This window comes from Burkholderia sp. RF2-non_BP3, assembly GCF_001522185.1.
Lineage (GTDB): Bacteria > Pseudomonadota > Gammaproteobacteria > Burkholderiales > Burkholderiaceae > Burkholderia > Burkholderia diffusa.
The window spans coordinates 334,393-392,063 of sequence record NZ_LOSU01000036.1 but is presented as its reverse complement, the minus strand read 5'-3'; the positions used below and the strand labels follow the sequence as shown (position 1 = coordinate 392,063).

Genomic DNA, 57,671 nt, shown 5'->3' with positions numbered 1-57,671 from the left:
CACGACAGCGCCCCGTTGTGCGAATGCGTTCGCGGCGGCGGCACCGATGCCGGAACTGCCGCCGACGACGAGTACCTTCTTTCCAGGGAGTGAATCGTTCATGGTGGTCCTTCCGAAGTGATGAGGTGAGCGCAATCCGGTCAGATCGTTTCGGCTTCGCGCAACGTCGACGGGCTGTGCAGGGCAAAGCGGGCAATGTCGTCCTTGCGCATGAACGCAACGCCCGGATGCGATCGAGCGTAGTGCAGGAATGCGTCCCACGCACGGACCATCTGCGGCGTGCCGCTGATCCGGTCGTGCGCGCTGATCGACATCAATCGCCGCCGCTGTCCGGCTTCCGCGTACAACTGGTCGAAATCGAGCTTGATCTGCTCGAGGAACATCGTCGGCGAATAGTTGCGGCCTTCGATCAGCAGGATGTCGTTGTTGCGCAACGTGTACGGAACGACCGCGAAATCGCGACCGTCGACGGTTTCGATGAAGGGCTCGTCGCGGCTGACGTCGTCGATGTGATACACGTAGCCGAGTTCCTGCAGCAGCGGCAGCGTGTTCGGTCCGCGCCGCAGCCAGTTGCAGTTGTAGCCGATCGGGCGCCTGCCCGTCACTGCTTCGACCATGTCGCGGGCTTCGGTGAGGAAGCGGCGCTCGTCGTCGCGATTCATCGCGAACTGCGATCGCCAGGTCGGGCCGTGCGCGGCCGCTTCGTGGCCGCGCGACACGATCTCGCGTGCCAGTTCGGGATGCCGGCGCGCGGCCTCTCCGATCATGTGCGACGTGACTTTCACGCCATGCCGGTCCCACAGGTCGAGAAGGCGCGGAATGCCTTCGCGGTAGCCATATGCGAACCACGTGGCCGAGGCCAGATCGACCGGCACCGACGACGGGAATTCGACGGACGGGAACGGACTGTCCGCGCCCTTGGGCGGTTGTCCGCCGGCCTCGAACTGCATCGAGATCGAGATGACGAGGCGCGTGTCGTCCTGCCAGAACCCGCCGGTTACTGCCGATGCGGGGCCCGGTGTCGGGGCGGCCGTCGCCGACCCGGAGGCGCCCGCGGCCATCGCGATGCCGGCTGCCAGCCCGGCGCCCGCTTGTGCAAGAAACGTGCGGCGAGCCGGATGCGTTGTCGAACCGTGATTGCGGTGAGTCATCGTTTCCTCCGTCAGCCGACGAGCCCGAGCTGACGCATCAGCGTCAGGTTGTCCTCGATGTGCCAGTTTTCCGCTATCCGGCCGTGGTCGATCCGGTAGATGTCGGTCGCGATGAAGTCGATCGCCTGTCCGCTTCCGATCGTTCCATTGAACGTGCCGGTGAAATGTCCGCGAAAGTGCAGGTGCACGACGACACGGTCGCCCGCCACGATCATCTGTTCGATGTCGCAGCGCAGGTCCGGGATGGCCGTACGCATCGTGCCGGACGCGGCGAGCGGTCCCGCTACACCTTGCTCACGACCGGCCGGCAACGTTCGGTCGACGAAATCGGCCGCGAGTGCGGCGCGGGCGAGGGCGGCATCACCGGTATTCCAGAAGGTGCCGTAGCGACGCGCGGCGAGGATTTGCGCACGTGCCTGCGTAGCCGGCACGTCGGCCGCGACCGTCAGGCTGTGCGCATCGAGAAGGTCGGCGGCGCGGGATGCGGCAGGCGACAGCGCAACGACGCAGGCCGCTGCAGCGATGACGCGGCTGATCGGGCGTGCGATCGAAGGAAAGGGGATCGACATGGTTTCGGGTGTCCTCTGGATGGCGTCGTGGGGCGACGCGGTACAGGTATGGTAGGTTTCCGTTTCGAGCTGAAATACGGGGAAAAGGCGAATGGATTATTCGAAAAAAGGAAAGGGCGACGCAGGGCAGGTGCCGCGATGCTGATCGACGATCTCCCGGCGCTCGATACGTTCGCGAGAATCGTGTCGGCCGGCAGCCTGTCCGCGGCGGCGCGCGAGCTTGACTTGTCGCTGTCCGTCGTCAGCAAGCGGCTCGCGCATCTCGAGTCGCAGCTCGGCGTGCGGCTGCTGCACCGGACGACGCGGCAGCAGGCGCTGACCGACGACGGGGCGCAGTTCCATGCGCAGGTGCTGCGCATCCTGGCCGAGGTCGATCGCGCCGAAACGCTGATGAGCGACCGTCGCGGCACGGTCAGCGGCGTGCTGCGCCTGACGGCGCCCGGTGAGCTCGGCCGGCTGCGGATCGCGCCGCTCGTCGCGGCGTTTCAGCGGCAACATCCGGAGTTGATCGTGCAACTGATGCTGACCGACGCGATCGTCGATCTGCTCGCGCAGGACATCGACGTTGCCGTGCGGATCGGCAGCCTTGCCGATTCGACGATGATCGCGCGCGAACTGGCGCCGAATCATCGCGTGCTTTGCGCGTCGTCGAGCTATCTCGCCGTGCACGGGCTGCCGGCTCATCCGGCCGAACTTCGTGCACATCGATGCATCGTGATGGGCGACCAGCCTCGTACGGAGTGGCGGTTCGACGGTGCACAGGGCGCAGTGGCGGTCGAAGTGACGGCCGCGCTGCTGACGAACGACGGTGGTGCGGCTCGTACGTTGGCATTGGAGGGCGCGGGCATTGCGCTGAAGTCGATCTGGGACGTCGGTGCCGATCTCGAGGCCGGCCGGCTGGTGCGTGTGTTGCCGACATTCGCGGCGCCTGCGGCACCGCTCCATGCCGTCTATCCCGGTGGCCGTCACGTGCCGCTGCGCGTGCGGGCGTTCGTCGATTTCCTGCGCGACCAGTTGCGTGAGGCGTGGCGCCGCAGTGCGTGAGCGGTCGCGAAGAGGCGTCGGATGACCGCGGCCGCGTCACGGCCCGTCGTTGCGAAGCGGTTTACAATCGTTCGCATCGGGCGGCGCGAGTGTTGCCCGCCGCACCGCCCCCGTTCGACAGGATGCCAACGATGCCAACAACCTCAGCGAATCCTCCGGTTCCCCGTCAGCGACGCGTGCAGTGTGCGAGCGCCGCCGGCCTTCACCATGTCGCCTATACCGAATGGGGCGACCCCGCCAATCCTCGCGTGCTGGTCTGCGTGCACGGCCTGACCCGTTCGGGGCGCGACTTCGACCGGCTTGCCGCCGCGTTGTCCGATACGTATCGCGTCGTCTGCCCCGACGTCGTCGGGCGCGGACGCTCCGACTGGCTCGCCGATCCGCGGCTTTATGCGATTCCGCAATATGTGGCCGACATGGTCACGCTGATCGCGCGGCTCGACGTCGAGTCGGTCGACTGGTTCGGCACGTCGATGGGCGGCCTGATCGGCATGGCGCTCGCGGGGCTTCCCGGTTCGCCGCTGCGCCGGATGATCGTCAACGACGTCGGCCCGCGCATCGAGCCCGATTCGCTGACGCGCATCGGCGAATACCTCGGCGTGCAGCCGCGTTTCGCGACCGAACAGGAGGGCATCGACTATCTGACGTCGCTGTCGCTGCCGTTTGGCGCGTTGACCGACGACGAATGGCGCGAGATCAACGGGCCGTTGCTGCGCGAGCTGCCCGACGGGGGGTGGACGATGCGCTACGATCCGCGCATCGCCGAGCCGTTCAAGGCGACGACGCCCGAGCTGGCCGCGCTCGGCGAGGCCGCGCTGTGGCGCGCGATCGAGACCACCGACGCGTCGCTGCTCGTCGTGCGCGGCGAGCGTTCCGACCTGCTGTCGCGCGACACGGTGGCGGAGATGGTGCGTCGCGGCCGGCACGTGACGCAGGCCGAGATCCAGGGCGTGGGCCATGCGCCGGCGTTCATCGGCGATGACCAGATTGCGCTTGCCCGCCGGTTTTTCGTCGAAGGCGGCGCATAAACGCGTCATAATATGCGGTTCGGCGGCACGCGGGCCGCGTCGTCGCCGATTCTCACCCACTCATACGACCGGAACATTCCATGGCAGTCATTCGTCACCACGTCGGAGCGCGCCTCTCCGAAACCGCGATCCACAACGGTACCGTGTATCTGGCCGGCCAGATCGCCGAAGACACCACCCAGGACATCAAGGGCCAGACGCGCGAAGTGCTCGGCCACATCGACCGCCTGCTCGCCGAAGCGAACAGCGACAAGGCACATCTGCTGTCGGTGCAGATCTACATTTCGGATCTCGCGAACTTCGAGGGCATGAACGCGGAGTGGGACGCGTGGGTCGCGCAGGGCAATACGCCGCCGCGCGCGACCGTCGAGGCGAAGCTCGCGGATCCGGCGCTGCTCGTCGAGATCGTCGTCGTCGCCGCGCAACGGAGCTGAGCGAAGCATTCCGATGACAGCAATGCGCCAGGCCGTGCGATGACCGAGTCCGTTTCCGCTTCTTCCGTCGCAGCACCGTCGTTCGACGACGTGCTCGCGTTCGTGCGCGAGCGTGCCGGTGACGCACGCCTGTCGTCGGGCGAGCTGCTGGCCGATCATTCGGCGGGCACGGCGTCGATCATGCGCACGCTGAACGTCGATCCGCACGCGATGCAGGCGGCCGCGCTGTTCGTGCTGACGCCGCACCTGAGCGATCCCGAGCGGGAGCTGACCGAACGTTTCGGCGAAGAGGTCGCGCGGCTCGTATCCGACGTGCGCAAGCTGCTGCGGCTCGGCACCGTCAGCCTGCGCGCGGCGCAGAACGCAATGCCGGACGCCGGGCGCGACGCCGCCCAAGAGCGGCGCACGCAGATCGAGGCGTTGCGCAAGATGCTGCTCGCGTTCGCGCAGGACATCCGCGTGGTGCTGATCCGGCTGGCGTCGCGGTTGCAATCGCTGCGCTACTACGCGGCGGCGAAGATCGATCCACCGCCCGACGTCGCGCGCGAGACGCTCGAGATCTATGCGCCGCTCGCGAACCGTCTCGGTATCTGGCAGCTGAAGTGGGAGCTCGAGGACCTCGCGTTCCGCTTCGAGGATCCGGTCACCTACAAGCGCATCGCCAAGCTGCTCGATGAAAAGCGCATCGAACGCGAGGCGTACGTCGCGCAGGCGATCGAGCGGCTGCAGCACGAGCTGGCGGAAGCGCACATCCCGGCCGACGTGAGCGGGCGGCCGAAGCACATCTACAGCATCTGGCGCAAGATGCGCGGCAAGGAGCTCGATTTCTCCGAGCTGTACGACGTGCGCGCGTTCCGCGTGATCGTGCCGGACATCAAGGATTGCTACGCGGTGCTCGGCATCGTGCATCACCTGTGGCAGCCGGTGCCGAAGGAATTCGACGATTACATCTCGCGTCCGAAGCCGAACGGCTACAAGTCGCTGCATACGGTCGTGATCGGCGACGACGGCCGCGCGTTCGAAGTGCAGATCCGCACGCAGGAAATGCACCGTTTCGCGGAGTACGGTGTCGCCGCGCACTGGCGCTACAAGGAGGCCGGCGCACGCGGCTATGGCGGCCAGTTCTCGGCGAGCGACAAGTACGACGAGAAGATCGCGTGGCTGCGCCAGCTGCTCGCATGGAAGGACGACGTCGAGGACGGCACGGAAGTATCCGGCGACCAGGCGTGGGCTCAACTGCGCGAGACGTCGCTCGACGACGACCACATTTACGTGCTGACGCCGCAGGCGCGGGTGATTGCGTTGCCGCAGGGCGCGACGCCGGTCGATTTCGCGTACCACCTGCACAGCGAGCTCGGCCATCGCTGCCGCGGCGCGCGCGTCGACGGCGTGATGGTGCCGCTGAACACGGCGCTCGCGAACGGCCAGACGGTCGAGATCGTCGCGGTGAAGGAGGGTGGGCCGTCGCGCGACTGGCTGAACCTGCAGCTCGGCTACCTGAAGAGTCCGCGTGCGCGGCAGAAGGTGCGTGCGTGGTTCAACTCGATCGAGCAGGAAGAGAACATCGCGCATGGTCGCGCGCTCGTCGAAAAGACGCTGCAGCGCGAGGGCAAGACCTCGGTCAATCTCGACAACCTCGCCGCGAAGCTCGGCTTCAAGTCGCCCGAGGAACTGTTCTCGGTCGTCGGCAAGGAAGAATTCAGCCTGCGCAACGTCGAGCATGCGCTGTCCGATGCGCCGCCGCCCGAACATGCGCCCGAGGCGCCCGCCGATTTCGAGAAACGCAGCAGCGGGGCGAGTGTCGCGCACGGCGCGTCGACCGGCGTGCTGGTGGTCGGCGTCGATGCGCTGCTGACCCAGCTTGCGCGCTGCTGCCGTCCGGCGCCGCCGGACCCGATCAGCGGCTTCGTGACGCGCGGCAAGGGGATGTCGATTCACCGCAGCGACTGCCCGACGTTCCGGCGCATGGCCGAACGGGCGCCGGAGCGCGTGTTGCAGACGACCTGGTCGGCCGACGTGCTGGGCGGCCGTGGCGCGTCCGTCTATCCGGTCGATCTGATGATCGAGGCGAGCGACCGGCAGGGCTTGCTGCGCGACATCTCCGAAGTGTTCGCACGCGAGAAGATGAACGTGGTGGGCGTGAAGACGCAGAGCCGCCGGAATGCGGCATTCATGCAGTTCACGGTCGAGGTGTCGAATTCCGCGCAGGTCCAGCGCGCGTGCACGCTGCTCGGCGAAGTGCCGGGTGTCGTGCGGGCGGGGCGCAAGACGTGACGTCCCTGTAAATGGGGTTGGAGCGCGATCATTTTGCTGCGACCGCATAAAAACGCTTGCCAAGTGAACGGTAGCTCCATATAATTTCAGCTTCTCTAGGCTCGTAGCTCAGCTGGTTAGAGCACCACCTTGACATGGTGGGGGTCGTTGGTTCGAGTCCAATCGAGCCTACCAACGAATTGAGAATGCCCGGTTTCCGGGTGTTCGATGCAGTAAATAACTCAACGCGAACAAGGCGAATACGGTTATGACACCGCGAACGTTGACCGAAACCTTTTCGGAGCGACGCTAGTCGAGGAACCCTTTCGCCCTTTCAGTTTGAGTGAAGTATCGAATGCGGCCCCTCGAAAGCGGGGCCGCATTTTTTTTGTCGCGAAATTTTCGCGCGTGACTTTGATATCGCGTGCTTGGTCTGCCGCCCACTGTCGGCATCACGGAGATTGCTATGGTTTCGATACGCTTGCCTGACGGCTCAGTTCGACAATACGAGCATCCGGTGACAGTTGCCGAGGTTGCGGCCTCGATCGGTCCCGGCCTTGCGAAGGCTGCGCTTGGTGGCAAGCTCGACGGCGAGCTGGTCGATACGTCCACGGTCATCGATCGCGATGCGTCGCTCGCAATCGTCACGGACAAGGATGCCGACGGTCTCGACATCATCCGTCACTCGACCGCGCACTTGCTTGCCTACGCGGTGAAGGACCTGTATCCGGATGCGCAGGTGACGATCGGTCCGGTGATCGACAACGGCTTCTACTACGACTTCTCGTATAACCGCCCGTTTACGCCCGAAGATCTGGAAAAGATCGAAAAGCGCATGCAGGAACTCGCGAAGAAGGACGAGCCCGTGACGCGCCGCGTCGTGTCGCGCGACGAGGCGGCCGGCTATTTCCGCAGCCTCGGCGAGAAGTACAAGGCCGAAATCATCGAATCGATTCCGCAAAGCGACGAAATCAAGCTGTACTCGCACGGCGGCTTCACGGACCTCTGCCGCGGCCCGCACGTGCCGTCGACCGGCAAGCTGAAGGTCTTCAAGCTGATGAAGGTCGCGGGCGCGTACTGGCGCGGCGACTCGAAGAACGAACAGTTGCAGCGCATCTACGGTACGGCCTGGACGAAGAAGGAAGATCAGGATCAATACCTGCACATGCTCGAGGAAGCGGAAAAGCGCGACCACCGCAAGCTCGGCAAGCAGCTCGACCTGTTCCACATGCAGGAAGAATCGCCGGGCATGGTGTTCTGGCATCCGAAGGGCTGGGCGTTGTGGCAGCAGGTCGAGCAGTACATGCGCCGCCGCGTGAACGAAGCCGGCTACCTCGAGATCAAGACCCCGATGATCATGGACCGCTCGCTGTGGGAGGCGTCGGGCCACTGGCAGAACTACCGCGAGAACATGTTCACGACGGAGTCGGAGAAGCGCGACTACGCGATCAAGCCGATGAACTGTCCGGGTCACGTTCAGGTGTTCAAGCACGGCCTGCGCTCGTACCGCGACCTGCCGCTGCGCTACGCGGAATTCGGTTCGTGCCATCGCAACGAGGCATCGGGCGCGCTGCATGGCCTGATGCGCGTGCGCGGCTTCGTGCAGGACGATGCGCACATCTTCTGTACGGAAGACCAGATCATTGCCGAGTCGATCGCGTTCAACAAGCTCGCGATGAGCGTGTACGGCGATTTCGGCTTCGAGCACATCGACATCAAGCTGTCGCTGCGTCCCGAGCAGCGCATGGGTTCCGACGAAACGTGGGACCGTGCCGAGCAGGGGCTGCGCGAAGCGCTGACGGCCTGCGGCCTGTCGTGGGAAGAACTGCCGGGCGAAGGTGCGTTCTATGGACCGAAGATCGAGTACCACATCAAGGACGCGCTCGGCCGTTCGTGGCAATGCGGCACGCTGCAGCTCGACATGATGCTGCCGGAACGCCTCGGTGCCGAGTACGTCGCGGAAGACAACAGCCGCCGCCGGCCCGTGATGCTGCACCGTGCGATCGTCGGTTCGATGGAGCGATTCCTCGGCATTCTGATCGAGCACCACGCTGGTGCAATGCCGGTCTGGCTCGCGCCGTTCCAGGCAATTGTGCTCAATATCGCCGAAAGTCAGGCGGAATACGCACAATCTCTGGCCCAAACGTTGCAAAAACAAGGGGTTAGAGTGGCGGCCGATTTGCGCAACGAGAAGATTAGCTATAAAATACGCGAGCACACGCTGGAAAAGGTGCCTTATCTCCTCGTCGTGGGCGATAAGGAGCGTGATGCGCAAACGGTAGCCGTGCGTGCCCGTGGCGGCGTCGATCTTGGCGTTATGCCGATCGAAGCCTTCGTTGAGCGTCTGCAGGAAGACCTGCGCTCGTTCAAGTAACCGCCCTGGCAGCGCGGCTCGTTTTTTTAATTTTTAGAGGAAACGTAACATCGCTACTGATAAGTCGTCGCATCGCATCAACGGTGAAATCACTGCGCCGGAAGTGCGTCTGGTCGGGATCGAGAACGAACCGCTCGGTATCGTAAAACTCGCTGATGCTTTCCGTAAATCGGAAGAGCTGGATGTTGACCTGGTGGAAATCGCGCCGCAAGCGGTTCCGCCGGTCTGCCGTCTGATGGACTACGGCAAGTTCAAGTATCAGGAGTCCAAGAAGCAGCACGAAGCCAAGCTGAAGCAGAAGGTCATCCAGGTGAAGGAAGTCAAATTCCGCCCGGGTACCGATGACGGTGACTACAACGTCAAGCTTCGCAATCTCGTGCGCTTCCTCGAAGAGGGCGACAAGACGAAGATCACGTTGCGTTTCCGCGGCCGTGAAATGGCTCACCAGGAGATCGGCATGCGGATGCTTGAGCGTCTGCGCACGGATCTCGAGGAAGTCGGCCAGGTCGAGCAGATGCCGAAGATGGAAGGGCGCCAGATGATCATGGTGCTCTCGCCGAAGAAAAAGAAGTAACGGGCCCGCGCGCATGGCGCGCAGGTTCGAAAGTGGTTCGGTGCGTTGCCCGGTCAGGGCGGCGCGCCAACAATGACGGCGGCTGCGCAAGCGGTTCGCCGTACACAAGTGGACTGGGTTTCGAAGGGCGGGTCAAGGGCGCAAGCCAACCGCACACCCATCGCCATCAAATAAACTGGAGTTGTTCGTCATGCCTAAGATGAAGACCAAGAAGAGTGCTGCAAAGCGCTTCGTGGTGCGTCCGGGCGGTACCGTCAAGCGCGGTCAAGCCTTCAAGCGTCACATCCTGACCAAGAAAACCACGAAGAACAAGCGTCACCTGCGCGGCGCAACGGCAGTTCATGATTCCGATCTGAACTCCGTCCGCGCAATGCTGCCGTTCGCGTAACCCCTCAACTGATACTCCAAGGAGAGAAACATGCCTCGAGTCAAACGTGGGGTAACCGCACGGGCCCGCCACAAGAAGATCATCAACCTGGCCAAGGGTTATCGCGGCCGTCGCAATAACGTCTACCGCATCGCCAAGCAGGCGGTGATGCGCGCTGGTCAGTACGCGTACCGCGATCGCCGCAACAAGAAGCGTGTGTTCCGCGCACTGTGGATCACGCGTATCAACGCGGCAGTTCGCCAGCACGACATGACCTACAGCGTGTTCATCAACGGCCTGAAGAAGGCGTCGATCGAACTCGACCGTAAGGTCCTGGCCGACATGGCGGTGTTCGACAAGGCTGCTTTTGCTGCGATCGTCAAGCAGGTGAAAGCCGCCGTTGCAGCCTAATTGCGAAATTAGCACTGCGTGGTTAGTTGCAGCGATGTTCCGGTAGTTTCGGCCGCTGCAGCGAAAACGGGGCTCTTCCGAGCCCCTTTTTTGTTTGGCGGGCAGTTTCGCTCGCCAAGACCGAATGACGTTGGAAATGATGGGATCTATGGATCTGGACCAGATTGTCGCCGACGCGCAGCAGTCCTTTGAACAGGCTGCCGACATCACCACGCTCGAAAACGAGAAAGCACGATTTCTCGGCAAGTCGGGTGCGCTGACCGAGTTGCTCAAGGGCCTCGGCAAGCTCGATCCCGAAGCACGCAAGACCGAAGGCGCACGCATCAACGTCGTGAAGCAGCAGGTGGAAGCCGCGCTGACCGCACGCCGCCAGGCGCTTGCCGATGCGCTGCTGAACCAGCGCCTTGCCGCCGAGGCGATCGACGTCACGCTGCCGGGTCGCGGCGCTGGTGCAGGCAGCCTGCACCCCGTGATGCGCACGTGGGAGCGCGTCGAACAGATTTTCCGCTCGATCGGCTTCGACGTGGCCGACGGTCCCGAAATCGAGACCGACTGGTACAACTTCACGTCGTTGAACAGCCCGGAGAACCATCCGGCGCGTTCGATGCAGGACACCTTCTACGTCGAAGGCAAGGACGCCGACGGCCGCCAGCTGCTGCTGCGCACGCACACGAGCCCGATGCAGGTGCGTTACGCGCGCATGAACCGCCCGCCGATCAAGGTGATCGCACCGGGCCGCACGTATCGCGTCGACAGCGATGCGACCCACTCGCCGATGTTCAATCAGGTCGAGGGGCTGTGGATCGACGAAAACATCAGCTTCGCCGACCTCAAGGGCGTCTATACCGACTTCCTGAAGAAATTCTTCGAGCGCGACGACATCCTCGTGCGCTTCCGTCCGTCGTATTTCCCGTTCACGGAACCGTCGGCCGAGATCGACATGATGTTCGAGCACGGCAAGAACGCCGGCAAATGGCTCGAGATCTCGGGCTCGGGGCAGGTGCATCCGACCGTGATCCGCAACATGGGCCTCGATCCCGAGCGCTACATCGGCTTTGCGTTCGGCAGCGGCCTCGAGCGCCTGACGATGCTGCGCTACGGCGTGCAGGATCTCCGGCTGTTCTTCGAGAACGACCTGCGTTTCCTGCGCCAGTTCGCATAACGCACGCGCCGCGCCGCCATGTGCCCGCGCATGCCCGCCGGACGTTTCCGACGGGGCCGGGCGCCGATCTAACCTGTTTCGAACGTAGACATCCATGCAATTCCCTGAATCCTGGTTGAGAACCTTTGTCGACCCGCAGCTGACGACCGACGAACTGTCGCACGCGCTGACGATGGCGGGGCTCGAAGTCGAATCGCTGAGCAAGGCTGCGCCGCCGACGTCGAAGATCGTCGTCGGCCGCGTGCTCGAAGTCGTCAAGCATCCGGATGCGGACAAGCTCAATGTCTGCCAGGTCGACGCCGGCACCGGCGCGACGCTGAATATCGTGTGCGGCGCACCGAACGTGGCGCCCGGCATCAAGGTGCCGGTCGCGCTGGTCGGCGCGGAATTGCCGCCGGCGGAAGAGGGCGGCAAGCCGTTCGCGATCAAGCTGTCGAAGCTGCGCGGCGTGGAGAGCCAGGGGATGCTGTGCTCGGCGCGTGAGCTGAAGCTGTCCGAGGACCACAGCGGCCTGCTGATCCTGCCGGAAGACACGCCGGTCGGCCAGGACATCCGCGATACGCTCAATCTCGACGACACGATCTTCGAAATCAAGCTGACGCCGAACAAGGCCGACTGCCTGTCGGTGTTCGGCATCGCGCGCGAGACGGCCGCGATCACCGGCGCGCCGCTGACGCCGGTCGACATCCGTCCGGTGCGCGTCGAGCTCGACGAAACGCTGCCCGTGCGCATCGCCGCCCCCGATCTGTGCGGCCGCTTCTCGGGTCGCGTGATCCGCGGCGTGAACGCACATGCGAAGACCCCGCAATGGATGGTCGAGCGCCTCGAGCGTTCGGGCCAGCGCAGCGTGTCGGCGCTCGTCGACATCTCGAACTACGTGATGTTCGAACTCGGCCGCCCGTCGCACGTATTCGATCTGGACAAGATCCACGGCGGTATCGAGGTGCGCTGGGGCAAGCGCGGCGAGTCGCTGAAGCTGCTGAACGGCAATACGGTCGAGCTCGACGAAACGGTCGGCGTGATTGCGGACGACCGTCAGGTCGAAAGCCTCGCGGGCATCATGGGCGGCGACAGCACGGCCGTCACGCTCGACACGACCAACATTTACCTGGAGGCCGCGTTCTGGTGGCCGGACAGCATCCGTGGCCGCGCGCGCAAGTACAACTTCTCGACCGATGCGGCCCATCGCTTCGAGCGCGGCGTCGACTACGCGACGACCGTCGAACACGTCGAGCGCATCACGCAGCTGATTCTCGAGATCTGCGGCGGCAAGGCCGGCCCGGTCGACGACCAGGCAGTGAACCTGCCGCAGCGCGCGCCGGTGAAGATGCGCGTGTCGCGCGCGAACCGCATCATCGGCGTGAAGATCGACGCCGACGAGATCGCCAACATCTTCACGCGCCTGCGCCTGCCGTTCGAGCGTGACGACGACGCATTCCTGGTCACGCCGCCGTCGCACCGCTTCGACATCGAGATCGAGGAAGACCTGATCGAGGAAGTGGCGCGCATCTACGGCTTCGAGAAAATCCCGGCACGTCCGCCGGTCGCGACGAGCGAGATGCGCGCGACCAACGAGACGCGGCGTTCGATCCATGACATCCGTCACGCGCTTGCGGCGCGCGACTACGCCGAAACGGTCAACTTCAGCTTCGTCGATGCGGAGTGGGAGCACGACTTCGCCGGCAACGACAACCCGATCCGCCTGCTGAACCCGATCGCGAGCCAGCTGTCGGTGATGCGTACGACGCTGTTCGGCAGCCTGATCTCGGTACTGCGCCACAACCTGAACCGCCGCGCGGATCGCGTTCGCGTGTTCGAGACGGGCCGCGTGTTCCTCGCCGATCCGTCGGTGAAGGTCGGCGAACTGACCGTCGAAGGCTACACGCAGCCGAAGCGTGTCGGCGCGCTCGCGTACGGCCCGGCGGTCGACGAGCAGTGGGGCGTCGCGACCCGCGCAGTCGATTTCTTCGACGTGAAGGGCGATCTCGAGGCGCTGCTCGCGCCGGCCGCCGCGCGCTTCGTGAAGGCCGAGCATCCGGCCCTCCATCCGGGCCGCAGCGCGCGCATCGAGGTCGATGGCCGCGCGGTCGGCTGGATCGGCGAACTCCATCCGCGTCTGATGCAGAAGTACGAGCTGCCGCACGCGCCGGTGATGTTCGAAATCGACGCGGATGCGCTGATCGCACGTGCGCTGCCGGCGCCGACCGACGTGTCGAAATTCCCGCCAGTGCGGCGCGATATCGCCGTCGTGGTCGATCAGGCGGTCGAGGTTCAGGCGCTTTTCGACGAAATGAAGAAGGCGCTGGCCGAAGACGCCTGCCGATTCGTTCAGAAGGTTGTACTCTTCGACGAATTTCGTGCAAAATCAAATACTTCCGGTGGTCTCGCCGCGCACGAGAAGAGCCTTGCCTTCCGCGTGACGCTGCAGGACGCGGCCGGCACGCTGCAGGACGAGGTCGTCGATCAGGCGATCCAGACGCTGGTCGAGCGGATGGCTCGTGCTGGTGCCCGCCTGCGCGGCTAAGGAGAGGGGCCGTCCGTTCGAGGGCGGCGCTTCCCCATCGTGAGTTTTGGTTTAACGCGCTGTATGGCAGATATGAACGACATGACCTCGAGTGAATTCGAAGCCCTCCTGACGGCGCAACGCAGTGCCATGAACCGCGACGCTTCGGCGCCGGCGTCCACCGAGACGCCGACGCTGACGAAAGCGGAACTGGCGGAGCTGCTGTTCGACAGCGTCGGGCTGAACAAGCGTGAAGCGAAGGACATGGTCGAGGCGTTTTTCGAAGTGATCCGCGACGCGCTCGAAAACGGTGAAAGCGTCAAGCTGTCGGGGTTCGGCAACTTCCAGTTGCGCGACAAGCCGCAGCGTCCGGGCCGCAATCCGAAGACGGGCGAGGCGATTCCGATCGCGGCTCGCCGGGTGGTAACCTTCCACGCGAGCCAGAAGCTGAAGGCGCTGGTCGAAAACGGCGCGGAGTAACGCCCGCGCGCCGACGTCTCCGCGCGGCCGCCGCGCACCCTTTACCGACGGTTAACCGACGATGACCACTACGGTTGAGAAAGTCGTCTTGCCTCCGATTCCCGCGAAGCGCTACTTCACGATCGGTGAAGTCAGTGAGCTGTGCGGGGTCAAGCCGCACGTTCTGCGTTACTGGGAGCAGGAATTCACGCAGTTGCGACCGGTGAAGCGACGTGGCAATCGCCGGTACTACCAGCACCACGAAGTGCTGCTGATCCGGCGGATTCGCGAGTTGCTGTACGAACAGGGGTTCACGATCAACGGGGCGCGCAACCGGCTCGATTCACCGGCCGGCGAGCGTGCTGCAGGCGCGCCGGTCGAGCCCGACGTGCAGGCCGCCGATGCGCGTGTATCGGGCAAGCCGGGGGCAACGGTCGACGTGATCGCGCTGCGGCAGGCGCTCCTCGACGTGATCGACGGACTGAAGCACGACTGAGCGCGACGCTCGGATCGACACGAAGCCCGGTTGGCGAATCGCCACCGGGCTTTTTTCATGCGCGCGTGCCTGCCCGGATCAGCGCGATGCGAGCGGATTCGGCTTGCCCATGTCGACGACCAGCGTGCCGTCCGGCAGCATCCGCACCGAGCCTTGCGCGACCTGGCTGCGGTAGCTGTACAGGTCGAAGCGCATCGGGCCTGTCTCGGCCGAGTTCCGGATCAGCGCGCGCACGTTCAGTTCCAGCACGTTGAACATCTTCATGTCGCCGCCTTCCATCCACATGTAGCTCGGCGCGTCGATCTGCGGCCGCTTCGGCGTGGGTGCGTCGGCAACGCGCCGGAACGTGAGGCGCAGTCCGTCGCGTTCGACCGTAGCCTGGCCGAGCTTGCCGTTCAGCACCGGCGGCGGAAAGACGGTGTACTGGTCGAGCACGAGCGTGTCGCCGCGCAGTTCCGCGCCGCGGCGCTGCAGCGGCGTCAACGACGCGAGCTCGATGCCGAGCGAGCGAAGCAGCTTCGCCTGCGGGATGCCGAGCACCGATACCTGCGACGGCCGGAACGCGAGGTGCCGGTCGTCGAGCACCGAAAGCGAGCCCTTCATGTCGGTCGGCAGCCACACGCCGGGCACGTGATTCCAGAGCTTGATGCCGCCCTGGACGTGCAGGTCCTGACCGTCCGCGCTCAACTGCAGGTCGTTCAGCGAGCGCGGCGAGTAGTCGAGCAGGTAGTTGTTGAAGAGCGCCGACATCGCCTTCCACGATTCGACGACCGTCCCGCCGAGGATGCGGATGTCGTACTGGTTCGGATCGTCGAGGTCGACCGGTTCGCCCGGCCGTTTCGCGACGAGCTGGACGTCGAGATCCTCGACATGGAAGCCGATGTCGCCGGACAGGTTGAAGTCGACATTGTGCAGATGGATCGTCGGGTTGCGGTTCGACACGTGCCGTTCGTTGAACGGGATGGCCGACGAGCGCCGCATCGCAACTTTCTGCATGCCGGGCTGCGCCGTGCCGGCCGCGAGTGCAAACGCTTCCCAGTGCTGGCGCGAGTCGTGCAACGCGGTCTGCTGCGCGGCGAGGAAGCTGTCGTTCAGGCGAGCGGCCGCGTTGCCGAGCGCGGCACCGCTCGCGGGGCCCGCGTACGACGGCATCCGGATCGCCATCGCGCCGCTTTCGTCGAAATTAAAATAGCCGGCCGATACCTGGTCGCGATAGTGATACAGGTCGAACACGAAATGCTGGTCACGCTTGGTCGGATCGACGGGGCCGATCAGGATGTCCGCGTTCATCGGCATCGAGCGCATGAACTTCACGTCGCCGCCGCGGATGTACATCGCCTGTTGCGGCGCGTTCGCGGGCAGCGCGAAGCCGGCGTGCGAGCCGTCGTCGAGCGTCAGGTCGAGGCCGGCCGGCGTCACGCGCAGCGCGGTGATCCTGATCTTCAGCCGTGGCGGCGGCATCAGCTTGTCGACCGACATCACGAGGTCGTCGCCGGCGAGCCGCGCGATCGGCGTCTCGACCTTCAGCAGATCGGCCATCTTCACGTTGGCCGCGCGCATCACCGGCTGCGCGTTGATGCCCGATACGCGCACGCCGGTCGGGTGGAATACGAGCTGGCTGCCGTCGCGGATCGTGAGCGTGCCGGTCAGCGAGAACGGCACCCAGCCGTCGCGCTGCATCTCGCCCTGCAGATGGATCACGCCGTCGCCTGCCGACACCGCGAGCCTGCGCAGCGGCGCGTTGCGGTAACCGAAGATGTACGTGTTGAAGAGGGCGGTCAGCTTCGCGTTGTCGAGCGTGACCGTGCCTTCGTGCACGTCGATTTCGAAACTCGTCGGATCGTCGAACACGATCGGTGCGCCGGCCTGCGTCGGCACGAGTGTCGCGGACAGTTGATGGATGAAGAAGCCGAGGTTGTTGACGATGCGGAAATCGACGTCGCGCAGGAACGTCATCGCACCGTTCTGGCCCGAGTCGCGCAGCGTGAACGGGCGCGGCTGAGTGAGGCTGAGCGACGCGAGCGACGGCACCGTGCGCGCGATCTGCTGTTCGCGGGCGAGGCGTTCGGCCTTGGTGCGCTCGATCTTCGTCGATGCGACGGACGTGTTGCCGTCGCGCTGCGCGGCCGGTTCCGCACAGCCGGCGCAGAGCAGCGCGAGCGCAAGCGCGCCGCAGCCGAGCGCACGAGAGGCGCCCGGTGAAACCGGCGCGGCCGCGCGTCGCGAGCCGGCCATCCAGTCGAGAAATGCCAAAGGCGTGCGATGGCCGCGCCGGACCGCATTCCGCATCGTCTGTCTCCATGTCTTGTCGTGATCGGCGAGGGCGCACGGCCGATGCGCGGCGCGGACGTCGATGCCGTGCAGTGTGGCATAGCGCGCTAGAGCGGCGTAACCAAACAGCGAGCGTCCGGGCAGGACCGGCCGGCGCGCGACGGGACAATGGATTCGCGGCGGCGGAGCAGAAAGATCAAACGGTCGTTTGGTTTTGCGGTCGAGGCGGGGGCGCGCGTTGCGCCGGATCGGCAAACCCGGCGTCGGCGTTGGCTGGCGCGGAGTGACATGCCGGATGAAGGCGATGTCCGATCCGGGGGGCAGGCGGGAGTGGCTGACGCGCCAGTGCTTTCGCCGCCTGCACGACCGATCAGACCAGCATGCTCCGCCGGATTGCATTCTGCGTCGTCTGGTCCAGCTGCAGGCCGTTTTCGATGTACGACGTCATCGAGCCGTACGATGCGACAACCTGGTCGAATGCCGCCTGCAGATAGGTCGCTTGCGCGCTCTGCAACGCGGCCATCATGTCGGCCGCATCCTGCCCGCCGCTTTTGCGCGCCTGTGCGACATAAGCGGCGATCTCCGACGCGCTGTAGACGTTGGTCAGCAGATAGTCGGCGAGGATCGTCTGCAGGGGGACACCGAGGATCGTGTGCAGAATGGCCGTCGCCCAGCCGGTGCGATCCTTGCCGGCCGTGCAGTGGAAGACCAGATTGCCACCGGACGCGGCAAAGCCGGCGAATAGCGTGTGGTAACTCATCCGTGCCGTTTCCGACGTCACGAACGCCCGATACATGCTTTGCATGAAGGCCGCGGCAGTCGCACCGTCGGTCGGGAGCGCACCGATACTGGCGACGCCGAGCACGCTGAGGTTCTGCCAGGTGGCGCCGGCCAATGGCGCATCCGGCTGCGCGTGGATCTCCGCGGTCGTGCGCAGGTCGCATACGTGCGTGATGCCGAGCGTATCGACCGTTGCGAGGTCGGCCGCCGACAGCGCGAGCGCGGACGACCGGTAGATCGCGCCTTTCTTCATCGCTGCACCACTCGCGGTGGCATAGCCCGCTCCGTCCGGTCCTCCGGTGTCACGAAAGTTCGCTGCCGAACCGAGCCTGGGCGTCGTGACGGGGGCGACCGCGATCGAATCGCCGCCGCACGCGGACAGAAGAGGCGTGCCTCCCAGCATGATGCCAATCGTGCCGGCACCCAGCCGGAGAAAGTGTCGACGGGAAATGTCGCTTTTCTGAGTCATTCACTGGCCTTTGTCTGAGACGGTGACGGGACGTCGCGACCGCCGTTGCGATCGAAACCGCCGCCGCCGGCGTGCCGCGCAGCGCGGCGAAGCGGAGACGTGCCATATCGATCTGCATGCAGTCGGACGATGTGCCGTGCGCGTTGATCTCGCACCGGCCAAGCGCACGGTAGCGATCCGCGACGAATCGGCCATCGTCCTTTTCGATTAAGGCGCGACACAGGTTGCCCGTGCGAATCGCGCAACTTGCCGTACGTGCGACGGCGGCGACGCGGTAAGATCGGCGTCAGTGGCTGGATGGATCAAAGCATGGTGGCCGACACGGGGGAGGCGTCATGGATCTGAAGGAGCTCGACGTATTGGGAGCGGATGTAGGCGATCACTGGTACTACGCGTCGAAGGCGAGCGCGATCCGTCGGTTTCTGGGCACGTCGGACGCGAACCGCATACTCGACGTCGGTGCCGGCTCGGGTTTCTTTTCGAAGCATTTGCTCGAGCGCACGCAGGCGACGGAAGCATGGTGTGTCGATACGAGCTACACCGACGACACCGACGGGGAGGCGGCCGGCAAGCCCGTCCATTTTCGCCGGGCCGTCGATCGGTTTGATGCCGATCTCGTGTTGCTGATGGATGTCCTCGAGCACGTCGACGACGATGTCGGGTTGCTTGCCCGCTACGTGGCGGGTGCGCCGAAGGGCAGCCGGTTCCTGATCACGGTTCCCGCGTTTCAGTTCCTCTGGAGCGCGCATGACGATTTTCTCGAGCACAAGCGCAGGTATACGCTCGACGGTCTCGAAGATGTCGCGCGTCGTGCGGGGCTGGAGGTCGAGCGCGGCGCCTACTACTTCGGCCTCACGTTCCCGCTCGCGGCGGCATTGCGACTGAGCGAGCGGGTGCGTCGGCAACCGCGCGAACCGGCGTCGCAGTTGCGCCGACACCATCCGGTCGTCAACGGTTTGCTCAAGCTGATCTGCCGGGCCGAGTTGCCGATGTTCCGATTCAATCGGATGGCGGGCCTCACGGTCATCTGTGTCGCGCACCGGCCGTGAGCATGGGGCGGATCGCATGGCCGGACCGTGGTATAGCCGGATGCGCGTTGCCGCCCGTGTCGAAGCCGGCTTGCTCCGTTGGGTCATGTCGCAAAAAATTTCGCAGGAACATGCACAAAATGCATGCGACCCGTTCTAAAGCGGCCAACTGTCTGTTATAATTTTTTTCTTTCGGGGCGTAGCGCAGCCTGGTAGCGTACCTGCATGGGGTGCAGGTGGTCGGAGGTTCAAATCCTCTCGCCCCGACCAGACAAAGAACCCGCGTCAGTTCAAGCTGACGCGGGTTTTTTCTTGCCGGTCGCTTTTTTGCACATCCCGGCGCGGCCCCGGTAAAATGCAAGGTTGATCCACGGAAAGCGCCGTGATTTAGCGGAAGAGGATTCCCCGAACATGACTGATCTTCGTCTTACCATGCGGTTCGCTGCAGTGCTCGCCACCGGCGCGCTCGTTGCCGGTTGCGGTACGTCGTCGCCCACGAAAGTGGACTACAAGAGCGATTCCAAATCGAAGGAAGCGTCGCTCGCAGTGCCGCCCAACATGCTCGACGAGACGGCCGATCAGCGTTCGCTGCCGCCACAGGGCGGTGCGACTTCCCTGTCCGCACTTCAGCAGGTCCAGCACGCGGCGCCCACGACGGACACCGTCGCGCCCGCCGTGGCCGGCATGCATATTCAGCGCGACGGCACCGAGAGCTGGCTCGTGATCGACGGCAAGAAACCCGCCGACATCTGGCCGCAAGTTCGCCGTTTCTGGCAGGAGCAGGGCTTCCTGCTCGTCGTCGACCAGCGCGATAAAGGCGTGATGGAAACCGACTGGAACGAAACCCATCCGCAGATCAACGACGGCCTGATCCGCAGCGTGATCTCCAAGGCGATGGGCAATTCGTACGTGACGGCCGAGCGCAACAAGTACCGCACCCGCCTCGATTCGGCGCCGAACGGCGGCACCTACGTGTTCATTAGCCAGAAGGGCATGCGCGAGGCGATCACCGGCGCGAACAACGATTCGAGCAAGTGGGAAGCGAAACCCAACGATCCGGCGCTCGAGACCGAATACCTGAAGCGGCTGATGGCGGTGCTCGCACAGAACGAGCAGCGCGCGAAGAACGGTGAGCCGCCGATCGCGAACATCAACGACAACACGGTGCCGAAGGACAAAAAGGCGGATACCGACGCATCGAAGGCCGCCGCCGCGGCGATCGCTGCGCAGAACGTCGCGCGTACGTCGTCGCAAGCGAACGACGTCGATTCGGCCGCGGTGCCGTCCGAGGTCACGCTCGGCGAGCCGTACGACCGGTCGTGGCTGCATGTCGGCCTCGCACTCGATCGTGCGAATTTCACCGTCGACGATCGCGATCGCACGAAGGGGCTGTATTTCGTGCGTTATGTCGATCCGAAGGATCTGAGCTCGGCCGAGCAGGGCTTCTGGAGCCAGCTGTTCCACGGCAAGAAGGAAAAACAGGCGAAGCAGTATCGCATCAACGTGAAGGCGCTGACGCCCGACCAGACGCGTGTGGCAATCGTCGACGACTCGGGTGCGATCGATACGTCGGGGCCGGCCCGGCAGATCATGGGGCTGCTCGTGAATCAGCTGCGCTGATCGCGGTACGCTCCCGCTCTTCGAAAAAGCCCGCCTTCCGGCGGGCTTTTTTCATGGTCGCGCGCGACTGCCGATTCTGGCGTGTGCGGGACGTTCGCGCCCCTCCGTCGTGACGTTACGTAACATTCGTGCGTTACGGCGGAAGAACGGGTGTTACATCACCGTGACCTCGGAAAATATCCTTATGGATCAATGGCATGCTTTCGAAAGTGCGCCTGGCACGCAAACTGCTTTATAAGTGCGAATCGTTAGGACAGGGAGGATGGCGTCAGAGACCGGGCAGGCGTCGCGAGCGCCTGATCAACGGTTTCGACGTCTCAGATGCCGGCGCTGCGAGCGTTGGCGTAACCGATGACGATCCGCGCCTCGCGCGGATCTCGATGGCCCCGTCGCCTATCCTCGTAGGGCGACGGTTTCGCCCGCGCTTCTTCTGAAGCGCGGGCAATTTTTTTGGTGGAGCCGCAATGCGACACATGGCGATCCGGCGCGTGCTGGATTCGCTGATTCGCAATCTTTTCTGAGTGGGGAGCTGGCGCGATTCGCCGTGCGCCGGGACGGCCGGGTGGCTTTGGCTGTGCATGCGCATGCCGCGCACTGAGTTGATCGGTCCGGAATCCGCGTGCTGTCGAAGCCCGCATGAGCAGGCTGGTGCGGCCGGACGCGTTGCCGGCCGCCGCGGCGCGTCAGTGCGACGCGCTGGGTACGTCGAGAATCAGGATGATCGTCCAGTCGGCGTCGCCGTCGTGGTGATACTGACGTTCGGCGACGATAAACGGTTGCTGCTTGCCTTGCGGACCGAGGAAAATTACGTCGCCCTCCATCGGCAGGCACTCGATCGGCGGCAGCGCGAGGAAGGCGTCGTCCGAGCCGCGCGGCATCAGTTGCTTGATCTTGCGAGTGGCTGCGTCGGTCCACTCGATGTCGAGTTGAATGTTGCTCATGCTGTCCTCCGCACCGGGGTGCGCACGGGTGGAAAATTTCGGTGCGCGACTTTAGCACAGCGCGCAGGCGCCGCAACCAAAAAAAGCCGAACCCGGTTGCCCGGATTCGGCTTTTCGCTTGTGCGGTGCCGCCGAACTTACTGGCTGGCAGCGTCTGCCGGAGCGGCCTTGGCGGCCTTCTTGCCAGCCTTCTTCGCTGCCTTGTGGTGAGCAGCCTTCTTGCCGTGGTGCTCTTCCTGCATCGCCGGCTGTGCAGCCTCGGCTGCTTGCTGCTGTTGCAGTGCCTGTGCGCGCTGCTCGATCTCGGCGATCTTGGCCGGGTCGGTGATGGTCTGGATTTGCGTGCTCTCTTGCGCATACGCTGCGCCAGTCAGCGCCGACATCGCGACCAGAATAGCCAGGGACGTCTTCTTCATTGCTTTACCTCCGCTAAGTGGTGATGAACCCGAATGTTGCCGTTTTGTCTGGCGACTGCAATCGAGTGCGTGTCGAGTGTAACAAAAGTGACGGATCAATGTGCACCGGATCGGTGTGCAGCGCAAGGCCCCGTTGAAGTCGCGCAACACTTCGTGCATTCCGTCATGCGCATGCCATCCCGCGCGGCGCAGTCGTTTTCGCGTTCGCTGCACGCGTCGCCATCAAAACCAGCCGAGCCACCGGTAGACGTGGAACTGCGCGATGCCGATCAGCTCGTGCAATGCCTGATTCGCGTCTTCCAGGTTGTGCCAGCGGGGCAGCCAGCCCGTTTGCGCGCGCCGGCGATTGGAATAAACGGGCTGCGGATCGATGCCGAAGCGGCGGAAATCGAGCAATGCGCGACGCATCTGGTAGGACGATGCGACGAGAATGCGCGAGTCGTCATGTTGTGAGCGTAGTATAGAAGCGGTGAATTTCGCATTTTCGTAGGTGGTACGGCTGTCCGGCTCGAGAACGAGGTCGCCGGGAGCGACGCCTTCCGCGATCAGGCGGCGCCCGTAGACGGCCGCCTCGGTTTCGCCGTGATGTTGAGGGTCGCCGCCCGACATCACCACGGTGCAGCGGGTGGCCTGCTCGCGGCACGTGCGATAGAGCGCCGCGGTCGTGCGGATGCGTGCTTCGCCGTCGGGCGGCGGCCGCAGGCCGGTGTCGCTGCGCCGTGTGCCGATGCCGATGATGATCAGTGTGGTGCGGCCGTGCATGTCGGGGCGCTCGACCGGCGTCACGCCCGCCTCGGTCCATGCGATGAGTGGCGCGGTGAGCCAGCCTGTCGCGAGCAGCCAGAGCAGCGCGACGCTGGCGATCGCGATGAGTCTCCGCCGCTTGCGGAAGAGCATGAAACCGATGAAGAGAAGTACAAATGAATCGAACAGAATCAATTTGATTGGGGTATGGTGTCTTTTTATGGACGGCTGACGATCCGGCCCTGACGCGACGCCGAACGTCGGCCCCCAGAATCGGTGGCGGTATCGGCGGGTGGAGCTCCCGCCCGGCGCGCCGCTTCGCATTGTCGCTGCACTTTAAGAAAGAATCGAGATGGCCACGTATTCCAACGAAGCGGTGCTCGACGCATTGAGACGAGTGCAGTACCGCCAGGTACCGTGGGCGCGCCGCCCGGGCGTGTTCGAGTATCTTCGGTCGCTGGGGCTGATGGACACGGTCAGGCAGAAGACGGTTGCCCCCGCGCCCGGTTTCCATGCGCCGGTCGACATCGCGGTGCTGACCGATAGTGGTCGGGCCGAATGCGCGCGCCTCGAGCGCGACGAGAAATTACTTTCCTGGACCGATCGCCGTATGGACGACTACGCGTTAAGCGAAGCGAGCGCCGTGGCGATTCTCGAAAGCCGCCTGTAGCGGCGCACTCCTGACCTCGCGCCGTCGTCGGCGGCATTCAAAAAAAAGCCCGTATCGCGAGGATACGGGCGTACCGGATACTTTTGCTGTTGCCACGCTGTGCTCATGGCAACGGATGTGACTCGTCGTATGTCGAGCAGTTCCCGGATTCGGGAATTTTCTTTGACGAAATCCTGTGGACTACGGATGACGCGGCAGCTCTGTCGGCTGCGAGCCGATGCGCGCGCGTGCGTTGCTGGCGATGTCGCCGCGCAAATCGCCGCGCGGCACGGTCTGTCGATTGAGCGACGTGGCGGGCGGTTGCTGGCGAAGGGTGTTTCGGTGATCCTGCTGGCGGTGGGGCGGCTTCGCGCGATCGTCGGCGTGAGCGGGGGCGGTCAGCGCCAGCGAAATGACAATGCCGCATGCGACGAGCAGTGACATTGTTTTCATGGCGGGGCTCCCTTCAAGCCATCGGCGCGGCTTGTTGATATGACGCTAAGGTAAGCGCGGGAGTGCAGGCTTGCTGTAAATAATAGTAAATAGATGTATCGCGGCGCGACAGCGGTAATCGACGACGACGCGGGCGCCGCGCAAAGCGCGTGGCGCCGAAAGAAACCGGGCGGCCGAAGCCGCCCGATCGAGCATGCGTTACGCCATCTTCACGGGGGCGCGCCAGGATTCCGGATTGGTCCAGAAGGCGCCGCGCAACCGGTCGCGGCTCGGCGGTGCAGGCGGCTTCGCCGCGCTTGCCCCGATGCGCCCGCGCAGCGAGATCTGGCGGCCGCTCGTGCCGAGGCGCTTGACGATTTCGGCGAGCGTCCCGTCCGCCTGCCATTCGTCGAAGCGACGGCGGCAGGTCGGCGGCGACGGATAGCGACCCGGCAGCTTCGACCAGCCTTCACCGGTCGACAGTACCCACAGCACGGCGTTTACCACCGAGCGGGCCTCCACGCGGGGGCGGCCGCGCCGTTCACTGCGTGCGGGTTCCGAGCAAAACAGACCTTCGACCAGCGCCCACTCGTTATCTCTCAAATCGTCGAACAGCATCATGTCCTCACCTCAGCGAAGCTAACTCCGGTGCGCTGCCCTGCGCCGCGCACTCTTCAAGCACTCGAGTGTCGAGTGCCGGGTGGGGGCGTCCGGTTGACCGGCAGCGGCGTTTCTGCCTTCCGTCCGACTCGACCTGCGCCCTGTGCGTCAGGTAAAGCACGATGCGTGCCATGTCGGAGGCGATTCCCTCGAGAGCCGCTTGGCAGCGGGCTAACGGCTAAGTCAGCTAGGGGCGTATAAGACGCCAAAATAACCCGTCAGCAAATCAGGACAATCACCAATCTTGTGCAATTCGCCCGCACCACGTGCGTTTCCGTGGATATTGCACCGCAGCGAAACATGTGCGGCCGGTGCGGCATTCGTCAATCGACGCTGATTTCGTGCATTAAAATCGTGCATCGATATCGACGATTGATGAGGTGAGGGGATGAACGTTACGCTGCGCCAGCTTCGCGTATTCATCGAGGTTGCGCGGCTCCGGAGCTTCAGTCGCGCGGGTGACGAGATCGGACTCACGCAGTCCGCGGTCAGCCGTTGCGTGCGCGAACTCGAGGCCGAGCTCGGGCTGAAGCTGATCGACCGGACGACCCGCGACGTGCAGTTGACCGACGTCGGGGGGAACCTGATCGCGAGTGTGTCCCGCCTGATCGACGATCTCGACGACACGCTGCGCGAGATTCGCGAGATCGGCGAGCAGCGGCGGGGGCGCGTGATCGTCGCCGCGAGCCCGACGATTGCGTGCCGGCTGATGCCGCGCGTCGTCGCGGCCTGCGAGCGCCAGTTTCCGTTCGTCACGCTCGGCCTGCGCGACGACGTGCAGAGCGACGTGCTGCGAAAGGTGAAGTCGAGCGAGGTCGATTTCGGCGTCGTCATCGGGCCGCTCACCGTTGCCGATCTCGTGTGCGAACCGTTGATGACCGACTCGTTCTGCCTGGTCGCGCGCGCCGATCATCCGCTCGCGGCGCGGGCCGAGGTGCCCTGGACGGCGCTCGATGGCGAGCGCCTCGTCCTGCTCGACCACGCGTCCGGAAGCCGGCCATTGATCGACGCCGCGCTGGCAGCCCATCGGGTGAACGCGACGGTCATGCAGGAGCTCGGGCATTCGGCGACGGTATTCGGGCTCGTCGAGGCCGGTGTCGGCGTGAGCGTGCAGCCGTGGCTGTCGCTGCCGCTGCCGGCGGGATCGTCGCTGGTCGCGCGGCCGCTGACGCCGCGTACCGAGCGCACCGTCGAGCTGGTGCGCCGCCGCGACCGGTCGCTGTCGCCGGCCGCGCAGGCGATCTGGGAACTCGTGCGCCAGATGCCGGCGCGGGCTGAAGATCTCGACTGAGGGTGCTGATCCGGCGCGCACGCCGGTACACTACGCGGATCGTGTTCCTCGGTGGCGGTTCTCGATGACGTATTCCGCAGATGTCGGCCCGGCGACGGGCGAGCCGACGGCACGCAGCGCGGTCCGCGCGCTGCGTCCGTCGCTGATCAGGGAAGTCGCGAACGCCGGCTTCGGCGTGCCCGACGTGCTGCCATTCTGGTTCGGTGAATCCGATCGCGTGACGCCGGCATTCATTCGCGACGCGGCTGCCGCGGCGCTGCGCGACGGCGCAACCTTCTACACGCACAACCTCGGCACGGTATCGTTGCGTAACGCGATTGCGGCCTATGTGAGCGCGCGTCATGGCGCGACCGCGGCCGATGCGATCGCCGTGACGAGTTCGGGCGTGAGCGCGCTGATGCTGGCCGCGCAGCTGCTGGTCGGTCCGGGCGATCGTGTCGTCGCGGTCACGCCGCTCTGGCCGAACCTCGTTGAAATCCCGAAAATTCTCGGTGCACAGGTCGAGTGCATGCCGCTCCGCCATGGCGATGAGGGCTGGGGGCTCGACATCGACCGGCTGCTCGCGGCGCTGACGCCCGGCACGCGAATGCTGTTCGTGAACTCGCCGAACAATCCGACCGGCTGGATGATGTCCCGCGACGACCAGCGGGCCGTGCTCGCGCATTGCCGGCGTCACGGCATCTGGGTGGTTTCCGACGAGGTGTACGAACGGCTCGCGTTCGGCGCGGACGGCGCGCCGTCGTTTCTCGACATCGCGTCGCGCGACGAGCGGGTCATCGTCGTGAATTCGTTCTCGAAGGCCTGGGCGATGACGGGCTGGCGGCTCGGATGGCTGGTCGCGCCGGCGTCGATCATGGGCGATTTGTCGAAGCTGGTCGAATACAACACGTCGTGTGCGCCGGGTTTCATCCAGGCCGCGGGGGAAGTCGCGCTGCGCGACGGCGAATCGTTCGTGCACTCGTTCGTTGCGGCGCTGCGTGGCGCACGCGACCACCTGGTCGCCGCGCTGCGCACGTTGCCGGGCGTCGATGTGCCGCCTCCGCCGGGCGCGATGTACCTGTTCCTGCGCCTGCCGGGCGCGGACGACAGTCTCGCGTTCTGCAAGTCGTTGGTGCGCGAGGCCGGGCTTGGGCTGGCGCCGGGGCGCGCGTTCGGCCCGGAAGGGGAAGGGTTCGTGCGCTGGTGCTACGCGTGCGATCCGGTGCGGCTCGACGCGGGCGTCGAGCGCTTGCGGGCGTTCCTTGCGCGCGGCGCGGGCCTGCGTTGAAGCGGGGGCGGAGCTGCTGCGGCGTGCGGGCGACGGGCCGTTCGGCTCATCTTTACGCACCGGGCAATTTTGCGTAAGATGGCGCTCAGTCACGCGGTTCCGTCGTTGAGCCGTGCTGTTCCGTCCGGTTTGGGCCTGGCTTGAAGTTGGTTCGCCGCCCCCGGTTCGTGCTCCCATCAATATGACCGATCAGAATCGGGCGAGCGCGTCTTCCGTTCCTTTCGTCTGTTTGTTGATCCGGTTCGTTTGACCACAGGGTCTGGCCTAGCTGCATGAATACCCAAGAGGCGAAGATCGTCCTCGAGACTGCCTTGATCTGCGCGCAAGAACCGCTGAAACTCGGCGATTTGCGCAAGCTCTTTGCCGACGGCGTGTCGGCTGACACGGTCCGCACGTTGCTCGAAGATCTGAAACAGGATTGGTCCGGTCGCGGTGTCGAACTGGTGGCGCTGGCAACCGGATGGCGCTTTCAGAGCAAGCCGGCGATGCGCCATTATCTGGACCGGCTGCATCCCGAGAAGCCGCCGAAATATTCGCGCGCGGTGCTCGAAACGCTCGCGATCATCGCGTATCGGCAACCCGTCACGCGCGGCGACATCGAAGAGATTCGCGGCGTCACGGTCAATACGCAGGTGGTCAAGCAGCTCGAGGATCGCGGCTGGATCGAGGTGATCGGGCATCGCGACGTGCCGGGACGTCCGGCGCTGTACGCGACGACCAAGCAGTTCCTCGACGATCTCGGCCTGAAGGCGCTCGACGATCTGCCGGCGCTCGAGGAGCCGGCCGCGAACATCGAGGCCGCGCTGCTCGCGCAGCAGGCGATGGACTTCGATGGCGACGCGCCGGTAGCGGACGCGGTGCCGGAAGCCGGCGAAGCGGCGGCCGACGTGTCGCACATGCAGCCGGATGAATTGCCGGGCGACGCCGCAGCGGAAGGTGCGGCGTCGCAGGAAATGCCGAACCGCGATACGCTGGAAGCTGATCGCGTTCAGATGGAACAGGGCGGCGCCGAAGTAGCGCCGGCCGGCGAGCAGCCCGAGCCGCTGCGCGCGGAAGGGAACGAGGAAGATCGCAAGCCGGCCGCCGACGCGGTTGCCGGAGACGGAGCGGAGGCGGCCGGCGACATGCCGGGCGAGCCTGGCCACGCTGACGCCTCACGCTCCCGTCCCGCGGACGGCGAACTGCTGGACGATACGTCCGACAGCCTCGCCGATGCCGTACGCAGTGCCAGTGCGCCCATCGGCGCCGACGCACTGCCGGACGACGAAGCAGAACCCGAACAGCGCCGCGCCTGATCGCGGCCGACTTCTTGCCGCGCCCGAGCCGGGCGCGAGACCTGACATTTTGAGGTTGTTTTGACTGATATCCACGATATTGAATCGTCCGCGCCTGCCGTGCAGGCCGCGCGTGCCGACGATGCGCCGGAGCAGGATGCTCCGGCCGCGGGTGGTGACGAGCGTCCCCGCCGCGGCCTGCGGCGCGGCCCGCGCAGCCTGATCGCGCGCCGCCGCGCGGCGGCCAAGTCGAAGGGCGAAGGCGAGTCGCAGGGCGGCGAAGGCGCGGATGCGCAGCCGGCCGCGGAAGCTCAGCCCGCACGCGCGCCGCGCAAGGAAGGCGCGGCCAAGGGCGGCCGCAAGCCGGCCGGCAAGCGCGAAGGTGCGGCCAAGGGTGCCCAGGGCGGGCAAGGCGGTCAGGCGCGGCGCGGCGGTTCGGCGAAGGCCGAGGGCGTCGCAGCGAAGGCCGACGGCGATGCGGCGTCGCAGGACGACCTGTTCGCCTATGTGACGTCGCCGGCGTTCGATGCGGACAATTCCGCCGGCGGCAGCGGCGTACGGGCGCCGATGCTGCGTCGCGGCCGCAACCAGCCGACGAACAAGCGCGTGCTGTCGCCGGACGACGACGCGCCGAAGCTCCACAAGGTGCTCGCGGAAGCCGGCATGGGCTCGCGCCGTGAAATGGAAGAGCTGATCGTCGCCGGCCGCGTGTCGGTGAACGGTGAGCCCGCGCACATCGGCCAGCGCATCATGCCGACCGACCAGGTCCGCATCAACGGCAAGCCGGTCAAGCGCAAGCTGCCGAACAAGCCGCCGCGCGTGCTGCTGTACCACAAGCCGACGGGCGAGATCGTCAGTCACGCGGACCCGGAGGGTCGTCCGTCGGTGTTCGATCGCCTGCCGCCGATGAAGACGGCGAAATGGCTCGCGGTGGGCCGTCTCGACTTCAACACCGAAGGTCTGCTGATGCTCACGACGTCGGGCGATCTCGCAAACCGTTTCATGCATCCGCGCTACAGCGTCGAGCGCGAGTATGCGGTGCGCGTCGTCGGCGAACTGTCCGAAGGGATGCGGCAGAAGCTGCTGCACGGCGTCGAACTCGATGACGGCCCGGCGAACTTCCTGCGCATCCGCGACGGCGGCGGCGAGGGCACGAACCATTGGTATCACGTCGCGCTGGCCGAAGGCCGCAACCGCGAAGTGCGCCGGATGTTCGAGGCGGCCGGCCTGATGGTGAGTCGCCTGATCCGTACGCGTCACGGTCCGATTCCGCTGCCGCGCGGTCTGAAGCGCGGTCGTTGGGAGGAGCTCGACGAAGCGCAGGTGCGCAAGCTGATGGCGACCGTCGGCCTGAAGGCGCCGTCCGAGGAAAAGGGCAAGCGTGGTGGTGGCGGGCAGGCCGAGCGTCGCCAGCCGGATCCGATGCAGACGTCGATGGGCTTCATCGGCCGCGAGCCGGTGCTGACGACGCATGGTCAGCTCGATCAGCCGCGTCGCGGTGGCGGTCGACGTGGCGCCCCGGGCTTGCCTGGCCTGAGCGGCTACGGCAGCCTGCCGGTTTCGCCGTCGGGCTACGGCAACCGCTCGGGCGGCGGTCGCGATGTCGATGGCAATCGTGCGTCGTATGGCGCCGGCCCCAAGCGTGAAGGCGCGGGCGGCAAGCGCGGCGGCGGCAAGGGCGGCAACCGCAATCCGAACGGCAATCGCGCCGAAGGCGCCGGCAACGGTGGCGGTGGTGCGCGCGGCGGCCAGCGTCCGCAGCGTAATCGCTCGCGCGGTCGCTGAGCGTTTCCGGCGATCGGCGGCGTGAAGCCGCCGGTGTGCCCGCAATACTGGCGCGAGTCGGGTTGCATCGGCATCTCGCGTTGCGCGGTTTGCTTTTGACTGTATATATACGCGCTGCCGGATTGTGCCGCCTGGTCGGACAGTCCGGTTTCGCATTTTTGGTCGGTAAAGGCGGGCTGGACGCTGCTTTTACCGGCTGGCTTGGCGTTTGCGCCAAAAATCGCTATAATCGCGGAGTCGCTGGGCGTACGGATTCAATGTGCGGCTCAGGTGCGACCACCAGTAAGAAGATGGGCGTTCCGCCCATTTTTTTTTGCTGAAACGGTTAGGCATCTCGGGTAGCGCTTCCTGCGCCGGCTAAGGCGCGCGCCCGCGGGTGAATCGCGAGCGGCGGGCGCGAACACCTGAGAGGACACTGTGCAACTGACGGAACTGATAGAAACCACGGTCACCGGGCTCGGCTACGAGCTGGTGGATCTCGAGCGCACCGGGCGCGGCATGCTTTGCATCTATATCGATCAGCCTGCCGGCATCTCGCTCGAAGATTGCGAAAAGGTCACGCGTCAGCTCCAGCACGTCTTGACGGTCGAAAACATCGATTACGAACGGCTCGAAGTCTCGTCACCGGGGCTCGACCGCCCGTTGAAGAAGCTGGCCGACTTCGAGCGCTTCGCCGGCAGCGAAGTTTCCGTGACCTTGAAAAAGCCGCTGGACGGGCGCAAGACGTACCGGGGCATTCTGCACGCGCCGAATGGCGAAACGATCGGTTTGGAATTTGAGAGGAAGAAGGGCGAGGCAGCCATGCTGGATTTCACGCTGGCCGATATCGACAAAGCCCGCCTGATTCCGCAAGTTGACTTTAGGAGCCGCAAATAATGAGTCGCGAAGTGTTGATGCTGGTGGATGCGCTGGCGCGCGAGAAAAACGTCGACAAGGATGTGGTGCTGGGCGCCCTCGAGGCTGCGCTCGCGTCCGCTTCCAAGAAGCTGTTCGACGAAGGCGCCGAAATCCGCGTCCATATCGATCGCGAAAGCGGCGAGCACGAAACCTTCCGTCGCTGGCTCGTCGTGCCCGACGAGGCAGGCTTGCAGGAACCGGATCGCGAGATCCTGCTGTTCGAAGCGCGTGAGCAGAACCCCGACGTCGAAGTCGGCGAATTCATCGAGGAGCCGGTGCCGTCGATCGAGTTCGGCCGTATCGGCGCGCAAGCCGCCAAGCAGGTGATTCTGCAGAAGGTGCGCGATGCCGAGCGCGAGCAGATCCTGAACGATTATCTCGAGCGCGGCGAAAAGATCATGACGGGCACGGTGAAGCGCCTCGACAAGGGCAACTTCATCGTTGAATCGGGCCGTGTCGAAGCGCTGCTGCGTCGCGACCAGCTGATCCCGAAGGAAAACCTGCGCGTGGGTGACCGCGTGCGTGCATACATCGCGAAGGTCGACCGCACCGCGCGCGGCCCGCAGATCGAACTCTCGCGCACGGCGCCCGAGTTCCTGATGAAGTTGTTCGAGATGGAAGTGCCGGAAATCGAGCAGGGCCTGCTCGAGATCAAGGCAGCCGCTCGCGATCCGGGCGTGCGCGCGAAGATCGGCGTGATCGCCTACGACAAGCGGATCGATCCGATCGGCACCTGCGTCGGCATCCGCGGTTCGCGCGTGCAGGCCGTGCGCAACGAGCTCGGTGGCGAAAACATCGACATCGTGCTATGGTCCGAGGATCCCGCCCAGTTCGTGATCGGCGCGCTCGCGCCGGCAGCCGTCCAGTCGATCGTCGTCGATGAAGAAAAGCACTCGATGGACGTCGTCGTCGACGAAAACGAGCTGGCTGTCGCGATCGGCCGCAGCGGTCAGAACGTTCGCCTTGCCGGCGAGCTGACCGGCTGGCAGATCAACATCATGACGCCGGACGAATCCGCCCTGAAGCAGGGTGAAGAGCGCGATCGACTGCGTTCGCTGTTCATGGCGCGTCTCGACGTCGACGAAGAAGTTGCCGACATCCTGATCGACGAAGGCTTCACGAGCCTCGAAGAGATCGCTTACGTGCCGCTCAACGAAATGCTCGAAATCGAGGCATTCGACGAGGACACCGTGCACGAGCTGCGGAACCGCGCACGCGACGCACTGTTGACGATGGCGATCGCGAACGAAGAAAAGGTCGAAAACGCAGCGCTGGATTTGAAGGGCCTCGACGGCGTCACGCCGGAGTTGCTCGCGAAGCTGGCCGAACACGGCATGCAGACGCGCGACGATCTCGCCGAGCTGGCTGTGGATGAACTGGTCGACATGACCGGGATGGAAGAGGATGCCGCTAAGGCGTTGATCATGAAAGCACGTGAACACTGGTTCCAGTGAGAAATGACCATGGCGCACTGATTTGATGGCGGCCGTATGGCCTGACCCGATGCTAACCGCAAGGAATCGGTCCTTGCACTAAGAGGAATGAATGGCGAGTAACAACGTAGCCCAATTTGCCGCGGAACTGAAAATGCCTGCTGGTGTGCTGCTCGAACAGCTGCAGGCAGCGGGCGTCCAGAAAGCGAGTGAAGACGATGCGCTGTCCGAGGCGGACAAGGCGCGTCTGCTCGATCATTTGCGCAAGTCGCACGGCGCAACCGACGGCGACAAGCGCAAGATCACGCTGACCCGCAAGCATACGTCGGAGATCAAGCAGTCTGACGCGACGGGCAAGGCTCGCACCATTCAGGTCGAGGTCCGCAAGAAGCGTACGTTCGTCAAGCGCGACGACGTGGCCGAGGGTGCGGAACAGGGTCAGGCGCAGGTTGCCGAAGCGGATGACGATGCGGATCTGAAGCGTCGCGAGGAAGAAGCGCGCCGCGAGGCGGAGCTGCTCGAAAAGCAGGCGCAGGAACTGCGCGAGCGCCAGGAACGCCTCGAGCGCGAGGAAGCCGAGCGCCGTGCCCGCGAGGAAGCGGCCGAAGCCGAGCGCCGTCGTGCCGAGGAAGAAGCAGCGACGAAGCGCGCCGCGGCCGAAGCCGCAGCGGCACAGCAGGCTGCTGCCCAGCAGGCCGCCGAAGCCCAGCAGGAAGCCGCCGGTGCGCAGTCCGCGCAGGACGAAGCGCGCGCGGCCGCCGAACGTGCGGCCCAGCGTGAAGCGGCGAAGAAGGCCGAGGACGCTGCCCGCGAGGCGGCCGACAAGGCGCGGGCCGAGCAGGAAGAGATCAGCAAGCGTCGTGCGGCGGCAGAAGCCGAGGCACGCGCGATCCGCGAAATGATGAACACGCCGCGCAAGGCCGTGGTCAAGGCAGTCGAGCCGCCGAAGCCGGTGGAACCGCCGAAGCCGGCCGAAGCGAAGGGCACGCTGCACAAGCCGGCCAAGCCGGCAGGCGCAGGCGCGCAGGCGCGTCCGGCCGTGAAGAAGCCGGCCGGCGCAGCGCCGGCAACGACGCAGGCACCGGCAGGCGCGGGCGACCGCAACAAGAAGCCGGGTGGCGGCAAGGGCGGCTGGCAGGACGACGCGGCGAAGCGCCGCGGCATCAAGACGCGTGGCGATTCGAGCGGCGGCGTCGACCGCGGTTGGCGCGGCGGCCCGAAGGGTCGCGGCCGTCACCAGGACAGCGCATCGACGTTCCAGGCGCCGACCGAACCGATCGTGCGTGAAGTGCACGTGCCGGAAACCATCTCGGTTGCCGATCTCGCGCACAAGATGTCGATCAAGGCCTCCGAAGTCATCAAGGTGATGATGAAGATGGGCCAGATGGTCACGATCAACCAGGTGCTGGACCAGGAAACGGCGATGATCGTCGTCGAGGAATTGGGCCACCGTGCGGTCGCCGCGAAGCTGGACGATCCGGAAGCACTGCTGGTCGAAGGCGAGACCGGTACCGATGCGGAGCAACTGCCGCGTCCGCCGGTCGTCACCGTGATGGGTCACGTCGACCACGGCAAGACCTCGCTGCTCGACCACATCCGCCGCGCGAAGGTTGCAGCGGGCGAAGCGGGCGGCATTACGCAGCACATCGGCGCATACCACGTCGAAACGCCGCGCGGTGTCATCACGTTCCTCGATACGCCGGGTCACGAGGCGTTCACGGCAATGCGTGCACGCGGCGCGAAGGCGACCGACATCGTCGTGCTGGTGGTGGCTGCCGACGACGGCGTGATGCCGCAGACGAAGGAAGCCATCGCTCACGCGAAGGCGGGTGGCGTGCCGATCGTCGTGGCGATCAACAAGATCGACAAGCCGGAAGCGAACCCGGACCGCGTCAAGCAGGAACTGGTCGCGGAAGGCGTCGTGCCGGAAGAATACGGTGGCGATTCGCCGTTCGTGCCGGTGTCGGCGAAGACGGGTGCCGGTATCGACGACCTGCTCGAGAACGTGCTGCTGCAGGCCGAAGTGCTGGAACTGAAGGCACCGGTCGAGGCGCCGGCCAAGGGCATCGTGATCGAAGCGAAGCTGGACAAGGGCAAGGGCCCGGTCGCGACGATCCTGGTGCAGTCCGGTACGCTGAACCGCGGCGACATCGTGCTGGCAGGCACGGCTTATGGCCGCGTGCGTGCGATGCTCGACGAGAACGGCAAGCCGACGAAGGAAGCCGGCCCGTCGATCCCGGTCGAAATCCAGGGTCTGTCGGAAGTGCCGGGTGCGGGCGAGGAAGTGATCGTGCTGCCGGACGAGCGCAAGGCGCGCGAAATCGCGCTGTTCCGTCAGGGCAAGTTCCGCGACGTCAAGCTGGCGAAGCAGCAGGCCGCGAAGCTGGAAAGCATGCTCGAGCAGATGGGCGAAGGCGAAGTGCAGAACCTGCCGCTCATCATCAAGGCGGACGTGCAGGGCTCGCAGGAAGCACTCGTGCAGTCGCTGCTCAAGCTGTCGACCGACGAGGTGCGCGTGCAGATCGTGCACAGCGCGGTGGGCGGCATCAGCGAAAACGACGTCAACCTCGCGACGGCATCGAAGGCGGTCATCATCGGCTTCAACACGCGTGCGGATGCACAGGCGCGCAAGCTGGCCGAAGCGAACGGTATCGACATTCGCTACTACAACATCATCTACGACGCAGTGGATGAGGTGAAGGCCGCGATGTCGGGCATGCTGGCGCCGGAGAAGCGCGAAGTCGTGACGGGCATGGTCGAGGTGCGCCAGGTGTTCAAGGTGCCGAAGGTCGGTACGGTTGCCGGCTGTATGGTCACCGACGGTATCGTCAAGCGCTCGTCGTCGGTTCGCGTGCTGCGCAACAACGTCGTGATCTTCACGGGCGAACTCGAATCGCTGAAGCGCTTCAAGGACGACGTGAAGGAAGTCAAGCAAGGCTTCGAGTGCGGTATGTCGGTGAAGAACTTCAACGACATCATCGAAGGCGACCAGTTCGAAGTCTTCGAAGTGACCGAAGTCGCACGTACGCTGTAATCGTCGCGTATCGGCTCGTGGGCGGGGCAGGCTTGGGCCTGTCCCGCCCATTTTCATGGTGGCGTGCCAGCGGCGCGCCGCTTTATCCTGATAAACGGATCACGGATCGATCATGTCCAGGAAACGTACTTCCCCCAATCGCAACGTTCAGATTGCAGACCAGATTCAACGCGATCTGTCCGAGCTCATCATGCGTGAGGTCAAGGACCCGCGCATCGGCATCGTGACCATCCAGAGCGTGGAGCTCACGCCGGATTATGCGCATGCGAAGGTCTATTTCACGGCGCTCACCGGCGATCCGGAGAAGACGCAGGAAGCGCTGAACCATGCGTCGGGTCACCTGCACAACCTGCTGTTCAAGCGCCTGCACATTCATACGGTGCCGACGCTGCATTTCCATTACGACCAGACGATCGAAAAGGCGGTGGAAATGTCGCGTCTGATCAAGGAAGCCAACTCGACGCGCGCGAAGGACGACGACGAAGCCGACGCGCCCGCGAAGGACGAGTGAGCGCGCGCGCACCATGACGACTGCAGCTCCTCAGCGTCCACGCGTGCCGCGGCGCGCGCTGGACGGCGTCCTTCTGCTGGACAAGCCGGTCGGCCTGTCGAGTAACGAAGCCCTGATTCGCGCGAAGCGCCTGCTTCTCGCGAAGAAAGCCGGCCATACCGGCACGCTCGATCCGCTGGCCTCGGGGCTATTGCCGCTGTGCTTCGGCGAGGCGACGAAGTTCTCGCAGGACTTGCTGGAAGCGGACAAGACCTACGAAGCGACGATGCGTCTCGGCGTGCGCACGACCACCGGCGATGCCGAAGGCGACGTGCTCGACACGCGCGTCGTCGAATGCGACCGGACGGCGGTGGAGGCGGCGCTCGTGCGCTTTACCGGCGAGATCGTGCAGGTGCCGCCGATGTATTCGGCGCTCAAGCGCGACGGCAAGCCGCTGTATGAATATGCGCGCGCGGGCCAGACCGTCGAACGGGAAGGCCGCAACGTGACGATCCATGCGCTCGATCTGCTGGCCTGCGACCTGCCGGACGTGACGTTTCGCGTGACTTGCAGCAAGGGGACGTATGTGCGCACGCTGGCGGAGGATATCGGCGAAGCGCTCGGTTGCGGCGCGCATCTGACGATGCTGCGTCGCACGGGCGTCGGCGCGCTGACGCTCGAACATGCGGTGACGCTCGACGCGCTGTCCGACGCCGCCGAAGCGGCGCGCGATGCGTGGCTTCAGCCGGTCGACGCGCTGCTGTCGACGTTTCCGCTGGTGCGTCTCGACGAAGCCTGCGCGAAGCGGTTCCTGCACGGCCAGCGTCTGCCGCTGTCGGCGCTCGATTCGATCGACGCGGCGGAGGGCGAGCGTGTGCGCGTGTACGACGCGGCACGGCTGCTCGGCGTGGCTCGCAAGGCCAACGGCGTGCTCGCACCTGAACGCCTCGTCGTGACGGCAGCGTGATGCGCGGTGCGCAAGCGCCGTCGGCATGAAAGAAAGCCCGGTCGAAATCGACCGGGCTTTTTGTTTGGCGTGTGCGTCCGAGCGCGGTGCTCAGTGTGCAGCCGACGCCGCCGCACCCGCATCGCCGCCGCCCGCGCGTTCGGGCTTCGTAATCCAGATCAGTCCGATCAGCAGCACGAAGATCGCCGCCGAGATATAGAACAGGTCGTTCACGCCGAGTTGCGCGGCCTGCTGCGTGGCCATGTTGTTGATGAGACCGTGCGCCTGGTCCTGCGTCAGCCCGAGGTTGCCCATCTGCGTGACGGCCTGGTTGAACGTCGGATTGTACGGGTTGGTCTGCTCGACCAGTTGCGCGTGGTGGAAATTGTTCCGGTGGTCCCACGCGGTCTGGAAGATCGACGTGCCGATGCCGCCGCACATGATCCGCACGAAGTTCGACAGGCCCGATGCCGCGGGAATGCGGTGGCCGGGCAGGCCGGACAGCGTGATCGACACGAGCGGGATGAAGAAGCCGGCCATCGCGATGCCTTGCACGAGCGTCGGCAGCGTCAGCGACCACTCGTCGACGCCGGTCGTGTAGCGCGAGCGCATCCAGAAGCACAGCGCGAACGTCAGGAATGCGGCGGTCGCGATGTAGCGCGGGTCCGTGCGCGGCAGGAACTTGCCGGTCAGCGGCGACAGCAGGATCGCGAACAGCCCGACGGGCGCCATCACGAGGCCTGCATCGGTTGCCGTGTAGCCGATCTGGGTCTGCAGCCACAGCGGCAGCAGCACGAGGTTGCCGAAGTAGAGCCCGTAGCCGACCGCGAGGGCGATCGTGCCGCCCGTGAAGTTGCGCATCCGGAACAGCGACAAGTCGACGACCGGATGTTCTGCGGTCAGCTCCCAGATCACGAAGAACGCGAACGAAATGACCGCGATCAGCGCGAGCGCGATGATCGTCGTCGACGCGAACCAGTCGAGATCCTTGCCCTTGTCGAGCATGATCTGCAGCGAGCCGACCCACAAGACGAGCAGCGCGAGGCCGACGCCGTCGATCGGCGCGCGACGCACCGTGGATTCGCGCGTGCGATAGATCGACCAGGTGGCCAGCGCGGCGGCGATGCCGACCGGGATGTTCACGTAGAAGATCCACGGCCACGAATAGTTGTCCGAAATCCAGCCGCCGAGGATCGGGCCCGCGACCGGTGCGATCAGCGTCGTCATCGACCACAGCGCGAGCGCCATCGGCGCTTTCGCGCGAGGATAGCTCGACAGCAGCAGCGATTGCGACAGCGGAATCATCGGCCCGGCGACCGCGCCCTGGAGCACGCGCGATGCGAGCAGGAACGGCAGGCTCGGCGCCAGCCCGCACATCCACGACGAGATGACGAACAGGATGATCGACGCGAGGAACAGACGAACCTGCCCGAAGCGATCGGTCAGCCAGCCGGTCAGCGGCACGGAGATCGCATTCGCGACGGCGAACGACGTGATGACCCACGTACCCTGGTCGGACGATACGCCGAGGTCGCCCGAGATGGTCGGGATCGCGACGTTCGCGATGGACGTGTCGAGCACGTTCATGAACACCGCGAGCGATACCGCGATCGTTCCGAGCACGAGTTGCCCGCCCTGCAGGGGCGGGTGGGAAACAGGAGCCTGTGCCATGTCGGTAGTTTTCCGGAATCGGAGCCGTTACATCATCTTTGCGGTGCCGTTCGACTTCGCCGCGGCCGGTGCCGGCGCGTTGCCGCCGGCATTCTCGGCGATGATGCGCGCGATCTCGGCGTCGGCTTCGTCGCCGTACTTCGCGAACACGCTGGTCTCGTAGACGGTGTTCTTTGCGTTGACCAGCTGGTCGCCGCGCTCGTCCTTGATATCGACGTCGACCTGCATCGACAGGCCGATGCGCAGCGGGTGCTTCTCCAGGTCCTTCGGATCGATCTCGATACGCACCGGCAGGCGCTGCACGACCTTGATCCAGTTGCCCGTCGCATTCTGCGCCGGCAGCAGCGAGAACGCCGAACCCGTGCCGGCCGAGAAGCCGACGACCTTGCCGTGGTAGACGGCCGACGAGCCGTAGATGTCGGCGGTCAATTCGACCGGCTGGCCGATGCGCATGTGCTTGAGCTGGACTTCCTTGAAGTTGGCGTCGACCCACACAGCGTTCAGCGGCACGACCGACATCAGCGGGTTGCCCGGCGACACGCGCTGGCCGACCTGCACCGAGCGCTTCGCGACATACCCGGTGACCGGCGCGGGCAGCACGTTACGCGCGTTTGCGAGATACGCGTCGCGAACTTTCGCTGCCGCGGCCATCACGTTCGGGTGCGACGCGATCGTCGTGTTCGCGGTCAGTGCGCGGTTCGAGGCGAGCTGCTGCTGCGCCGCGTCGACCGACGCCTGCGCGGCGCGCACCGCGTCGCGTGCGTGGGAGATTTCCTCCTGCGATACGGCGCCCGTTTGCGCGACGGCCATCCGGCGGCGCAGGTCGTCCTGTGCCTTCGACAGGTCGGACTGACGCAGCGCGACCTGCGCGCGGTACTGGTCGTCGTTGACGAACAGGCCGCGCACCTGGCGTACCGTCTGCGCGAGGTTGGCCTCGGCCTGTTGCAGCGCGACCTGCGAGTCGGCCGGATCGAGAACGACCAGCGGATCGCCGGCCTTGACCGTCTGCGTGTCGTCGGCCTTCACGGCGATCACGGTACCCGTGACCTGCGGCGTGATCTGCACGACGTTGCCGTTCACGTACGCGTCGTCGGTCTCTTCATGGAAGCGCGCGACCAGGAAGTAATACAGACCGTACGCGATGGCCGCGATCACGATGACCGCGATCAGCAGCGTCATCATCCGTTTGCGCTTCCCGTTGTTTTGCGCCTGTGCGCTGGCGGCGTTTTGTTGAGGGTCGCTCATGGCGATTTTCTCCGTCCGTTATTTCGAGTATCTGCGTAGTGGTGGCGCCGGATCAGTTGGCGGCCTGTTTTGTCTGCTTGTCGGCGTCGGGCGCGGCGAGCCGCGTGCCGGTCGCGTCGAACCCACCGCCGAGCGCCTTGATCAGCGCGAGCTGCATGTCGCGCCGGCGCATCTTCAGGTTCGTCACCGTCTGTTCGGACGCGAGGCGGTTGCTGTCGGCGGTCAGCACCTGGAGCTGTGGCGACAGGCCGGCCTTGTAGCGGATCACGGCAAGGTCGTATGCACGCGTCGACGCGTCGAGCGCACGCTGCGCGTCGTCCATCTGGCGATCGACCGCGCGGATCGACGCGACCTGCGTCGCGACGTCGTTCAGCGCGCTGATGAGCGTCTGGTTGTAGTTCGCGACCGACAGGTCGAAGTCTGCATAGCGGCCCTTGAGCTGCGCGCGCAACGCACCGGCATCGAAGATCGGCAGGTGGATGGCGGGGCCGAACTGCGCCTGGCGGCTCGCGAAGTTCAGGAATTTGCCCCAGCCGAACGCATCGAAGCCGAAGCCGGCAGCGAGGTTGACGTCGGGGAAGAATTCGGCCTTCGCTTCCTTCACGTCGTGCATCGCGGCCTCGACCTGCCAGCGCGCGGCGACGATGTCGGGACGGCGCGACACGAGGTCGGCCGGCAGGTTGCCGGGCAGCGCGACTTCGCCGGTCGGGTTCATCACGGGCGCGGCGATCTGCAGCCCACGGTCCGGCCCCTTGCCGAGCAGCGCGGCGAGTTGGTAGCGCACGGTCGTGATCTGGCCGTCGAGATCGGACAGCGACGCCTGGGTCGTCGCGATGTTGCCGCGCGCGGTCTGGCGCTCCACGTTGGTGTCGAGGCCGGCCGATACGCGGCCGTCGGTGATCTTGCCGACCGTCTGGCGGTTGGTGATCTCGCGTTGCGCGATGTCGCGCAGCGCATACAGTTGCGCAAGCGAGTTGTAGGTGCGGGCGACCGACGACGCGAGCGTGATGCGCGCCTGCTGCATGTCGGCTTCGGCGGCTTTTTCCTGCGACACGGCCGTATGCAGGCGCTCGCGGTTCTTGCCCCACAGGTCGAGATCCCACGACGCGCTCGCGAGCGCGTTGTTCTCGCTATACCACTGGCCGCCGTACGGCGGCGGGAACAGCGCGTTCGACGAATACAGCTCGCGCGTCCACGAATAGCTGGCTTCGGCCTTCGGCATCAGGTTCGAGCGCGACGATTCGATGTACGACGACGCCTTCGCGATGCGCGCCTGTGCCTGCGCGATCGACGGGCTGCCCTGGAGCGCCTCGTCGATCAGCTTCGGCAGTTGCGGATCGCCGAACTGGTTCGCCCAGTCGAGTGCCGGCCACTGGCCGCCCTGGGCGGGCAGGCTCTGGGCGGTTTCGAATTGCGACGCGGGAGCGATCTGCTTGTCGCTCTTGATGCCGATGTAGTTTGCGCAGCCCGCCAGTGCCAGCGCGGCGACCGCGGCGGCAACGGCGGCGCGGCACGACCCGGCGCGCACGGACAACGGGGAGGATTTCATCGCGCTGTTCCCTGACTCGGAATGAATGATGGACACTGCAAGGATTTCCTTACATTAATCTGTCGAAAGTAATTGTTATGGCAACTATTACGTGACGCTACCGCCGGCGGTCTCGCAATAGTTGCTGAGAATGCGGCGCAGCATGCTCTTCAGGAATCCGACTTCTTCAGGCGTAAAACCGTCCAGCAATTGGTCCAGCACGCTGCGGAACACCGGCGGCAACCGTTCCGCCAGCGCGCGGCCTTCGTCGGTCAGCTCGAGACGCACGACCCGTCGATCCTCGATGCTGCGCATACGGGACAGCAGGCCACGCTTCTCGACGCGATCGAGCAGGCGCGTGACCGCGCTCGCGTCGATCCCGTATTCCCGGGCGAGCTCCGCGGCCGTCGAGCATTTGCCGACCGCGATCATGAACAGCATGCTCGCCTGCGTGCCCGTGATGCCGAGCTCTTCCTGCGTGCGCTGTGTGACGAGGTTGGTCATCACCGATTTCACGCGCGACATCAGATAACCGACGCTGTCGTTCATCTGGTACGAGGACAACGGCGAAACAGGCGATTGGGAAGGAGAATCCGACATAAAACCCTGAAGCTGCAATAGTTGACTAGGCAGCAGTATAGGCACAATTGCTTGCCGCGGCAAATGTTAATCGAACGGGCGAGGGCGCGCTCCGCGTCCCGAAATTCCCGTGTCGTCGTCAGGGTTTTCGGCTTGCCGTCGGCGGTGTCGGCCGGTCGATCTGCCGGCTCGATTTACCGGTCTGCGACGAGGGCAGGGAGGCGTCGTTTGCTGCGTTGCAAAGGCAGTCCGGCTTTCGACATCCTCACGTGCTATAATTTGCGGTTTCCAAGCTGCAACGCGCGCGCACGTGTCCCGGTGACTGACGAGCGTGCGCGTTTGCGCGTTCAACGATTTCCAGGTTTCTATGACCCGCGCCCTTCGCAACATCGCCATCATCGCTCACGTCGACCACGGCAAGACCACGCTCGTCGACCAACTGCTCCGCCAGTCCGGCACCTTCCGCGAGAACCAGCAGATTGCCGAGCGGGTGATGGACTCGAACGACATCGAAAAAGAGCGCGGGATCACGATTCTCGCGAAGAACTGCGCGGTCGAATACGAAGGCACGCACATCAACATCGTCGACACGCCGGGGCACGCGGACTTCGGTGGCGAGGTGGAGCGCGTGCTGTCGATGGTCGACTCGGTGCTGCTGCTGGTCGACGCCGTCGAGGGTCCGATGCCGCAAACGCGCTTCGTCACGAAGAAGGCGCTCGCGCTCGGTCTGAAGCCGATCGTCGTCATCAACAAGATCGACCGTCCGGGCGCGCGGATCGACTGGGTCATCAACCAGACCTTCGACCTGTTCGACAAGCTTGGCGCGACCGAAGAGCAGCTCGACTTCCCGATCGTCTACGCATCGGGCCTGAACGGCTACGCGTCGCTCGATCCGGCGACCCGCGAAGGCGACATGCGTCCGCTGTTCGAGGCGATCCTCGCGCACGTGCCGGTTCGCCCGGCCGATCCGGAAGCGCCGCTGCAGCTCCAGATCACGTCGCTCGACTTTTCGACGTACGTCGGCCGGATCGGCGTCGGCCGCATCACGCGCGGCCGCATCAAGCCGGGTCAGCCGGTCGTGATGCGCTTCGGTCCGGAAGGCGACGTGCTGAACCGCAAGATCAACCAGGTGCTGTCGTTCAAGGGCCTCGAGCGCGTGCAGGTCGAGTCGGCGGAAGCCGGCGACATCGTGCTGATCAACGGTATCGAAGACGTCGGCATCGGCGCGACGATCTGCGCGGTCGATACGCCGGAAGCGCTGCCGATGATCACCGTCGACGAGCCGACGCTGACGATGAACTTCCTCGTCAACTCGTCGCCGCTGGCCGGCCGCGAAGGCAAGTTCGTGACGAGCCGCCAGATCCGCGACCGCCTGATGAAGGAACTGAATCACAACGTCGCGCTGCGCGTGAAGGATACCGGCGACGAAACGGTGTTCGAAGTGTCGGGCCGCGGCGAACTGCACCTGACGATTCTCGTCGAGAACATGCGCCGTGAAGGCTACGAGCTGGCCGTGTCGCGTCCGCGCGTCGTGATGCAGGAAATCGACGGTGTGCGGCACGAGCCGTACGAGCTGCTGACCGTCGACGTCGAGGACGAGCATCAGGGCGGCGTGATGGAGGAGCTCGGTCGCCGCAAGGGCGAAATGCTCGACATGGCGTCGGACGGCCGCGGTCGCACGCGTCTGGAATACAAGATCTCGGCGCGTGGCCTGATCGGCTTCCAGAGCGAATTCCTGACGCTGACGCGCGGCACGGGCCTGATGAGCCACATCTTCGACTCGTACGCACCGGTCAAGGACGGCTCGGTCTTCGAGCGCCGCAACGGCGTGCTGATCTCGCAGGACGACGGCGCTGCCGTGGCGTACGCACTGTGGAAGCTGCAGGATCGCGGGCGCATGTTCGTGAAGCCGGGCGACGCGCTGTATGAGGGCATGATCATCGGTATCCACAGCCGCGACAACGACCTCGTCGTGAACCCGATCAAGGGCAAGCAGCTGACCAACGTGCGGGCGTCGGGTACCGACGAAGCCGTGCGTCTCGTGCCGCCGGTCCAGATGTCGCTCGAATACGCGGTCGAATTCATCGACGACGACGAACTCGTGGAAGTGACGCCGCAGTCGATCCGTCTGCGCAAGCGCTTCCTGAAGGAGCACGAGCGTCGCCGCGCGAGCCGCGAAGGCGCGGTCGACTAAGCATCGGCCGTTCCTGTGCATGACGAAAAAGGCTGCCTCCGGGCGGCCTTTTTTGCATCTGCGCAGTGTGCAATCGGGCGGGTTGCAAAACACTGTTCCCGCGAGTCGCGGCAATCCGGCGAAACCCCGTCACGCGGTGCTTTCAGCCACATTTCGCCGTGAACTTCGGTATCGGTTCTGTGATATGCTGCGCGCACGCAAGTTTTAGGTCCTTCCAAGCAAGACTTGATTCGCAATCCGCTAAACGGTCAGGCCGTGTCGCGGAAGGTTGAGTAACCCGCTATTTCTCGAGAAGCTCGAAGAAAGGTGAGCGTAAAATGTCAGATGTAATGAAGCAGTTTCAGCTGAACTCCTATCTGTTCGGCGGCAATGCTTCGTACGTTGAAGAACTGTACGATGCATACCTCAACAATCCGGCATCGGTGCCGGAGAACTGGCGAGAGTATTTCGACGCGCTGCAGAACGTGCCTGCAACCGACGGCTCGAACGCCAATGACGTTGCTCATTTCCCGATCGTCGAATCGTTTGCCGAGCGTGCGAAGGCCAATGCCTTCATCCCGCGCGAAAGCACGAGCAATCTGGCGACCGCGCGCAAGCAGGTCCACGTCCAGTCCCTCATCAGCGCATATCGCTTCCTCGGCTCGCAATGGGCCAATCTGGATCCGCTGAAGCGTCGCGAACGTCCCGCCATCCCCGAACTCGAACCCGCGTTCTACGACTTCTCCGAAGGCGACCTCGACCAGACGTACAGCGCAAGCAACCTGTATTTCGGTTTCGACCAGGCTTCGCTGCGCGACATCGTCAAGGGCCTGCGTGACACGTACTGCGGCACGATCGGCGCCGAATACATGTACATCAGCGATCCGGAGCAGAAGCGCTGGTGGCAGGAGCGCCTGGAATCGACCCGCGCGACGCCGTCCTTCTCGATCGACAAGAAGAAGCACATCCTGAATCGCCTGACGGCAGCGGAAGGCCTCGAGCGCTATCTGCACACCAAGTACGTCGGCCAGAAGCGCTTCTCGCTCGAAGGCGGCGAAAGCTTCATCGCGGCGATGGACGAAGTCGTCCAGCACGCAGGCAAGACCGGCGTGCAGGAAATCATCATCGGCATGGCGCACCGCGGCCGTCTGAACGTGCTGGTCAACACGCTGGGCAAGATGCCGGCCGACCTGTTCGCCGAATTCGAAGGCAAGCACGTCGACGACCTGCCGGCAGGTGACGTGAAGTACCACAAGGGCTTCTCGTCGGACGTGTCGACCGAAGGCGGCCCGGTCCACCTGTCGCTCGCGTTCAACCCGTCGCACCTCGAAATCGTGAACCCGGTGGTCGAAGGTTCGGCGAAGGCACGGATGGACCGTCGCGGCGACGAAGACGGCCTGCAGGTGCTGCCGGTGCAGATCCACGGTGACGCGGCCTTCGCTGGCCAGGGCGTCGTGATGGAAACGCTGAACCTCGCGCAGACGCGCGGTTACGGCACGCACGGCACGCTGCACATCGTCATCAACAACCAGATCGGCTTCACGACGTCCGACCCGCGCGACGCGCGCTCGACGCTGTACTGTACCGACGTGGTCAAGATGATCGAAGCGCCGGTGCTGCACGTGAACGGCGACGATCCGGAAGCCGTCGTGCTCGCGATCCAGATCGCAATCGACTACCGGATGCAGTTCCACAAGGATGTCGTGATCGACATCGTCTGCTTCCGCAAGCTGGGTCACAACGAGCAGGACACGCCGGCGGTCACGCAGCCGCTGATGTACAAGAAGATCGCGCAGCACCCGGGCACCCGTGCGCTGTACGCCGAGAAGCTCGTGCAGCAGGGCGTGATCACCGCCGAAGACGCCGACAACTACGTGAAGGCGTACCGCAAGGCGATGGACGACGGCCACCACACCGTCGATCCGGTCCTGTCGAACTACAAGAGCAAGTACGCGGTCGACTGGGTTCCGTTCCTGAACCGCAAGTGGACGGATGCAGCTGATACGGCCGTGCCGCTCGCCGAACTGAAGCGCCTCGGCGAACGCATCACGACGGTCCCGGAAAACTTCAAGGTCCACCCGCTCGTCGAGCGCGTGATCAACGACCGCCGCAACATGGCGCGCGGTGATCAGCCGCTCGACTGGGGCATGGGCGAACACCTCGCATTCGCGTCGCTCGTCGCATCGGGCTACTCGGTGCGCCTGACGGGCCAGGACTCGGGCCGCGGCACGTTCACGCACCGTCACGCGGTGCTGCACGACCAGAACCGCGAGCGCTGGAACGACGGCACGTACGTGCCGCTGCAGAACATCGCCGACGGTCAGGCGAAGTTCACGGTGATCGACTCGGTGCTGTCGGAAGAAGCGGTGCTGGGCTTCGAATACGGTTACTCGACCGCCGAGCCGAACACGCTCGTGCTGTGGGAAGCCCAGTTCGGCGACTTCGTCAACGGCGCGCAGGTCGTGATCGACCAGTTCATCTCGTCGGGCGAAGTGAAGTGGGGCCGCGTGTCGGGTCTCACGATGCTGCTGCCGCACGGCTACGAAGGCCAGGGTCCGGAACACTCGTCGACGCGTATCGAGCGTTTCCTGCAGCTGTGTGCCGATCACAACATGCAGGTCGTTCAACCGACGACGCCGGCACAGATTTTCCACCTGCTGCGTCGCCAGATGATCCGTCTGTTCCGCAAGCCGCTGATCGTCGCAACGCCGAAGTCGCTGCTGCGCCACAAGGAAGCGGTGTCGGACCTGTCGGAACTCGCGAAGGGTTCGTTCCAGCCGGTGCTGGGCGAAACCGACGGCGGCATCGACGCGAAGAAGGTCAAGCGCGTGCTGGTGTGCTCGGGCCGCGTGTACTACGACCTCGTCGCGCATCGCCGCGAAGCGAAGGCGAACGACGTCGCGATCATCCGTATCGAGCAGCTGTATCCGTTCGCGCACAAGCAGTTCGAAGCCGAAATGAAGAAGTACGAGAACGCGACTGAAGTGGTCTGGGTGCAGGACGAGCCGCAGAACCAGGGCCCCTGGTTCTACGTCGAGCACCACCTGAAGGAAGGCATGAAGGAAGGGCAGAAGCTGGCATACAGCGGCCGTCCGGCTTCGGCCTCGCCGGCGGTTGGCTACTACGCGAAGCACTACGAGCAGCAGAAGGCCCTCATCGAAGGTGCGTTCGGCCGCCTGAAGAGCGCATCGATCGCGAAATAATCGACGTCAAGCGAAACGGGAAGGCGCGCTGCGCTTTCCCGCGTCTTTTGGCCCGCCGGGCGCGTCGCGCGCCGCATCGGCCGAAGGAATCGCACGAACCTCGTCATTACCCAGATTAAGCATCCAGGAAAATCACATGGCTATCGTAGAAGTCAAAGTCCCCCAGCTTTCGGAGTCGGTTTCGGAAGCCACCATGCTGCAGTGGAAGAAGAAGCCGGGCGAAGCAGTCGCGCAGGACGAAATCCTGATCGAACTCGAGACCGACAAGGTCGTGCTCGAGGTGCCGGCACCGGCCGCGGGCGTGCTCGCGCAAGTACTGCAGAACGACGGTGACACGGTCGTCGCCGACCAGATCATCGCGACGATCGACACCGAAGCAAAGGCAGGTGCTGCCGAAGCAGCGGCGGGCGCCGCCGAAGTGAAGCCGGCCGCAGCAGCCGCACCGGCAGCACAGCCGGCCGCCGCGGTTGCATCGAGCTCGGCAGCCGCATCGCCGGCCGCAGCGAAGCTGCTGGCCGAGAAGGGCCTGTCGGCAGGCGACGTCGCAGGTTCGGGTCGCGACGGCCGCGTCACGAAGGGCGACGCGCTGGCCGCAGGCAGCGCACCGAAGGCTGCTCCGGCCGCCGCACCGGCGAAGACCGCCGCTGCAAAGCCGTCGCTGCCGGAAGTGAAGGTGCCGGCGTCGGCCACGACGTGGCTCAACGATCGTCCGGAACAGCGCGTGCCGATGTCGCGTCTGCGTGCGCGTATCGCCGAGCGTCTGCTCGAGTCGCAGCAGACCAACGCGATCCTGACGACGTTCAACGAAGTCAACATGGCTCCGGTCATGGAGCTGCGCAACAAGTACAAGGACAAGTTCGAGAAGGAACATGGCGTGAAGCTCGGCTTCATGTCGTTCTTCGTGAAGGCGGCCGTGCATGCGCTGAAGAAGTTCCCGCTCGTGAACGCGTCGATCGACGGTAACGACATCGTCTATCACGGCTACTTCGACATCGGTATCGCCGTCGGCTCGCCGCGCGGCCTCGTGGTGCCGATCCTGCGCAATGCCGATCAACTGAGCCTCGCGGACATCGAGAAGAAGATCGCCGAATTCGGCCAGAAGGCGAAGGACGGCAAGCTGTCGATCGAGGAAATGACGGGCGGTACGTTCTCGATCTCGAACGGCGGCGTGTTCGGCTCGATGCTGTCGACGCCGATCATCAACCCGCCGCAGTCGGCCATCCTCGGCGTGCACGCGACGAAGGAGCGCCCGGTCGTCGAAAACGGCCAGATCGTGATCCGTCCGATCAACTACCTGGCACTGTCGTACGACCACCGGATCATCGACGGCCGCGAAGCCGTCCTGTCGCTCGTCGCGATGAAGGACGCGCTGGAAGATCCGGCACGCCTGCTGCTCGACCTGTAAGCCGAGTCTCACTGCATTGACCCGCTCCGCACGCTCGCGTACACGCGCGACCGTGCGGGCGTACAAGTAGAAAGGATTGTCATGTCCAAGGAATTTGACGTCGTCGTGATCGGCGCCGGCCCCGGCGGTTACATCGCTGCGATTCGCGCCGCGCAGCTCGGCAAGACCGTTGCCTGTATCGAGAAGTGGAAGAACCCGGCCGGCGCGCTGAAGCTCGGCGGTACCTGCCTGAACGTCGGCTGCATCCCGTCGAAGGCGCTGCTCGCCTCGTCGGAAGAGTTCGAGAACACGTCGCATCACCTGGCCGACCACGGCATCACGGTCGACGGCGTGAAGATCGACGTCGCGAAGATGCTCGGCCGCAAGGATGCGATCGTCGAGAAGATGACGAGCGGGATCGAGTTCCTGTTCAAGAAGAACAAGATCACCTGGCTGAAGGGCCATGGCAAGTTCACCGGCAAGACCGACGCCGGCGTGCAGATCGAAGTGAGCGGCGAGGGCGAGGCCGAAGTCGTCACCGCGAAGAACGTGATCATCGCGACGGGTTCGAAGGCGCGTCACCTGCCGAACATCCCGGTCGACAACAAGATCGTGTCGGACAACGAAGGCGCGCTGACGTTCGACTCGGTGCCGAAGAAGCTCGCCGTGATCGGCGCAGGCGTGATCGGCCTCGAACTCGGCTCGGTGTGGCGTCGCCTGGGCGCCGAAGTGACGGTGCTCGAAGCGCTGCCGGCGTTCCTCGGCGCAGCCGACGAAGCGCTCGCGAAGGAAGCGGCCAAGCTGTTCAAGAAGCAAGGCCTCGACATCCATCTCGGCGTGAAGATCGGTGACGTGAAGACGACGGCGAACGGTGTGTCGATCGCTTACACCGACAAGGACGGCAACGCGCAGACGCTCGACGCCGACCGCCTGATCGTGTCGGTCGGCCGCGTGCCGAACACCGACAACCTCGGCCTCGAGGCGATCGGCCTGAAGGCGAACGAGCGCGGCTTCATCGACGTGGACGACCACTGCCGTACCGCGGTGCCGAACGTCTATGCGATCGGCGACGTGGTGCGTGGCCCGATGCTCGCGCACAAGGCGGAAGACGAAGGCGTGCTGGTCGCGGAAGTGATCGACGGCCAGAAGCCGCACATCGACTACAACTGCATTCCGTGGGTGATCTACACGTACCCGGAAATCGCATGGGTCGGCAAGACGGAACAGCAGCTGAAGGCCGAAGGCCGCGAGATCAAGTCGGGCAAGTTCCCGTTCTCGATCAACGGCCGCGCGCTCGGCATGAACGCGCCGGACGGTTTCGTGAAGATGATCGCGGACGCGAAGACCGACGAACTGCTCGGCGTGCACGTGATCGCCGCGAACGCGTCGGACCTGATCGCGGAAGCCGTGGTGGCGATGGAGTTCAAGGCGGCGTCGGAAGACATCGCCCGCATCTGCCATCCGCACCCGTCGATGTCGGAAGTGATGCGCGAAGCGGCGCTCGCCGTCGACAAGCGCTCGCTGAACAGCTGAGCATGGTGTAGCGCCTGCCGGCCATCGGCCGGCGCAGCCGTCTCATGACGAAGGCGGGCGGGGTTTCCCGCTCGCCTTCGTTTTTTCCGGTTTGCCCGATGAACGTCACCGAATACTACACGCGCGAACTGACCACGCGCGGCTATCAGTCCGATCCCGCCCAGCGCGCGGCCGTCGATCGCCTGCAGTGCTGTTTCGACGAGTGGGTCGAATACAAGGCGCGTCGCTCGAACGCGTTCAAGAAGCTCATCAATCATCCGGACCTCCCGCGCGGCGTCTACATGTGGGGCGGCGTCGGCCGCGGCAAGAGCTTCCTGATGGACAGCTTCTACGCGGTGGTGCCCGTGCAGCGCAAGACGCGCCTGCATTTCCACGAATTCATGCGTGAGGTACACCGCGAACTCGAGGAGCTGAAAGGGCAGGCCGATCCGCTCGACGAGCTCGCGCGACGCATCGCGAAGCGCTACCGGCTGATCTGCTTCGACGAATTCCATGTGTCGGACATCGCGGACGCGATGATCCTGTACCGGTTGCTCGATCGCCTGTTCAACAACGGCGTGCAGTTCGTGATGACGTCCAACTACGATCCCGACGATCTGTATCCCGACGGCCTGCATCGCGACCGCATGCTGCCGGCGATCGCGCTGATCAAGCAGAAGCTCGACGTGCTGAACGTCGACGCGGGCGTCGACTATCGCCAGCGCACGCTCGCGCAGGTGCAGATGTACCACACGCCACTCGGCGCGGACGCCGATCGCGAACTGCGTCATGCATTCGCGAAGCTCGCCGCGGTGCCCGACGAAAGCCCGATCCTGCATATCGAGAAGCGCGAGCTGAAGGCGCTGCGCAAGGCCGACGGGGTCGTCTGGTTCGATTTCGCGACGCTGTGCGGCGGCCCGCGTTCGCAGAACGATTATCTCGAGCTTGCCAGCCGCTTCCATGCGATCGTGCTGTCGGAAGTGCCGCAGATGTCGCCGCGGATGGCGTCCGAGGCGCGGCGCTTCACCTGGCTCATCGACGTGCTGTACGACCACAAGGTCAAGCTGCTGATGTCCGCAGCGGTGCCGGCGGAGCAGTTGTACGTCGAAGGGCCGATGGCGAACGAATTCGCGCGCACGGTTTCGCGGATCGTCGAGATGCAGTCGAAGGAATACCTCGAGACGCCGCGCCGCATCGTCGATACTTCGCTGACCTGATCGCGGTTTTCCGCAAATGACGGACTTCAAACGTCAATTCCGGTTAAATTATCGCGATCTCGGGGTAATTTCGGATTTGTCTTATGTTCATGGTTGAGGGCTGTCGATATCGTTGAGTCATGGTTCCTAAGGCTGGAGATGTCCATGACACCGTATCGCGATCTGACCGACCATGAGTGGCGCTGCGTCGTGCCGCTTCTGCCCGAAATGCAGCCGCGCACCGAGTTGCGCGGCCGTCCGTTGGCCAACACGCGCGCCGTCCTGAACGGCGTACTCTGGGTGATTTACAGCGGCGCGACCTGGTCCGCGATGCCGCGTCGCTACCCGTCGTACCAGACGTGCCATCGCCGCTTCAAGGTGTGGCACGAGACCGGCACGTTGATGCAGGTGATGCGCGAGCTGTATGGCGACGCCGGCGTGAATCTGTGCAAGGAGCTGGCCACGCGGATGCGCAAGCACGCGCAGTCGAAGGCGGCGGAGGTGCGCAGTGCTGCGGCGCCGGCGTATCGTGCACCGGGCGGCTATGCGGCGGATGCGCTGAAGCGTGCGGCATGATGCCGGCCGAATTCATTCGCGCCCGCATCAAAACAAAATCGGCCTGACGACATCGTCGCAGGCCGATTTTTCATTACGTTGCGCGTATCGACGCGCGTCGCGTTATTGCGCGCGAACCCAGGTCTGCGACCGACCGAGCAGCGACACGCCGATATAGCCGCGCACGACGAGCTTCTGGCCGCCGTCTTCCAGCGACATCTTGCACTTGTAGACCTTGCCGTTTTCCGGGTCGAGGATATTGCCGCCGTCCCAGTGGTCGCCGTCCTTCTTCATCGCCTTGATGATCGTCATGCCCTTGATGAGCTGATCCTTGCGCTCGTCCGTGCATGCAGTGCAGCGGCGATCGGGCGTGTCGTTGGCGCCGAGGCCCTTGACGACCTTCCCAGACAGCGAGCCTTCGCCGTCATCGGCGATCTGCACGAGCGCCTTCGGCTGATGCGTGTTGTCGTCGATCGTCTGCCACATGCCGACGGGGCTGTCGGCTTGGGCGAACGTAGGGGCGGCGCTAGCGAGCAGCGCGCTTGCAATGGCCAGCGTGCGCAACGGGCGGGTCAGTTGAATCATCGTCTTCCTCCTTGTTTCATGTCGTATTCGATGCGCTCGCACGACCGTCTGCATGGGGCGGTGGCATGTTGCGAGCTTTGCCAGAATACGTGAAACCGCGCGCTGCGTTTGATAGAGGGGGCTCTAATCCAAACGGCCCGCGCGACGCGGGCTGTTTGGTGACTGATCAATTGAGCTGGTACGAGAACGCGGCATTCACGCGCGGGCTGCGCGATGCGCTTTCAACCGGCGCATCGCCGACCGGCTTCGCGATATTCAGGTCGAGACTGTAGTAACGGCTGTCCGTAAACCGCACGCCGATACCGACCGACGACAGGCGGCTCGGCGACGGCGTGCCGGTATGCAGATACACGCGCGCCATGTCGTACGCGATGTACGGCGTGATGGATTTCATATACGTCCAGCCCGGCGTGAATCCGCGGTTGACCTCCAGCGACATCCCCCAGCCCGAGTCGCCCGACGTTTCGCCGGGCTGATAGCCGAGCGCATAGCGCGTCGAACCGAACGAGATCTGCTCCGACGTCGGCAGCGAGTCGGGGCTGTACTGGCCGGTCAGCGAGACCGACGTGCCGATCTTGAACGGCCATTCGTTGGTCTGCGTGAAGGTTGCGCCGGTGCGCACGAACGTCAGCGAGATCGGGCTGTCCACCGATGTCGTGTTCGAGCCGATCGTGATGTCCTGCGATTTCGACGCGCCGAGAATGTTGAAACCCTTCGCGACGTTGACGCTCAGCTTCTGTACCTGCTTGGCCGACACGCTCGTGTAGTCGAGTTGCATTTGCAACACGCGGACCTGCGAGCGCGTGTCGATGCTGTTGCCGCTGATCTTGTTCTGGTAACGGTCCTCGTTGTGCGACGCATAGCCCGACACGGTGCCGAGCAGGCTGCGCTGGTTGTTCAGCAGCAACGGATAGGATGCCGAAAGACCGAGCTTCTCGTTCTTGACCGTGCGCTCGACGGTCGACGGCAGGCCCGGGTTGTCGGTCGGCTTGCCGCGATACGTGCTGGCGTCGAGGCGTGTGACCAGCCCGCTGCTGCCGACCGGCACCGCGCCGCTGAACGCGACGTAGGTTTGCTTGTCGCGTCCGGGCGGCACCAGCGCGGAAATGCTCAGTTGCTCGCCGAACGACGTGAGGCCGTTCTCCGTCGCGGTGATGAGGCCCTGGACGCCGGGGTGATTGAAGTCGATGCCGGTGCTGATGTTGAATGCCTTGCGGTCGACTGCCAGTTCGAGCGTCGTGGCGCCGTCGGTCGTCTGCGGCGGCGGCACATTGGCCTTCACCGTCACGCCGGGCAGGAGGCCGAACGTGTTCACGTAGCGTTCGAACGTCGCGCGGCGCAGCGGGCGATCGGCCGTGATGTGCGCGGCGATCGCGCGGATTTTCGATTCCATCGCGCCGGGCTTGCCGGTGACCTTGACGTCCGACACATAGCCTTCGACGACCGTGACGCGCACGACGCCGTTCTCGAACGTCTGCGCGGGAATGAACGCGAACGACAACGCATAGCCGCGATCCTGATACAGCTTGGTCACGCCGTTCGCGGTTTCGATCAGCTCGCCGATCGTGATGTCCTTGCCGACGAGCGGCGTGAAGCGACGCGAGATTTCGTCGAAAAGCACCGACTTCACGCCTTCGACCTGGAACGTCGTCGGCGTCAGGTGCCGCGACAGCAACTCCTGCAGTTGCGGTGCCTGCGGCGCGACCTGCACGGTGACGCTCGGGCCTTTCTGCGGTGCGTTGATCTGGGGGAGCGAGTCGAGCGGATTACCTGCCGCGCGCGTCTGTGCATGTGCCGTGCCTGCCGCTGCGATGGTGAGCAGCATCATCCATCTGTCGAGTCTGGATTTCATTGTTCTTCCTCGTAGGCCTTGCTTTTCGTCTTCTTTCTAATGCGGGCGCGCGACACCAGGGTGTCGCGCGCCGCGTGCCGCATTGCCGGTTGTGTTTGTACGGCCGCGCCTCATGCTCCGGCTGCAAAGGCGCGACCGTCCTCCTTACTTGCCAACGCTACCCAGCGTGCCCAGCAACCCCGTTACCGGCGCGAGGAGCCCCGTCGAGCTGCCCGACGATGCCGTCCCCGTCACGCCGCCGACGAGCGACGTGACCGGTGCGAGCGGATTCGACGAAGCCCCGGACCCCGCTGCACCGCCGACTGCTCCGGTGACAGTATTCAGCAAACCGGTGACGGGCGCGAGAGGGTTTGCCCCGCCTGCGCCACCCGTTGCGCCGCCGAGCGTGCCCGTCAGCGTCGACACGAGACCGGTGACCGGCGCGAGCGGGCCGCTGCCCGAGCTGCCCGTTGCGCCACCGACTGCGCCGGTGAGCGAACCGAGCGGCGTCGAACCGAGACCGGACAGCAGGCCGCCGAGCGGGTTCGTCGAGCCGGAGCCCGACGACGAGCCGTTCTGTACGTTAGCCGTCGAGCCGCCGACGAGGCTCGTGATCAGGCCGGGGATCGGCGCCGCGCCGTTCGGCCCGTTCGGGTTCACGAGGCCGCCTGCGTTGGTTACGGTGTTGCCGACCGCGGTGACGAGCTGGCCGACATCGCCGACGAGCGGCTGATTCGACGTGCTGCCGACCTGCTTGCCCGCCGAGCTGATTGCGCCGCCGATCTGGCCCAGCAGGCCCGACACCGGTTGTCCGAGACCCGTGGTCGTGCCGACCTGCTGCGTGACCTGGCCCGCGGTGATCACCAGCGGCGTGATGGCCGAGCTGAGCGGCTGCGTCACTTGCTGCACGGCGCCCGACGACAGCGTCGAGCCGATCGTCGTGCCCGCGGCCGACAGGCCGTTGGCGACCGTGTCGAGCACGGTGCCGACCGGCGTCGTGACGGGGGCGAGCGGTGCGAGCGGACCCGTGCCGAGCGCCTTGACCGTCGAGCTCAGTCCGGACACGGTATTGCTCGTCGCGCCGACGACATTCCCGAGGCCGGCGACCGTCGTGCCGACGGGATCCTTGATCGAGCCGGTCTGTCCGAGCCCGTTGCTCAACGCATCGGCGGCCGCGTTGATGATCGTGCCGGTACTCGAGACGGTGCTGCCGACGCCCTTCGTCACGCCGTCGCCGAGACCCGGCAGACTGACGTTGCCGATCGTGCTGCCGAGATCCGTTGCGGTCTGGCCGACCGTGCTGACAGCGCCCTTGGTGCCGGTGGACGAGCCACTGGTGCCGCTCGTGCCGCTGGTACCGCTCGTGCCGCTGGAGCTGCCGCCGTTGCTGCTGGTCGGCGGCGTGCTGACGCTGTTGCCGCCGCAGGCAGCCAGCAGGCACGCCGCGGCGAAGGCGGTGAGGGGCACGCGCCACTGGCGCAGGACGACCGTCGTGATGGAACGTTGCTGGGACATGATGGACTCCTCGCTGTCTTGTCGATGAATGGATGTTCGATTACTTGCCGTGCGTGCCGCCGAGCAGGCCGCCGATCAGCGACGTGACAGGCGCGAGCAGGTTCGAGCCCGAGCCCGAGTTCGTGACACCGCCCGTGCTGCCGCTCAGTGCCGGTACGCCGACCGTGCTGGTGACGGACGACACGGCGCCCGTCACGGGGGCGAGCGGGTTGCCGGCGCCTGCGCCGCCCGTTGCGCTGCCGAGCGCGCCGGTGACCGTGGAGACCAGGCCCGTGACCGGCGCGAGCGGACCGCTGCTGCCGCCGGCCACGCCGCCGAGTGCGCCCGTGACGGTGGAGACGAGGCCGGTGACCGGCGCGAGCGGGCCGCCGCTGGTGCCGCCCGCGGCACCGCCGAGTGCGCCGGTGACGGTGGAGAGAAGGCCGGTGACCGGCGCGAGCGGACCGCCGCTCGTACCAGCCGTCGCGCCGCCGAGCGCGCCGGTGACGGTCGAGACGAGGCCCGTAACCGGGGCAAGCGGACCGCCGCTGGTGCCGCCCGCTGCACCGCCGAGCGTGCCGGTGACCGTCGTGAGGAGGCCCGTGAGCGGCGCGAGCGGGTTGGTTGCGCCGCTGGTGCCGCCCGTGAACAGGCCGCCGACGGTCTTCACGGTATTGCCGGTCGACGAGACGGTGTTGCCGAGGCCGGTCGTGACGGGGTTGCCGCCCGTCGACGCGATCAGCGCGCCGCCCTGGTTCAGGCCGTTGCCGATCGTGCCGAGCAGCATGTTGAGCGGGGCGCCGAGGCCGGTCGCCGTCCCGATCGTCTGCGTCGTCTGACCGACCATCGTCGTGATCGGCGTGATCGCCGAGCTCACCGTCTGCGTGACCTGCTGGATCGGGCCGGTCGACAATACGTTGGACAGCGTGGTGCCGCCGTTCGATACGGCGTTGCCGACCTGCGTCACGAGGCCGCCGACGGCGCCGGTGACGGGCGCGAGCGGCGACAGCGGGCCGGTGCCGAGACTCGTGACCAGGTTGCCGGTTTGCGTGACGGCGCCGCCGAGCTGGTTCACCACGCCGCCGGTGCTGGCGACCGTGACGCCGATCGGGTCCTTCGTCGCGCCGAGTTGGCCGAGGCCGTTGCCGAGACCATTGCCGAGCGCCGTCACCGCGCCGCCGACGTTCTGCACGATGCCGCCTGCCGCCTGCGTCGTGCCCGGGTTGACGCCGGGCAGCGACTGGCCGGCGATCACGGAGCCGAGGCCGGATACGGTGCCGCCGAGATTCGTGACGAGATTGCTGCTGCTTGCGAGGACGGTTCCCACCGCGTTCGACGACACACCGGAGGTGCCGCTCGTGCCGCTGCTCGTTCCACTCGTGGTGCCGCTGGTGCTGCCGCTCGTCGAACCGCTCGTCGAGCAGCTCGTGCTGCCGCTGGTCGAGCCGCTGGTGCTACCCGAC

47 protein-coding genes, 2 tRNA genes and 1 pseudogene (2 of these 50 only partly in view) are annotated in these 57,671 nt (G+C 65.1%); 32 read left to right on the top strand and 18 right to left on the bottom strand.

All coding sequences use genetic code 11. The features are described from left to right. The 3 genes in view from WS45_RS21070 to WS45_RS21060 are tightly spaced (at most 38 nt apart) and all read right to left on the bottom strand, a layout consistent with a single transcriptional unit that may run on beyond the window. Positions 1 to 102: the start of an SDR family oxidoreductase gene (locus tag WS45_RS21070; RefSeq protein ID WP_059701491.1), read on the bottom strand. It extends 612 nt beyond the left edge of the window; only the first 102 of its 714 coding nucleotides appear in the window; the start codon lies at positions 100 to 102; its stop codon lies beyond the left edge, outside the window. A 38-nt stretch (positions 103 to 140) separates the two neighbouring features. Further along, positions 141 to 1,151 carry a polysaccharide deacetylase family protein gene (locus WS45_RS21065; protein WP_059701489.1) on the bottom strand — a complete coding sequence of 337 codons (1,011 nt, stop codon included), beginning with the start codon at positions 1,149 to 1,151 and terminating at the stop codon, positions 141 to 143. An 11-nt stretch (positions 1,152 to 1,162) separates the two neighbouring features. Continuing rightward, entirely contained in the window at positions 1,163 to 1,720 is a 558-nt protein-coding gene (locus WS45_RS21060) for an ester cyclase (RefSeq protein WP_059701488.1), read from the bottom strand. 138 nt (positions 1,721 to 1,858) lie between these two features. On the opposite strand from WS45_RS21060, the gene WS45_RS21055 reads away from it, so the two are divergent. From WS45_RS21055 to WS45_RS20995, 13 genes are all read left to right on the top strand, one after another. Further along, a complete protein-coding gene (locus WS45_RS21055) occupies positions 1,859 to 2,764 on the top strand; it encodes a LysR family transcriptional regulator (RefSeq protein ID WP_059701486.1) in 906 nt (301 codons plus the stop codon). Between the two features lie 131 nt (positions 2,765 to 2,895). After that, on the top strand, positions 2,896 to 3,792 hold the full coding sequence (locus WS45_RS21050) for an alpha/beta fold hydrolase (protein ID WP_059533099.1): 897 nt from the start codon (positions 2,896 to 2,898) through the stop codon (positions 3,790 to 3,792). An 80-nt stretch (positions 3,793 to 3,872) separates the two neighbouring features. Further along, positions 3,873 to 4,226, top strand: a complete 354-nt coding sequence (locus WS45_RS21045) for a RidA family protein (RefSeq protein WP_014897238.1) — start codon at positions 3,873 to 3,875, stop codon at positions 4,224 to 4,226. A gap of 39 nt (positions 4,227 to 4,265) precedes the next feature. Next, complete coding sequence (locus WS45_RS21040) at positions 4,266 to 6,500, top strand: RelA/SpoT family protein (RefSeq protein ID WP_059691823.1); 2,235 nt, start codon at positions 4,266 to 4,268, stop codon at positions 6,498 to 6,500. A 97-nt stretch (positions 6,501 to 6,597) separates the two neighbouring features. Next, positions 6,598 to 6,674: transfer RNA gene (locus WS45_RS21035), tRNA-Val, on the top strand. A gap of 271 nt (positions 6,675 to 6,945) precedes the next feature. Further along, positions 6,946 to 8,853 (top strand): threonine--tRNA ligase, encoded by a 1,908-nt coding sequence (gene thrS / locus WS45_RS21030; protein ID WP_059701484.1) that lies wholly within the window; start codon positions 6,946 to 6,948, stop codon positions 8,851 to 8,853. Between the two features lie 49 nt (positions 8,854 to 8,902). Beyond that, positions 8,903 to 9,427 carry a translation initiation factor IF-3 gene (gene infC / locus WS45_RS21025; protein ID WP_071734130.1) on the top strand — a complete coding sequence of 175 codons (525 nt, stop codon included), beginning with the start codon at positions 8,903 to 8,905 and terminating at the stop codon, positions 9,425 to 9,427. A gap of 190 nt (positions 9,428 to 9,617) precedes the next feature. Continuing rightward, the gene (gene rpmI / locus WS45_RS21020) at positions 9,618 to 9,815 is read left to right on the top strand and encodes a 50S ribosomal protein L35 (RefSeq protein WP_004191477.1); all 198 of its coding nucleotides are present in this window, start codon (positions 9,618 to 9,620) and stop codon (positions 9,813 to 9,815) included. A gap of 30 nt (positions 9,816 to 9,845) precedes the next feature. Further along, complete coding sequence (rplT, locus tag WS45_RS21015; protein ID WP_004192938.1) at positions 9,846 to 10,205, top strand: 50S ribosomal protein L20; 360 nt, start codon at positions 9,846 to 9,848, stop codon at positions 10,203 to 10,205. A 148-nt stretch (positions 10,206 to 10,353) separates the two neighbouring features. Then, positions 10,354 to 11,367, top strand: coding sequence for a phenylalanine--tRNA ligase subunit alpha (pheS, locus tag WS45_RS21010; RefSeq protein WP_014897235.1), 1,014 nt, complete (start codon positions 10,354 to 10,356; stop codon positions 11,365 to 11,367). Between the two features lie 94 nt (positions 11,368 to 11,461). After that, complete coding sequence (gene pheT, locus WS45_RS21005; protein WP_059691821.1) at positions 11,462 to 13,891, top strand: phenylalanine--tRNA ligase subunit beta; 2,430 nt, start codon at positions 11,462 to 11,464, stop codon at positions 13,889 to 13,891. 72 nt (positions 13,892 to 13,963) lie between these two features. Beyond that, positions 13,964 to 14,350, top strand: coding sequence for an integration host factor subunit alpha (locus WS45_RS21000; protein ID WP_006486093.1), 387 nt, complete (start codon positions 13,964 to 13,966; stop codon positions 14,348 to 14,350). Positions 14,351 to 14,411: 61 nt separating this feature from the next. Then, complete coding sequence (locus WS45_RS20995) at positions 14,412 to 14,825, top strand: MerR family transcriptional regulator (protein ID WP_059701483.1); 414 nt, start codon at positions 14,412 to 14,414, stop codon at positions 14,823 to 14,825. Between the two features lie 78 nt (positions 14,826 to 14,903). Here the strand turns inward: WS45_RS20995 and WS45_RS20990 are convergent, their stop codons facing one another. After that, positions 14,904 to 17,114 (bottom strand): hypothetical protein, encoded by a 2,211-nt coding sequence (locus tag WS45_RS20990; RefSeq protein ID WP_059701480.1) that lies wholly within the window; start codon positions 17,112 to 17,114, stop codon positions 14,904 to 14,906. Between the two features lie 352 nt (positions 17,115 to 17,466). Next, a complete protein-coding gene (locus WS45_RS20985) occupies positions 17,467 to 18,279 on the bottom strand; it encodes a tyrosine-protein phosphatase (protein ID WP_257140571.1) in 813 nt (270 codons plus the stop codon). Positions 18,280 to 18,680: 401 nt separating this feature from the next. Here WS45_RS20985 and WS45_RS20975 point away from each other — a divergent pair, with 401 nt between their 5' ends. The 3 genes from WS45_RS20975 (at position 18,681) to bamC (ending at position 20,993) form a co-directional block, all read left to right on the top strand. Further along, a complete protein-coding gene (locus tag WS45_RS20975; RefSeq protein WP_059533085.1) occupies positions 18,681 to 19,394 on the top strand; it encodes a methyltransferase domain-containing protein in 714 nt (237 codons plus the stop codon). 172 nt (positions 19,395 to 19,566) lie between these two features. Further along, positions 19,567 to 19,643, top strand: a tRNA-Pro gene (locus tag WS45_RS20970). Between the two features lie 141 nt (positions 19,644 to 19,784). Continuing rightward, the gene (bamC, locus tag WS45_RS20965; RefSeq protein WP_059701475.1) at positions 19,785 to 20,993 is read left to right on the top strand and encodes an outer membrane protein assembly factor BamC; all 1,209 of its coding nucleotides are present in this window, start codon (positions 19,785 to 19,787) and stop codon (positions 20,991 to 20,993) included. A gap of 683 nt (positions 20,994 to 21,676) precedes the next feature. Here the strand turns inward: bamC and WS45_RS20960 are convergent. The 3 genes from WS45_RS20960 to WS45_RS20950 all read right to left on the bottom strand — a co-directional run bounded on the left by WS45_RS20960 (position 21,677) and on the right by WS45_RS20950 (position 23,289). Further along, positions 21,677 to 21,934: a hypothetical protein gene (locus tag WS45_RS20960; RefSeq protein WP_059533081.1), complete on the bottom strand. Its 258-nt coding sequence runs from the start codon at positions 21,932 to 21,934 to the stop codon at positions 21,677 to 21,679. Positions 21,935 to 22,071: 137 nt separating this feature from the next. Next, on the bottom strand, positions 22,072 to 22,350 hold the full coding sequence (locus tag WS45_RS20955; RefSeq protein ID WP_059701473.1) for a hypothetical protein: 279 nt from the start codon (positions 22,348 to 22,350) through the stop codon (positions 22,072 to 22,074). 222 nt (positions 22,351 to 22,572) lie between these two features. After that, on the bottom strand, positions 22,573 to 23,289 hold the full coding sequence (locus WS45_RS20950) for a YdcF family protein (protein ID WP_059533077.1): 717 nt from the start codon (positions 23,287 to 23,289) through the stop codon (positions 22,573 to 22,575). A 157-nt stretch (positions 23,290 to 23,446) separates the two neighbouring features. Here WS45_RS20950 and WS45_RS20945 point away from each other — a divergent pair, with 157 nt between their 5' ends. Further along, positions 23,447 to 23,764, top strand: a complete 318-nt coding sequence (locus WS45_RS20945; protein WP_059510817.1) for a hypothetical protein — start codon at positions 23,447 to 23,449, stop codon at positions 23,762 to 23,764. A gap of 180 nt (positions 23,765 to 23,944) precedes the next feature. Here WS45_RS20945 and WS45_RS36230 read toward each other — a convergent pair whose 3' ends face one another. Both WS45_RS36230 and WS45_RS20935 read right to left on the bottom strand, forming a co-directional pair. Beyond that, positions 23,945 to 24,196, bottom strand: a complete 252-nt coding sequence (locus WS45_RS36230; protein ID WP_059701471.1) for a hypothetical protein — start codon at positions 24,194 to 24,196, stop codon at positions 23,945 to 23,947. Positions 24,197 to 24,397: 201 nt separating this feature from the next. Next, positions 24,398 to 24,793 (bottom strand): annotated as a pseudogene (locus WS45_RS20935) (transposase); the annotation flags it as partial. A 430-nt stretch (positions 24,794 to 25,223) separates the two neighbouring features. Between WS45_RS20935 and WS45_RS20930 the strand changes: the two are divergent. The 9 genes from WS45_RS20930 to truB all read left to right on the top strand — a co-directional run bounded on the left by WS45_RS20930 (position 25,224) and on the right by truB (position 37,273). Further along, complete coding sequence (locus tag WS45_RS20930; RefSeq protein ID WP_059691817.1) at positions 25,224 to 26,126, top strand: LysR family transcriptional regulator; 903 nt, start codon at positions 25,224 to 25,226, stop codon at positions 26,124 to 26,126. 64 nt (positions 26,127 to 26,190) lie between these two features. After that, positions 26,191 to 27,393 (top strand): pyridoxal phosphate-dependent aminotransferase, encoded by a 1,203-nt coding sequence (locus WS45_RS20925; protein WP_059701469.1) that lies wholly within the window; start codon positions 26,191 to 26,193, stop codon positions 27,391 to 27,393. Positions 27,394 to 27,665: 272 nt separating this feature from the next. Beyond that, positions 27,666 to 28,688 (top strand): SMC-Scp complex subunit ScpB, encoded by a 1,023-nt coding sequence (gene scpB / locus WS45_RS20920; protein WP_059701467.1) that lies wholly within the window; start codon positions 27,666 to 27,668, stop codon positions 28,686 to 28,688. A gap of 60 nt (positions 28,689 to 28,748) precedes the next feature. After that, positions 28,749 to 30,452, top strand: coding sequence for a 23S rRNA pseudouridine(2605) synthase RluB (gene rluB, locus WS45_RS20915; protein WP_059701466.1), 1,704 nt, complete (start codon positions 28,749 to 28,751; stop codon positions 30,450 to 30,452). Positions 30,453 to 30,869: 417 nt separating this feature from the next. Beyond that, complete coding sequence (gene rimP, locus WS45_RS20910) at positions 30,870 to 31,328, top strand: ribosome maturation factor RimP (RefSeq protein ID WP_014897219.1); 459 nt, start codon at positions 30,870 to 30,872, stop codon at positions 31,326 to 31,328. After that, the gene (nusA, locus tag WS45_RS20905; protein ID WP_059533060.1) at positions 31,328 to 32,803 is read left to right on the top strand and encodes a transcription termination factor NusA; all 1,476 of its coding nucleotides are present in this window, start codon (positions 31,328 to 31,330) and stop codon (positions 32,801 to 32,803) included. Before rimP ends, nusA begins: the two co-directional genes overlap by 1 nt. A 91-nt stretch (positions 32,804 to 32,894) precedes the next feature. Then, positions 32,895 to 35,816 (top strand): translation initiation factor IF-2, encoded by a 2,922-nt coding sequence (infB, locus tag WS45_RS20900; RefSeq protein ID WP_059533057.1) that lies wholly within the window; start codon positions 32,895 to 32,897, stop codon positions 35,814 to 35,816. A gap of 112 nt (positions 35,817 to 35,928) precedes the next feature. Further along, entirely contained in the window at positions 35,929 to 36,327 is a 399-nt protein-coding gene (gene rbfA, locus WS45_RS20895) for a 30S ribosome-binding factor RbfA (protein WP_059608561.1), read from the top strand. Between the two features lie 13 nt (positions 36,328 to 36,340). After that, the gene (gene truB, locus WS45_RS20890; RefSeq protein ID WP_059701464.1) at positions 36,341 to 37,273 is read left to right on the top strand and encodes a tRNA pseudouridine(55) synthase TruB; all 933 of its coding nucleotides are present in this window, start codon (positions 36,341 to 36,343) and stop codon (positions 37,271 to 37,273) included. Positions 37,274 to 37,363: 90 nt separating this feature from the next. On the opposite strand, the gene WS45_RS20885 is transcribed toward truB, so the two are convergent. The 4 genes from WS45_RS20885 to WS45_RS20870 all read right to left on the bottom strand — a co-directional run bounded on the left by WS45_RS20885 (position 37,364) and on the right by WS45_RS20870 (position 42,296). Further along, positions 37,364 to 38,923, bottom strand: a complete 1,560-nt coding sequence (locus WS45_RS20885) for a DHA2 family efflux MFS transporter permease subunit (RefSeq protein WP_057924316.1) — start codon at positions 38,921 to 38,923, stop codon at positions 37,364 to 37,366. Between the two features lie 27 nt (positions 38,924 to 38,950). Then, complete coding sequence (locus WS45_RS20880; protein WP_059701462.1) at positions 38,951 to 40,168, bottom strand: HlyD family secretion protein; 1,218 nt, start codon at positions 40,166 to 40,168, stop codon at positions 38,951 to 38,953. 52 nt (positions 40,169 to 40,220) lie between these two features. After that, entirely contained in the window at positions 40,221 to 41,717 is a 1,497-nt protein-coding gene (locus WS45_RS20875; protein WP_059691811.1) for an efflux transporter outer membrane subunit, read from the bottom strand. Positions 41,718 to 41,804: 87 nt separating this feature from the next. Beyond that, complete coding sequence (locus tag WS45_RS20870) at positions 41,805 to 42,296, bottom strand: MarR family winged helix-turn-helix transcriptional regulator (RefSeq protein WP_059701459.1); 492 nt, start codon at positions 42,294 to 42,296, stop codon at positions 41,805 to 41,807. Between the two features lie 346 nt (positions 42,297 to 42,642). On the opposite strand from WS45_RS20870, the gene typA reads away from it, so the two are divergent. The 6 genes from typA to WS45_RS20840 all read left to right on the top strand — a co-directional run bounded on the left by typA (position 42,643) and on the right by WS45_RS20840 (position 52,319). Further along, positions 42,643 to 44,469: a translational GTPase TypA gene (typA, locus tag WS45_RS20865; RefSeq protein WP_059533039.1), complete on the top strand. Its 1,827-nt coding sequence runs from the start codon at positions 42,643 to 42,645 to the stop codon at positions 44,467 to 44,469. 317 nt (positions 44,470 to 44,786) lie between these two features. After that, on the top strand, positions 44,787 to 47,651 hold the full coding sequence (locus WS45_RS20860; RefSeq protein WP_059533036.1) for a 2-oxoglutarate dehydrogenase E1 component: 2,865 nt from the start codon (positions 44,787 to 44,789) through the stop codon (positions 47,649 to 47,651). Between the two features lie 136 nt (positions 47,652 to 47,787). Continuing rightward, the gene (gene odhB, locus WS45_RS20855) at positions 47,788 to 49,056 is read left to right on the top strand and encodes a 2-oxoglutarate dehydrogenase complex dihydrolipoyllysine-residue succinyltransferase (RefSeq protein ID WP_059701457.1); all 1,269 of its coding nucleotides are present in this window, start codon (positions 47,788 to 47,790) and stop codon (positions 49,054 to 49,056) included. Positions 49,057 to 49,137: 81 nt separating this feature from the next. Further along, the gene (gene lpdA, locus WS45_RS20850) at positions 49,138 to 50,568 is read left to right on the top strand and encodes a dihydrolipoyl dehydrogenase (RefSeq protein ID WP_057924323.1); all 1,431 of its coding nucleotides are present in this window, start codon (positions 49,138 to 49,140) and stop codon (positions 50,566 to 50,568) included. 98 nt (positions 50,569 to 50,666) lie between these two features. Next, positions 50,667 to 51,764: a cell division protein ZapE gene (zapE, locus tag WS45_RS20845; RefSeq protein ID WP_059533030.1), complete on the top strand. Its 1,098-nt coding sequence runs from the start codon at positions 50,667 to 50,669 to the stop codon at positions 51,762 to 51,764. Between the two features lie 144 nt (positions 51,765 to 51,908). Continuing rightward, a complete protein-coding gene (locus WS45_RS20840) occupies positions 51,909 to 52,319 on the top strand; it encodes a transposase (RefSeq protein ID WP_059691808.1) in 411 nt (136 codons plus the stop codon). Between the two features lie 102 nt (positions 52,320 to 52,421). Here the strand turns inward: WS45_RS20840 and WS45_RS20835 are convergent, their stop codons facing one another. The 4 genes from WS45_RS20835 to WS45_RS20820 all read right to left on the bottom strand — a co-directional run. Next, the gene (locus WS45_RS20835) at positions 52,422 to 52,883 is read right to left on the bottom strand and encodes a DUF2147 domain-containing protein (RefSeq protein ID WP_059701455.1); all 462 of its coding nucleotides are present in this window, start codon (positions 52,881 to 52,883) and stop codon (positions 52,422 to 52,424) included. A 166-nt stretch (positions 52,884 to 53,049) separates the two neighbouring features. Next, on the bottom strand, positions 53,050 to 54,735 hold the full coding sequence (locus tag WS45_RS20830; RefSeq protein ID WP_059701453.1) for a ShlB/FhaC/HecB family hemolysin secretion/activation protein: 1,686 nt from the start codon (positions 54,733 to 54,735) through the stop codon (positions 53,050 to 53,052). 144 nt (positions 54,736 to 54,879) lie between these two features. Continuing rightward, positions 54,880 to 56,229 carry a collagen-like triple helix repeat-containing protein gene (locus tag WS45_RS20825; RefSeq protein WP_059533016.1) on the bottom strand — a complete coding sequence of 450 codons (1,350 nt, stop codon included), beginning with the start codon at positions 56,227 to 56,229 and terminating at the stop codon, positions 54,880 to 54,882. 40 nt (positions 56,230 to 56,269) lie between these two features. Continuing rightward, positions 56,270 to 57,671, bottom strand: partial view of a collagen-like triple helix repeat-containing protein gene (locus tag WS45_RS20820; protein WP_059701451.1) — the 3' portion only. The gene runs 209 nt beyond the window's last position; 1,402 of the gene's 1,611 nt are visible here — the last part of the coding sequence; its start codon lies beyond the right edge, outside the window; it ends in the stop codon at positions 56,270 to 56,272.

Coding starts and splice junctions, on each gene's coding strand:
- WS45_RS21065 (WP_059701489.1), bottom strand. CDS start 1,151: ATGACTCACCGCAATCACGGTTCGACAACGCATCCGGCTCGCCGCACG.
- WS45_RS21060 (WP_059701488.1), bottom strand. CDS start 1,720: ATGTCGATCCCCTTTCCTTCGATCGCACGCCCGATCAGCCGCGTCATC.
- WS45_RS21055 (WP_059701486.1), top strand. CDS start 1,859: ATGCTGATCGACGATCTCCCGGCGCTCGATACGTTCGCGAGAATCGTG.
- WS45_RS21050 (WP_059533099.1), top strand. CDS start 2,896: ATGCCAACAACCTCAGCGAATCCTCCGGTTCCCCGTCAGCGACGCGTG.
- WS45_RS21045 (WP_014897238.1), top strand. CDS start 3,873: ATGGCAGTCATTCGTCACCACGTCGGAGCGCGCCTCTCCGAAACCGCG.
- WS45_RS21040 (WP_059691823.1), top strand. CDS start 4,266: ATGACCGAGTCCGTTTCCGCTTCTTCCGTCGCAGCACCGTCGTTCGAC.
- thrS (WP_059701484.1), top strand. CDS start 6,946: ATGGTTTCGATACGCTTGCCTGACGGCTCAGTTCGACAATACGAGCAT.
- rpmI (WP_004191477.1), top strand. CDS start 9,618: ATGCCTAAGATGAAGACCAAGAAGAGTGCTGCAAAGCGCTTCGTGGTG.
- rplT (WP_004192938.1), top strand. CDS start 9,846: ATGCCTCGAGTCAAACGTGGGGTAACCGCACGGGCCCGCCACAAGAAG.
- pheS (WP_014897235.1), top strand. CDS start 10,354: ATGGATCTGGACCAGATTGTCGCCGACGCGCAGCAGTCCTTTGAACAG.
- pheT (WP_059691821.1), top strand. CDS start 11,462: ATGCAATTCCCTGAATCCTGGTTGAGAACCTTTGTCGACCCGCAGCTG.
- WS45_RS21000 (WP_006486093.1), top strand. CDS start 13,964: ATGAACGACATGACCTCGAGTGAATTCGAAGCCCTCCTGACGGCGCAA.
- WS45_RS20995 (WP_059701483.1), top strand. CDS start 14,412: ATGACCACTACGGTTGAGAAAGTCGTCTTGCCTCCGATTCCCGCGAAG.
- WS45_RS20990 (WP_059701480.1), bottom strand. CDS start 17,114: ATGCGGAATGCGGTCCGGCGCGGCCATCGCACGCCTTTGGCATTTCTC.
- WS45_RS20985 (WP_257140571.1), bottom strand. CDS start 18,279: ATGCTGGGAGGCACGCCTCTTCTGTCCGCGTGCGGCGGCGATTCGATC.
- WS45_RS20975 (WP_059533085.1), top strand. CDS start 18,681: ATGGATCTGAAGGAGCTCGACGTATTGGGAGCGGATGTAGGCGATCAC.
- bamC (WP_059701475.1), top strand. CDS start 19,785: ATGACTGATCTTCGTCTTACCATGCGGTTCGCTGCAGTGCTCGCCACC.
- WS45_RS20960 (WP_059533081.1), bottom strand. CDS start 21,934: ATGAGCAACATTCAACTCGACATCGAGTGGACCGACGCAGCCACTCGC.
- WS45_RS20955 (WP_059701473.1), bottom strand. CDS start 22,350: ATGAAGAAGACGTCCCTGGCTATTCTGGTCGCGATGTCGGCGCTGACT.
- WS45_RS20945 (WP_059510817.1), top strand. CDS start 23,447: ATGGCCACGTATTCCAACGAAGCGGTGCTCGACGCATTGAGACGAGTG.
- WS45_RS36230 (WP_059701471.1), bottom strand. CDS start 24,196: ATGAAAACAATGTCACTGCTCGTCGCATGCGGCATTGTCATTTCGCTG.
- WS45_RS20930 (WP_059691817.1), top strand. CDS start 25,224: ATGAACGTTACGCTGCGCCAGCTTCGCGTATTCATCGAGGTTGCGCGG.
- WS45_RS20925 (WP_059701469.1), top strand. CDS start 26,191: ATGACGTATTCCGCAGATGTCGGCCCGGCGACGGGCGAGCCGACGGCA.
- scpB (WP_059701467.1), top strand. CDS start 27,666: ATGAATACCCAAGAGGCGAAGATCGTCCTCGAGACTGCCTTGATCTGC.
- nusA (WP_059533060.1), top strand. CDS start 31,328: ATGAGTCGCGAAGTGTTGATGCTGGTGGATGCGCTGGCGCGCGAGAAA.
- infB (WP_059533057.1), top strand. CDS start 32,895: ATGGCGAGTAACAACGTAGCCCAATTTGCCGCGGAACTGAAAATGCCT.
- rbfA (WP_059608561.1), top strand. CDS start 35,929: ATGTCCAGGAAACGTACTTCCCCCAATCGCAACGTTCAGATTGCAGAC.
- truB (WP_059701464.1), top strand. CDS start 36,341: ATGACGACTGCAGCTCCTCAGCGTCCACGCGTGCCGCGGCGCGCGCTG.
- WS45_RS20885 (WP_057924316.1), bottom strand. CDS start 38,923: ATGGCACAGGCTCCTGTTTCCCACCCGCCCCTGCAGGGCGGGCAACTC.
- WS45_RS20880 (WP_059701462.1), bottom strand. CDS start 40,168: ATGAGCGACCCTCAACAAAACGCCGCCAGCGCACAGGCGCAAAACAAC.
- WS45_RS20875 (WP_059691811.1), bottom strand. CDS start 41,717: ATGAAATCCTCCCCGTTGTCCGTGCGCGCCGGGTCGTGCCGCGCCGCC.
- WS45_RS20870 (WP_059701459.1), bottom strand. CDS start 42,296: ATGTCGGATTCTCCTTCCCAATCGCCTGTTTCGCCGTTGTCCTCGTAC.
- typA (WP_059533039.1), top strand. CDS start 42,643: ATGACCCGCGCCCTTCGCAACATCGCCATCATCGCTCACGTCGACCAC.
- WS45_RS20860 (WP_059533036.1), top strand. CDS start 44,787: ATGTCAGATGTAATGAAGCAGTTTCAGCTGAACTCCTATCTGTTCGGC.
- odhB (WP_059701457.1), top strand. CDS start 47,788: ATGGCTATCGTAGAAGTCAAAGTCCCCCAGCTTTCGGAGTCGGTTTCG.
- lpdA (WP_057924323.1), top strand. CDS start 49,138: ATGTCCAAGGAATTTGACGTCGTCGTGATCGGCGCCGGCCCCGGCGGT.
- zapE (WP_059533030.1), top strand. CDS start 50,667: ATGAACGTCACCGAATACTACACGCGCGAACTGACCACGCGCGGCTAT.
- WS45_RS20840 (WP_059691808.1), top strand. CDS start 51,909: ATGACACCGTATCGCGATCTGACCGACCATGAGTGGCGCTGCGTCGTG.
- WS45_RS20835 (WP_059701455.1), bottom strand. CDS start 52,883: ATGATTCAACTGACCCGCCCGTTGCGCACGCTGGCCATTGCAAGCGCG.
- WS45_RS20830 (WP_059701453.1), bottom strand. CDS start 54,735: ATGAAATCCAGACTCGACAGATGGATGATGCTGCTCACCATCGCAGCG.
- WS45_RS20825 (WP_059533016.1), bottom strand. CDS start 56,229: ATGTCCCAGCAACGTTCCATCACGACGGTCGTCCTGCGCCAGTGGCGC.